Here is a 57,671-nt window from a genome sequence, read left to right on the forward strand (position 1 = left end):
GATAACAGTGGATAGATTAGTGCTTGAAAAAAAGAAATTTACTTTTAAATACCATACACACTTACATATAAATAGTAAGGGAAAAACATATTATTATGTTTATGATCTTGCTTGGATGGAATTTTCAAATGACGAAATTCTAATCATTAGAAAATAAAAATAGAATGTTTAAATTCAATCAAAATTATATATCTTTAGAAAGATAAAGACAAATATTATTTGTTTTTAAATGGTTTGATATGACTTTAGTGTGCAATTAGGTGAATCATACAAAATTAAAAGTGTTTAAAATATTGTTAATCAGGAGTTTGTGATTTTTTATCAAATCCTGCCACCCCGACCAAAGCCTTCTGAGAAATCAGAAGGCTTTTTTTATGTTCAAAAATTTCTCCTGCTAAGTACTTCTTCCTCCTCTTTAATTTGTTTGATTTATTAGTTTGCAACATTTATATGTTCGCAAAAAGAAGTACTAACCTTTCTAAGGTATCTATGGCTGTAACAGGGCTTAGAATTGATCTTTTGTTTGCTGTTGGAAGCTAAGTACATAAAGCAATTAAGAGTGCTTTATGTGCTATTAGAATAATTTCGGATTTGAAATTACAAATTCTTCTTTCTTTGCGGATTTCCTGAAATTAATAGTGAGTGGTGTATTGTTATTTGGGTTTTTAAATAGAACATTAATCTTTAAAAACAAATCAAAACTATCACCAAACTAAGGTCTATTCCGATTGGTGAAAATTTAGGAGTTCAAAGGAGTTTTATTCGATACTACTGCTAACCAATAAACCACCTTGATGTAGGTGGTTTATTATATAAATGCGATAAATTAGTTTGCGTATTCTTGACTAGTTTTGAGCTTCTAGTTTATCTAATCGCTTTTGTAGCTCAATATATTTAGCATCTAGTGCTTCTAACTTTTGGAGCTTCTTTTCTTGTTGAATAATGTACAAGGTTAACTCTTCTATTTTTTTAAGTAGATTCATGTCCATTTCTCCTTGCAATACTCCGTTTTCTTCAAACTCTTTTGCCGAAGGTATTTCTGGTAGGTGGCTATTCTCTTTTATGTATTGTTCTAAGTCTTCTATGGTTCTTAGGTTGTATTCTTTTTTAAATACATAATCAGGAGCAGGAACACTAAGGTCTATTTTTACTTCCTCTGCATGAATATTACCTTTAACAGTTAATTTCATATCTGGAGTTGTTGTTCCAATACCTATATTGCCATTTGCACGAGCAATACTAATAGCATTCATGTCATTTGTATTATCGGTACTATTTACATTGTTAACGCCAATATTTAAAATATTGTTTGTGCCATCATAATTGATGAAACCACCTTGAAGGTTATCTTGTGTAAAACGTAAATATCTAGAAGTATTTAATCCGTAAATTGTGACATCACCTTCATTTACTTGAAGTTTGGTAGTGGGACTAGAAGTTCCAATACCTACACCTCCGTTTGCGGGAAATATGTTTTGTGCATTAACTCCTAAACTTGTACCCACCAATAGGATTGAAAAGATTACCTTTTTCATAGTACTATAATTTTATTCTTTTTTATTAATTGCTAATTGTAGCGATTTAACCTCTCAAGATTGTGTTGTTTTAAAAGATTTAGCACTCCTATTAATTGCTTCTTTTTATTACCAAATAAGGAATTCCACTAGCTGAAAATTCGCCATTTAGCTCAGAACTAAATCGTATACCTAATGTTATTTCCGTATCTGGAAGCTCATTAATAATATCATTAGAGCGTTCAGTTTGCTTGTTATCAAAGATAGCATTGGTTCTAATCAGTGTATTGTTGATCCCTACACTACTCGTTACATTATAAAGTTCCACTAATGCAAAGTTAAGCGTATTATTTACGTAAGGATCTGATTCAAAAAAGATAGCACCTACATTTTCAAAATTACTTTTATTGAAACTAATACCAGAGACAATAATTGGTGTGCTACTTGTTGTAGTTGCAGCGGTACCAATACCTTCAACAATTTTAATTCTAATCTCTTCATTTATAATACCATCCAAGCCATTACAAACATATTTGGTGATCAAAATTTCTGCTTCGTCTAGGATTTGATTTCCATTTAAGTCTATCCCTGTATCTATTTTAATTCCTCCGTTTTCACAAAATGTTCCATCTGGTTCATCGGTAATATTAATTAAGCTCAAGCCACTGTTTTCTGTAAAACAGGTATAGGTTGTATATTCTACTTCAGTATCATTTAGAACGCCATCATTATTTACATCTATACCATAATCAACTTTTAAGCCTCCATTTGCACAGTTAACCCCTGAATTCTCATTCGTAATTCTAGTTAATCCATTATTGTCACCATCAATACCATTACAAATAAAGGCAGAAGAAGTTATTTCGCTTTCTTCCAAATTACCGTTTCCGTCGATATCTAAACCTGAATTTATTTTGATACCTCCATTAGCACAATTCGCTCCTGCAGGTTCTGTTATTACTGTAGTTAAACTAGTACTACCATTTATGCCATTACAAACATATCTAGTATTCTGAATTTCATTAGTTTCTAAAATACCGTTTTCATTGGCATCTAGTCCTGTTTCAATTTTTTGCCCGCCATTTTCACAATTGCTCCCTGGAGCTTCATCAGAAATGTTTATCAAGCTAGTAGCACCATTAGATCCTTGAGCACCAGTAGCACCCGTAGATCCTTGATCACCTTCACAGGCTATAAATAGAAATGATATGATTAAAAAAAATAAATTTATTTTTTTCATGGATTTTAGAAATTATATTATAATTGATCCTATTTTTTTTACCTTAAAACTCTAAGGAAATGAAAAAATACGTATGCAAAATTAAGGTATTTATAGAACATAGTTGTACTAAGTTTATTTACGTGCCAATTAGCGTAAAACTATTGGTTGTAATGAATAGCATCATGTCTTTTTCATAATCTAAGGTTGCAACATGAAAATATAGGGAATTATAAGAATATATTAAATTGATTTCTTCCAAATTCATGAAATTCTAGCTGAAAGTACTTTTAGCTGTAATTTTTATAGAAAATTTGCATTGTTATTCAATCACCAACAACTCCATAATTTCGGTATTTCCTTGCATTTCGGCATGTGCCAAAGCTGTATTACCTCTATTATCTTTAATTGTTTTGTCGGCGTTATTCTGAAGTAAGTAATTTACGATTTCAATATGGCCAAAAGTACTGGCGTAAATTAATGCGGTAGCATCATTGGCGTTCTGCTCATTCACAGACGTACCATTGTCAATTAATGTTTTAGCGATATCTAGATAGCCTTTAAAACAAACACCCATTAGTGCGGTATTGCCAGAAAAATCTTTGGCATTTACGGCACAACCATGTTGTATTAAAAAGTTTACAACCTCTAATTGATTGCTATAAGCCGCTAAAATAAGTGGTGTAAAACCTTTGTCATCAACGGCATTGATAATATCATTATTGGCATTAAACAGGATGGTGATTTCGTTTAAATCGCCATTTCTTGAGGCTTCAAAAATAGATTGTGCATTCATAGTTGAATTGTATATTAAAATTAAAAGGGCTATTGTATATTTTTTCATAGGGAATAAGTTAATTTGAGGGGCTAGGAACACTCCCTCTAGTATAAATTGTACTGCTACTTCATAAAATCTTTCTGTGAATAACCAAGCGCTTGCGCTATTCTCATTCCAAAATTGCTATCTGCTTTGTAGAAGTAGGTAATCATTGTTTTTTGAATGTTCTTGTCCGCTACTTGACTTAAATCTCCCCTTAAGTTTTTTATCAAATTATCTTGTTCTTGAGTTGTCAATGTCCTATAGAAATCACCTGCTTGAGCAAAATCATTAGTCTTTGTAATTTTCTTTTGAACAATAGTTACATTAGTAAGTGTTGTTTCTGATTGTTTGTACTGTTTGTCTTCTGCCAGTGATGCTTTGCTGCTTGGTTGGTAGTTGACGTCTGGATTTTCAAATTTCTTATTGCCATAGCTACTCCAGCTATCGGAGTTATAATTTTTTGGAGTTTCTAGAGGCTGATTTATTTTTAATTGCTGAAAATTAGGACCAAGTCTATGTCTTTGCGTATCAAAATAAGAAAACAATCGTCCTTGTAAAAGCTTATCCTCAGAGGGCTCAATGCCGGGAATTAATGAACCTGGAGAAAAGGCAAGACTTTCTACTTGTTCAAAATAATTAATTGGGTTTTGATTTAATGTCATCGTACCAATCTTAATTTTTTCAATTGTATCTGCAGGCCAATCTTTGGTAGCATCTAAAGGCCAAAAATCAAAAGAATGCAAGTCTTCTGGCTTAATCATTTGTACATATAAATCCCACTGTGGGTATTTTTTCTCTGCGATATCTTTCCGTAAGCTTACGGTGGCATGTTGCCAATCTAAACCTTGTTGTTTTGAAGCTTCTTCTACGGTAAGATTTTTTTCTCCTTGTTTAGAAACCCATGAATATTTTATATAGGTAACCTTACCTTCTTTATTAATCCATTTATAACCATGAACACTACTACCATTCATGTATTGATATCCTTTAGGAATTCCTAAGTCGGTGTATAACCGCGTTAGCATATGTGTAGCTTCAGGTACGTGGGAAAAGAAATCAAAAAACCGGTTAGGATCTTGCTTATTGGTCTCCGGTGATGGCTTAAGAGAATGCACCATATCAGGAAATTTAATCGCATCTCTGATAAAGAAAATAGGTAAATTATTCCCTACTATATCATAATTACCTTCTGTAGAATAGAATTTCACAGCAAAACCTCTTGGGTCTCTTGCTGTTTCTGGAGAGCCTTTACCGTGTATTACGGTAGAAAAACGAGCAGCTACGTCGGTTCTTTTTCCAGCTGTACTAAAAATTACTGCTTTGGTATACTCAGACATATCTTTGCTAGCTTCAAAATAACCAGATGCACCAGCACCTCTTGGGTGAACTACCCGTTCAGGAATTCGCTCTCTATCAAAAGCAGCTAATTTTTCAATTAGTAAGATATCTTCTAATAATACAGGGCCGTATTCACCAACAGTTTTTGAGTTTTGATTGTCACCAACAGGAACCCCGCCATTCGTGGTTATGGTGTTACCAGATTGGGATACGCACACCATGGAGACAGATACCATAAAAAGTAGTACTAAATTTTTCTTCATTTTCATATCTATTTAATTTATTAAGACGCGGTAAAATTCATGTACTTCTAGGTATTAATCAAATTAATACTTTATATATTTGTATTGTTAAAATTTATATTAATACAGCATGACCCTACAGCAACTAGAGTATGTAATTGCCTTAGATACTTATAGACACTTTGTTACGGCAGCAGAAAAGTGTTTTGTGACGCAACCAACAATTACCATTCAGGTAAAGAAACTAGAGGAAGAAATTGGTTTTTTAATTTTTGATAAAAGTAAATTCCCCTTAAAACCCACAGATTTAGGCGAAATGTTCATTCAGAAATCTAAAGTAATTCTACGTGAGGTGGGAGAGCTGAAAAATATGGTGAGTGTAGAATTAGATAATCTAGAAGGGGAATATCGCTTAGCGGTACTCCCAACAATTTCTCCGTATTTAATTCCCTTAATTTCTGGTGCTTTTTCGGAAAAATATCCAAATACAATTCTTAAAATACAAGAAATGGAAAGTGACCAGATTATCATGGCACTTCAAAAAAAAGAAATTGATATGGGGATATTAGTAACCCCATTAAATGAGCCTTATATCAGAGAAGTTAAACTGTATAATGAACCCTTTATATTTTATGGTCAGAAAAATTATTTTCCAGCACATAAAAAAAGTATTGCTGTCACTGAAATTGAAACGCTAGATAATATATGGCTTTTAGAAAAAGGACATTGTTTTAGAAATCAAGTCTTAAATATCTGTGGAAATGTGGAAAGCACTAAAACTATTCAGTTTCAAAGTGGTTCTATTGAAGCTTTAAAAAAGATGGTAGATAATTATGGCGGATTCACTTTAGTGCCAGAAATGGCCATTGATACAGGAGACAAGGGTACTATTATTCATTTTACAGAACCTAAGCCAGTACGGGAAGTGAGTTTGGTAACGCATCATTCTTTTAGTAAGGATGTTTTGTTAGATGCCTTGCGTTTAGAGATTTTAAATAAAACGCCCGAAGAATTTGTGAAAAACGAGCGCTTTATTAAAATAAATTGGAGATAATAAGGGCTTACTTTAAATGTTCTAGTAAGTCTTGAGGCTCTGCTCTATTTCTATAATCAGCATCTAAAAATGCGTATTGAATTACTTTGTTTTGTCCAATAATATAGGTGGCCGCTAAGGGTAATTCCCCTTTATCGTTTCCATTAAATTTGCTTAATTCAAAACCATTTTCATAGATTTCTTTTACATCTTCGGTCAGTTTAAATACAACCTTATATTCGTATCCAACTTTATTGTCAAGATCACTTAATACTTCAAATTCTAAATCATTTTTTTCTTTAGTGGAAATTGAATTATCAGGCGTTTCTGGTGTAATCGCTAAGAGACTAGCTCCTAATTTTTTAAACTCAGGAAGCATCTCTTGCATGTAATGCAATTGCATGTTGCAATATGGGCACCAACCTCCTCTGTACCACATCAAAATTACAGGACCATTTTCTAGTTCATCATACAGTGTAATTTTTTTACCTAATGCATTCGGTAAAGTGAAATTTATTGCGGTTTCGCCTACTTGCAACGCGTTACCAACGATGTTAGTTTCTACGACGGCAGCAATACCTTCAGCGTATTTTTGTTTTTTATCTTCAGAAGCCGAACTCTCAAAAGCGGCTTTCTTTTCGTTAATTTCTTTTTCTAAGGGTCTTATTTTTTTAGTATTTTCCATGTTCTGTCTTTTTTAATTAGTACGTTTCGTAATGTCATAATTACAAATAAGGCATACTATATTATAAACCTACTAAATATTAGCTAATGAACTTCGAAATCTGTGTTATGAGAGTAGTAAATATGCCGTTTGAGGTAGTTCTGTTTTTTATAGCATTTAAAACCTATAAGTTGTAGCTCAATTATGGAGTAACGCTGATCACCGAGTTTAGATTTTATCAGTCCAATAGAATTTCTTCGCTATAATTTTTTCTTTTTCTCTTTTCAAAAATTCAAGATAGGCAAGTGCCGCTGGCGAAAGTTTTTTTGATTTTAACCATATTAGATTCCATTCAGAACTTATGGGTAATCCTTTAACGGGTATAATTTCAATATCATTATTTCGAAGCTCATTTCGCAAACCAATTAACGGCATAATGGAGCAACCTAAACCAGAAATTACTGCCTGTTTTACTGCTTCATTAGATGTTAATTCTAATTTTTTATTTACGGATAATTTATTTTTGCCGATGAATGTTTCCATAGCGCTTCTAGTAGCAGAACCTTGCTCTCTGTAAATTAATGGAACTTCCTCAAAAAGTCTTTTTTTAGATAATTTTTCAGGTAGATTTAATTCTTTACTGGCCACATAAAATAACTTATTCTGCATGAGCGCTATTTTATCAATGATCAACTTTTTGGGTAATACAGATACCAAGGCAAAATCTACTTCATTGGCTTCTAGGCTTTCAATGACGCGAGACTTATTAGTCACGTCAATGATTAATTCTACCCCTTTATTTTGTTTCATAAAATCGGATAGAAAATATGGCATTACATACTTTCCTGTAGACACAACAGATAATTTAAGTCTCCCGGAAAGTTGTCCTCTATAGGCTAAGGTTTTATAATTAATGGCATGTACTTCATTTAAAATTTTGTCTGCCGCTTGGGCAATTTCTTTTCCGAAATCGGTAACGTAAAGTTGTCTTCCAACTACTTCTGTTAACGGGATAGGGAATTGATCTTGGAAATTTTTTAATTGAATAGAAACCGCAGGTTGGGTTAGGTTTAATGCTTCAGATGCTTTTGTAATACTCTGTAATTCAGATATTTTCAGGAAAATCTGAAGCTGATGAAGGGTATAATGCATAAAATTTATTTATGTTTAATATAATAAATATAAATAAAAATAAATGAATATAAAGTTTAAACTTTGCCCTCGAAATAAATATTCATCTAAAACAAATTAGCAGTATGAAAACGCAAGAACTTGAAATGACACCAATCGCAACGCAAAAAGTTCAACTAGTGAAAGGAGAATTTACACCTTCAGAAGCTTCTGATATTGTAATTAATTTAATCAGAGAGAAAATTAATTTTCACAAGCTACAGCGCTTACAATTATGGGAAGGAGATCATAACTGTAAGACTGATCAAATTGATACACGAATTGATGAGTTGAACCAAGAAAAAGAGACTATGTTGAAATTTATCAATAGCCACAGAAATCTTGGCTTTACACTAAAAATTAACGGAATCATAGAAGTAGAAGTTGCCGAATAATACCAATTCAAAATCAAATTAATATGCAACCAATGAAATCTAATGTATTACCCTTTTTGGGTCTTTTGATACTTACTGTTTTTATTCTACTGTCTTATTTAAATAATAGTATTTTTTTAGAAAATTTAATCGCTTGTAGTGTAATTCTAGGGATTGTTTTTTTACTTAAAATAGGAGAGAGTCAAACTAGTAAGAAGCGTAATAGTACTAAATAGTGTCTACTATTATCTTAACAGACGCTTATTTCTTGATTTTAATTTTTAATAGTTCAAACTAAATATCAACTAATGAATTTAAATAGTAATTCTATTTCCAGTATTTCTAATCAACAAAATAGTACTAGGACTGATTTTGTTTCAAAGATGGTAGTCGTATTCTTGTGGCTTCTCTTTGGTTCGAATGTATTGTATTTACTAAGCTCACTTTATCAATTGCCAAATTGGTACTATGGCGATCTATTCAGAATTAATGGTTTCACCCTATTAATATGGACTACAGTTACTTTTTTTAGTGCTGTAATTAGTACGTATGCTAGGAAATACCTTATAGGTTTTCGGTTTAAGTCTAAATTCATGATTCTATGTTTAGCCTTTACTGCAGCGGTTCTCTTATTAGTAGCTTCTAATCATGTATTCTTATTTTTAATTAGCTGGCTTTTAATGGGGCTCCTCATGTCTAATTTAATAGGTATAGATACTACGTTAGGAGAAGCTAAGCAAGCATTGAATTTTACTCGCAATTATTTCTTGGCCGGCACATTTTTTCTAGTGCTAGGGGTCTATCTTCTCGTACTTTCAAGCAAGGAAACTACCTTAGAAAGTATTACGGCCGTAGTTTTTAAATTGCCTCTATTTATTACTATTCCCGCTGGCATATGTATTATTATCGCTGCAATGATACAATCAGCCATTTACCCTTTTCATCGCTGGTTGTTATCTGCAATGACAGCGCCCACCCCAGCATCTGCTTTAATGCACGCAGGTTTTGTAAATGGTTCAGGAATCTTATTAACTTTATTTGCCTCATTACTATACGCATCAAACTCTTTGAATATACTACTGGTGATAGGTGCGGTTACCGCTATTGTGGCACAGTTTACAAAATTGTTGCAAACAAATGTAAAGCACAAATTAGCATGTTCTACCATTGCTCAAATGGGCTATATGATCATGCAGTGTGGTTTAGGGTTTTTTAATGCTGCCATTGTGCACCTAATTCTTCACGGATTCTACAAAGCATATTTATTTCTTTCTTCTGGAGAAGAAATAGGACAAACCAAGGTTCAAATCCCACTGCCTTTAAGTATAAGACCTTTTCAAGGTATGCTGGTTATATTATTCGGGCTTTTCGGAGCCTATTTCTTTATAATACTAACAGGTAAAGGTATGAAGTTAGATAGTGGCGTTTTTTTAACGCTAATTGTTGCTATAACCGTAGGTCAAATCACTTATAATATTGTCAAAGAGCGGAGTTTATCAATGTTTCAGAAAATCATTGTGCCACCTATTCTTTTATTCTTAGGCATCGTAATGTATGCCTTTATGTACAATGGAGTTACCTTACTAATGGGAGATATGCCGTACATAGCGCAACCAATACCATTAACATGGCTACCGATTAGTTTTGGCCTTATTTTTCTGATAGGTTTCTTTATTATGAAACTGGGCATGTATAAAAGTCATCCTTGGCTTTACGTGAAACTTTTAAACCTTTCCCAACCTTATAAAAATTCAGTCTTAATGTATAAATCTAGATTAAAATGAATCAAAATATATTAACAGCCATTAATGGTGCATCGGAAATTATAGGGACTACTTGGCCGCTTTATACTTTCGTGGCTTCTAATCCGCTTTCAGGATATGAAAACAAACCTTTTGAAGAGGCAGTTGCCTTAGCGGAGAAATATCTACAGGCTAATACCTTTCCTAAGGCTACTGTTTACCAACAGGCCTATGATACAGGATTAATAGATGATGCGATACTTACAACGCTTCTTAAAAAAAATGGTTTCACGAAAACTCCTGAATTTTATTTAAATCAATTGTCGGAGAAAAAAGAGGTCTTAGAAGTAAATCTTAGTCATGATGTAGACCGCATTATGACCAAATGGTTATCTGCTTTTTTGGATGAAGGACTGGCAGAATGGACCATGCCTTTCAAGGAAAAAGGATTCTTTACAGCTTGGAGGGCATTGGCTCCTTATGATACAGATCTGAATGATGTTTTTAAAAAAGAGATTCCAGAGACCGCTTGCGAAGTAATTGACCATATACTACAAGAGATCCCTAGTGCCGACTATGAATTAATATTTAAGTATCATTTAGCAGCATTACCCGGTTGGATAGGTTATATAAAGTACCGTACTAATGCTAAATCTGATTGGGAGCAAAAATATCCACTGGCATTACTAGATTATTTAGCTGTTAGATTATGGATTTGTAAAAATTTAGGTCATACAATAGTACCAGATTTTGCAGATGAGGGTTTCATGAACGAAAGTGTTAGCATGCAACATTTATGGCTGCAAGCTTGGGAAAAAAGCTATCAGAAAGAATTATCAGAAAAATTAACAACGCAAGCCAAGAATATCGCTCTTCATACGACAGACGGCGTAAAAGAGGCGCAATTTGTTTTTTGTATTGATACCAGATCTGAAGTAATAAGACGTCATGTAGAATCAAAAGGAAATTATGAAACTTTTGGGTATGCTGGTTTTTTTGGAATTGCAATGGATTATAAAAGTCTTCAGGATGATAACACACGAAAATCATGTCCGCCAATAGTTTCCTCAGTATACACGGTAACCGAAGAAGCTCAGGAAAACAAAGCGCACGAGTATAATACTTTAGGAAAGCGAATTAAGGTTTTAAATTTTTCAAAATACCTTTTTAAACGGATGAAAAATATCCTACCATCTGCTTTTGGATATGTAGAAGGTTCTGGATTAGTATATGGTCTAGGAATGGTGGCTAAAACGCTTTTTCCGAGTAAACTGCTTAAAATAAGACAAAGAACGGCACTTCATCATGAAGCCAGTTGTCAACCCGTACTTCAAAAAAATACAATTGAAGCAACTTATGAATTAGATATCCCTTTAGTAGAAAAAGTGGGAATTGTCAAATCGGCTTTTGATCTTTTAGGATGGACTCAATTTGCTCCAATTGTTGTTTTTGTAGGGCACGGAAGTCTTACAACTAATAACCCATTTAGCTCAAGTTTAGACTGCGGAGCTTGTGCAGCAAGTCCAGGACGCCACAATGCAAGAATGTTAGCCAGTCTTGCAAATTTACCAGAAGTGAAAGAACGTTTGAATGTTGATCATGGAATACTTATTCCAGAAGGAACCATATTTCTTGGAGCAGAGCATAATACTACGACAGATTGTATAGCTATATTTGATGCCCAAGCACCAGATTCTCATGTGCACCTAATAAGAAAAATAAAGCTAAATTTAATGGAAGCACAAAAAACGGCTACACAAGATCGTTTAGGCATTTCCGCTAAAAGTATTGCCCTTGCAGAACGTAAGGCTGCAGATTGGGGAGAAACTAGGCCTGAATGGGGCTTAGCAAAAAATGCAAGTTTTGTGATCGCTCCACGAAATTTGACGAAGCATATAAACCTTGATGCTCGTAGTTTTTTACATTCTTATGATTGGAAGTTAGACACAAGCGGTAAAGCACTAGAAGGTATTATGCAAGGCCCAATGGTGGTCACACAATGGATTAACAATCACTATTATTTCTCTACCATTGACAATAATATATTTGGAGGAGGAACAAAAATAACACATAATGTTACGGGGAAATTTGGTGTAGTACAAGGTAACGGAGGAGATCTGAAAATGGGCTTGCCGCTACAATCGCTTTTTGCAACCGATGATGAAATGTACCATCAACCTCTAAGACTTTCAGTGGTCATACAAGCGCCTATCTCTAGGGTTAAATCTATTCTTGATAGAAATGAAAAGCTAAAAAGTTTATTGGATAATAAATGGATTTATCTAATGGTGATGGATCCCATACAAGAAGATAAAATATTTACCTATGAGCAGTCACAAAAATGGTCCGGTGATGCCATTAAAAATTCTAGTGAAGAACAGCTTTTGGAAAAGCTAGCCTTGGAAGTTGCTTTATAGTAATTAGAGTGCTAAAGAAAAAGAGGATCATTAATTAAAATGATCCTCTTTTTCTCATATAGCTAAATTTTAAGAGACATAATGGAAATCTATCTGTGACATACGCGTTACTTAAAAGTTTCTTTCCGTTAGCGGACTCTAATAAATACCACTACTTTAGAGGTTCAAAGAAAAATAGCAATAATGGATAATATACTAACCTTTAGCTTAACCGTATTTATGGGCTTTTTTGCCATCATGAATCCTATAGCAAATACACCTATTTTTTTAGGTCTTGTAGAAGGTAAAGATAAAGAACAGAAAAAAAAGATTGCAAAAACGGGAACCATCACGGCTTTTATAATTGTGGTGTCTTTTATTCTTGCAGGGAAATATATTTTTGAACTTTTCGGAATTACGATTCCGGCATTTAAGATTACCGGTGGGATATTAATATTTTATGTGGGGTTCGAAATGTTGATGTCTAAAAAATCTAAGATTCATAGTACGGAAGATAAAGAAGATGATAGCAGTGTTGGAATATCACCTTTAGCTATTCCCATCCTTGCAGGACCGGGGACTATCGTAACAGGAATGAATTTTGTAACCGATGCCAGTTATACACATATAGGTGTGGTTATTGGTGTTTTTGGCTTGATGATTTTCTTAACGTATGTAGCTTTTGTTTTAAGTGATGTCATTGTAAAGAAGGTAGGGCAGAATCTAATTTCAGTTATAGGAAAATTAATGGGGCTTATTCTTGCCATCATTGGAACCGGTATGATTGTAGAAGGTATTAAACTTAGTTTTAATCTTTAGTAGTTTTTTATACCTTATTTTAGTGCAGGTATACCATGAATGATTCAATAACTGGGATAAATGATTTTTTTAAGAATTCTTTTTTTTATAGCCATAGTGTTTCAGGTTTCTTGTCAAGAGGTAAAGAAGGAGAGCGCTAGTCCGTCTTCCACTGCGGAGAAATCTACAATAAAAACGGAACCACAGAAAACTAGATTAGATACTATTTTAGATGTTTTTGAGCAGAAACCGATTTATAAAGCTAGAGGTTTTGATTTTCCTATCGCAAAGCCTAATGCTAAGGGCTATTATAATGCACAACCTTTTGGAACTAACAATCATCTTGGAGAAGATTGGAATGCTGTCACTGGCGGAGATTCCGATTTAGGAGATCCTATTTATGCCACAGCAAATGGTTTTGTTAATTTTGCTACTGATATTGGTAGTGGCTGGGGAAAGATTATCCGTATATGGCATACCACAGTAGATGGAGTAGTAGTAGAGTCTTTGTATGCACATTGCGATACGATACTTGTGGAACAGGGCCAATATGTGTTTAAAGGCGATACTATTGGAACCATAGGAAACGCAGGTGGTATTTATTTGGCTCATTTACATTTCGAAATTAGAGATGATGTATTGTTGCCTGTAGGAGCAGGTTATGCTACCGAAACAGAAGGATACCCAGATCCTACTAAATTTATCAAGGCGCATAGACAATAGCTGTGCAGAAGCCATAAATTTTACGAAAATGAAAATAAAAAAACTTGTTTACCTTTTAATAGCGCCATTTATAGTTCTTTTATGTATGGCGGCGGGAAATGAGCGTAGCGCTTATACTCCTCAGGATATTGAAATAAAGAAAACTTGGAATTCTTTTTTAAAGGCTATTGATAAAAAAGAGAGAAGGTCTTTTAAAGACCTGTCTAAATCTAAAATTAGATGCTACCCTTGTTTAGAGAATACGCCAGAAGAACAAGCGTATATTTCTCAATTACACGAAACAGATACATTGTGGTATGATACCATTTATGAAGATTTAATCTATGTGCCTGTTGATACTTTTATTACTCAAGATTTTGATCTGTTTTTCAATCCAGGGTTTGTAACCCTTTTAAAAGAAAGAGAAACTACTTTTTACAAACAAGACTTGGAGGGCGTCTCCTATTGGGAAATTTTAGTCACCACCACAGAACCAACCTTTTTTCATGAAGGAGGGCAACATCATTTTAGATTTGAAAAATGCGCTGATGGATGGAAACTCAACGAGATAGGAACCATACCTTAATCCAGTATGCTATCGAAAAAAAGCAAGGTATCTTTAATGTGTTCTTGCCAGTAGCTCCATTCATGTTTTCCTTCAAACTCTTGGTAGGTATGCTGTATATGCTCCTTTTTTAATCGTTGATGAAGTGTTCTGTTTTGTTCTATTAAAAGATCATTCATACCACAATCAAACCGGAACGGAGGTAAGCGCAATTTATTTTTTTGCAATAATAAAAATACATCTTCATCGGTCAGATTTTCCTGATTGTAATTGTTTTCATCCTCCTCTACAAATAAATGCATTTGGTTTTTATTCGTAATAGAAGAATGGCCAGATAGTCCTTTATAAATTTCAGGATATTTAGCTCCCAAGCGCAACGCACCATATCCACCCATTGATAATCCTGCGATACATAATGGTGATGTTTTACTGGTACACGCTATATTTTCTATCACGGCTTGGTTAACATCTTTGGTAATCCACGCTTCAAAGTCCTTACCAGAATGTGGTAAATAAGCAGAGCCGTCTCCCCATAGTCCATCAGAGGGCATGGCAAGTACCATAGGTTTTATTTTTCCTTCTTGCATCATTTGCAATGCAGTGAAATGTACGCCTGCTTTATGTGCCCATATCCAAGCGCTGCCATATACACCATGTAGGAGCGTAATTATAGGCACATCTTTTAGATCTTTAAAAGGAGGTACAAAAACACAAATATCACCACGCCCTTTTAAATTTGGCGTTTTAATGGTCATAAATCGCAGATGGTTACTTTCAAATTCAGGGTTCGATAGTTCTGTGGTTTTAAATGTGGTCATATTTTTTTAGTTGAAATTAATCAAAAACAATAACGCCCTTTGCATTTTTACCCGAAAGCATATCATCAAAAGCAAGTTGTAAATTATCAAGAGCATACGTACGGGTAATCATTTCATCTAGCAATAAATCGCTATTTTTGTAATGTGCTATAATCTTAGGGAAATCTGTTTGCGGATTGCATTTTCCATATAACGGATTGATGTAAATTTTATCCCATTCAAAGAGCGACATGTCGATTAAAACTTCTTCTTCTATACCGCTTACTTGCACTGCTGTTCCTGCATTTCTAACCATAGCTAAAGGAGCAGCACCCAGCGCTGGTATTGCTGTACATTCAAAGGCATAATCTGCACCACGACCATCGGTCATGTTTCTTACTTCTTTCGCAGCTTCTAAAAGTCCCTTATCATTTTTACTAGCAAGAATAGTATGTGTGGCTCCAAACTGTTTCGCCATTTCTAAACGATTCTCATTTATATCAATTGCTATAATTTTAGATGCTTTAGAAACTTTTGCTCCTTGAATAACATTTAATCCTACCCCTCCTGTACCTAAAACAACTACGGAGCTATTTTTGGTTACTTTAGCAGAATTTACAGCAGATCCGTATCCTGTCATTACTCCACAACTAATAATACTTGCAGCTGGAAAAGGCATTTTATCGTAAGTATTTTTTACAACGGCAGATTCTTTTACTAAAGTATATTCTGACAATGTTCCAATATTAAAGGAGCGTATAATAGGGGTGTTATTCCATTTGGTGCCTTCTAAATGCGCATGTCCTGGCGTGTACCCATTTCCTCCAGCAACTACGGGCGAATTATTTTCGCAAATATGTTGGTTTTTTTCTTTGCATTGAAAACATGTACCACAAGGGGTGGCCCAGTTTAAAATTACAGCATCACCTACCTTAACGGTCGTTACCTTAGCACCAATTGCCTTTACAATTCCGGCGCCTTCATGCCCCATAACAATAGGTTTTCCCCAAGAGAGCGAATCATGATCTGTATGGCAAAGTCCAGCAGCTTTTATGGCCACCAATACTTCATCTTCTTGTGGGTTTTCTACGGTAACATAGTCAATAAGAAATGATCCGTCACCTTTTGCAATAGCACTTTTTGATTGTATAGACATAATAATAGTTATAAAAAGCTAGTTGGGGTTATAGCAATACTTGAATCTTTAATTTTTTCTTTATTTAGTTGTTGCTTCGATTGGATAAATCTTCCGCCTAGAATATATGCTTTTGCATTGTTTACAGCATCTACAGCCAGCAATTCATCATCCTTAAAATACCAAAAAGAGACGCTTTTTTCTTTGGCGGTTTCAACACGTTTCACCAATTGGTTATAGCCTGTAGTAAGTCCCACAATTTGTAACTTTACATCATACTGATCTGACCAAAACCAGGGGATTGTATTATAGTGTTTCTCATGGCCACAAATACTGGCGGCTGCTATTTTAGCTTGATCTACCGCATTTTGTACAGATTCTAATCGGATGTTTTTGTTGTAATGAGGACTGTAGTGATTGGTGCAATCTCCAATAGCATAAATAGACTCATCACTGGTCTTGCAGGTACTATCTACTTTAATTCCATTTGCTAGTTCTAACCCTAACTGTTCCGCTAATTCTGTATTCACCAAAATACCAACGCCTACTACAATGATATCAGCTTCATATATACTACCATCATTACAGCTAATGATGTTTGTTTTATTGTGATGTGCTAATTGGGTTACGTTTTTGTTGCAGTGTATGGCAACAGCATTATCATGATGTAATTTTTCGAAAAAGTGAGACATTTCAGGTGCTGTCACTCGAGCTAACACTCGAGGTTCTCGTTCTAAAACAGTGACAGTTGCACCTAGTTTTTTTAAAGATGCGGCAGTTTCTAATCCAATATAGCCACCACCAATGATCGCTACTTTTTTAGAGATTGATTTTTTTAAAGCGGTTCTAATGGCCACGGCATCTACAATAGAGCGCATGGGGAATATATTTTTGACAGTATCTATTCCTTTAATATTCGGAATTATAGGTCGTGCACCTGTAGCTAAGATTAAAAAGTCATAGTGATATTCTTTTCCGTCTTGGCAAGTAACGGTTTGATCTTTTGCATTGGCAGAAGCAATACTTATCCCAAGTTTTAAAGTGATATCATCTGTTGTATAGCTTTCTAATGGATATAAAGCATCAATTTTTTGATGGTCTTCTGCATTTAAGTATGACTTAGAAAGGGGTGGTTTGTGATAGGGGAGCGTGGCCTCCTTATCAAAAAGTAATATAGAACCCTGCCAACCTTCTTTTCTAAGGGCGAAAGCAAAATTTACGCCAGCATGACTAGCGCCAATAATGATACACGTTTGTGAACTTTTTCCTGTCATCTAATCTATTATGCAACATTAACAACTATGCCATCAATGGCATCAGTGACTTGAATTTGGCAGGACAATCTGCTGTAATTTGTGGTTTTATCATCAAACTCTAGCATATCACTTTCCATTTCATTTGGCGGACCTATTTTTGTCCAATCTTCTGGTTGTACGTAAATATGACAGGTAGCACAAGAGCATACCCCTCCGCAATTTCCTTCAATTCCTTCAATCTTGTTTTGCAGCGCTAACTCCATCAAATTACCAGAGTTACCGGATACCACAGTGCTTTTATTATCACTTGAAATAAATGTTATTTGAGCCATTACTTATATTTTATTGAATTTTACGGTTAAAGAATCAAAACCTACTTTACGTTTAAAATCACCAAGATCTTCTATATTATCCTTAGCGTCATGAATGTCTATGCTTTTTACTTTAGCTATTAAAGTGCGTAATAACACTTTCATTACTTGCCTTGCATGAGTTGCTCCAAGACAGTTATGCGTGCCAAAACCAAAGGCTACATGCGGATTTGCTTTTCGGTCTAAAACAACTTCATCAGCATTTTCAAATACAGTTTCATCTCGGTTTGCTGAAGCCCAACACAGCGAAATTCTGCTATCTGCCTTTACAGCATGTTGGCAAACCATAGTATCCTGCGTAGCCACACGTCCCATTTGCGTTAGGGGCGAAAAGTAACGAATAAGCTCTTCTATCGCAGTAGGTAATAATTCGGGCTCTTTTCTGAGCCATTCTAAAGATTTTGGATGTTCTGCGAAATAAGCAATACTGTTAGTCACCGCATTAATAACCGTGTCTCTACCTCCGGCAAAGGTTAAAATAAGCACCCCCTTAGCTTCTTCTGCACTTAGCTTTTTGCCATCTACTTCCGCTGCTAATAAAACAGCATAAAAATCCTTACCTGGATTTGAGCTACTTTCAGCTAATTTTTGGTCTATATAATCGTAAAGAACATTTGCTTTTGCACCATCTAAAGCAGAATCTTTACTTCTAAAAACATGGGTACCCCAAGATATCCAAGTCTGTGCTTCTTCAAAGGGTACATTAAACAATAAGGTGAGCGCTTGAGATTGTAATACCAATGCAAAATCATGAATCACTTCAAAAGAATCTTGCTCCAATACCTCTATTACCAAAGCCTCAATCTGTAAGGTTAATTCTTCTTCGTATTTTTTTTCTAATGGCCGCTTAAACCATTTTTCAACCACCTCCCGATAAGCACCATGTTGCGGAGGATCTACTTCAAAAGGAATTTGGCGGATACTTCTAATATTTACCTCCGAAGGAATAACGATGCGTCCCGGAATAGCTCCTGAACTATAGCTTTTCCAATTATGTGCAGCCCTACGTACTTCCTTATGCCCTAGAATCATGGCAACAGGATCATTTTGATCATCCATTTCTCCTATGCCTGTTTCCTGTCTTGCCTTTTTAAAAGGATCTGTGAAAATACTTTCCTTCATGAGTGGTTTATATTTATGATTTTAGATAGTAGTTTTGATTGCTTCAAAAATCTATTTTTTTAAGAAACCAAAAATTCTCTTTATTGACCTCATAAGTGCTTAAATTGACTTTCTATTGTTATTTTACTTCTTATTGATGTTATAATTGATTATTTTCGAGTAAATATATTTTAAATTGAAAGCAGAATTTGAAAAAATTAGAGTCACCAATAACAGCTCTTTTAGTGCCTTTGTGTATGAAAGTGATGAGTTTGATGCACCTTGGCATTTTCATCCAGAATTTGAACTAACGTATATTCTTAAGGGAGAAGGGGTGCGCTATGTAGGTAATAGTGTGCAACAATTTGAAGCTGGTGATTTTGTGCTTTTAGGGAGCAACTTGCCGCACTGTTGGAAGAATACTTCTGAAGATGCAACCTACGTTAAATCGATAGTTTTTCAATGGGATGCTAATCTTTTAGGTGTTGGTTGGTTAGAGAAAAGAGAATTTTATAGTATCAAAAAACTATTAGAACGTGCTTCAGAAGGCATCCATTTTAATGCCATTGTAGCGGCTAAAATGACTTCAAAATTAGAAGAAGTACTTACCAAAGACCCCTTAGAGAAACTTCTGTCATTTTTAAAAGTATTAAAAGAAATTAGCGAAATAACCACTTATAATCTCTTGGTAACTCCTGGTTTTACACCTATCTTAAATAGTAAAACAAATCATAGGATAGATGTCATTCAAAATTTTGTCGCCAATAATTATACGAAAAAAATAAAGCTAGAAGACATTGCAGGAACACTAGCTATGGGAAACGAAGCTTTTTGCAGGTTCTTTAAAAAATCACACAGTAAATCTTTCTTTACTTATTTAAATGAATACCGCATCAATATAGCCTGTAAATTACTTATCGAATCTAAAAAACAAGTAAGCCAGATTGCTTATGAATGCGGGTATGAGAGTCTCCCTTTTTTTTATAGACAGTTTGATAGGTATATGAATTGCTCTCCTTTGAGTTTTAGAAAACAATACCTTAAACTCTGATATATATCATAGCTAATATGTAGTTACTTAGGCTACCTTAGCCCTACCGTTAAAAGATTATCTTGGGACTGCAGATTTTAATTATACTTTATGTTTTAGTAGCGCTAACCTTAGTGGTGAGTATCTTATTGCATGGCGCAAAACCGTCTAAAACTTTAGGGTGGCTACTGGCAATATTTACAGTACCAGTGGGCGGCATTTTACTCTATTTATTATTGGGGAGAAATAGAAGAAAAAATAAACTAATACGTTTAAAAAAAGAACGTTTTTTTAAATTTCCAAAACCTTCTATAGAACAAACCGCTGTAATGCGTGGCCAGTTTAAAAAGATCATGACCTTAGTCTACAAAAACTCTCATTTTCCTCCAACGGGAGGTAATGAATTGGTATTGTTAAAAGATGGTAAAACTACTTTTGAAACCATTTTTAAAGCACTAGAAGCAGCAAAAACTACGATACATCTTCAATATTATATTTTTGAAGAAGGCGAATTGGCGGATGCTTTTTTAAAACTTTTTGAGAAGAAAGTAAGGGAAGGAGTTTCCGTACGGATGATTTATGATGGAGTAGGTAGTTTTTCTTTAAGTAAAAAATACATTGACAAGCTAGAAAGTATAGGCGTATTAGTGTACCCTTTTTTGCCGTTTAAATTCGGGCGATTTTTTAGATCATTGAATTACAGAAACCATCGCAAAATTATAGTTATCGATGGGCAAATAGGTTTTACTGGTGGCATAAATATCTCGGATAAATATTTAAAAGGGGATGCAACTTTAGGCAAGTGGCATGATATGCATTTACAAATTACAGGAGCTGCCGCAGAACATTTAGATTATGTTTTTGCATTAGATTGGTACCTTGTGAGTGAGCAGGAAATTAATTTGATACCATCTGCAAATAAAGAAAAAAAGGTTCTTAATACTAGTTTAGTGCAAATAGTTGCAGGAGGTCCAGATGATGACTTTGCATCGCTTGAACAGACGTATTTTGCCATGATTAACAAAGCTGAAAAATACATTTATATCACCAACCCTTATATTATTCCAGGACAGGCTATTTTGCAAGCATTACAGACGGCAGCCCTTAGCGGCATAGATGTTAGGCTGCTAATTTCAGAACAAGCAGATAGTAAAATAGTAGGGTGGAGTGTACGTTCTTATTTTGAAGCGCTCTTAAAAGCGGGAGTGAAAATATACTTATTTCCTGATGGATTCTTACATAGTAAGATTATTGTAAGTGATGATGCTATTACCACCATAGGTACAGCCAACCTAGATGATCGTAGTTTTGAGCAGAATTATGAAGTAAATGCTTTAATTTATGATGAAGTATTTGCAAAATTGCTCAAAACAGATTTTCTAAATGATGCTAATATAAGTAAAAGCTTATCCTACACAGAATTTATAAACAGGCCGTGGAGTGATAAGCTTAAAGAAGGTTTTGGTAAATTGTTTAGTGCACTATTATAGTTCGTTTTTACTTATTTCATGTTCCTTCCAAGCATTCAAGTTCTCAAATGTCAACTCGGCAATATGCTGTAAGGCTTCATGGGTCATGTATCCCTGATGTGGAGTTAATAGCACATTAGGTAAACTTAAAAGCTTTTTTAAGGCCTCATCTTTTAATTCTTCGCTTGAAAAGTCTTTAAAAAAAGTTCCCGCTTCTTTTTCATATACATCAGTGCAATAACCAGCAATTTGTTTATTTTCAAGGGCCTCAATAATAGCTATAGTATTTACATGTGCACCTCTAGCGGTATTTACGATAATCACATTCTTTTTCATTAAAGCCATTCGTTCTTTGTTTATGAGATAGTGATTATCTTCCGTGAGTGGTATGTGTAAACTTATAATGTCTGATGCACTACACAGCTGATCTAAACTTTTGTACTTTAAATTATAGGCAGTTTCCAATTCATAATTGGGTGCAATATCATAGGCTAAAATTGTACAACCAAAACCATTCATGATACTTGCCATAGCAGCACCAATACTACCTGTGCCAATTAACCCTACAGTTTTACCTCGTACATTAAAACCCATTAAATTATCCTGTATAAAATTATAGGCTTTTACCTGCGCATTGGCCGTAACTATTTTACGGTTTAAAGCTAATAATAAGGCTGTAGCATGTTCTGCAATAGCGTAAGGAGAATAGTCTGGTGCATTTGCGACCTTGAAACCATAATTTTTGGCAGCACCAAGGTTCACATTGTTATAACCAGCGGAACGCAAAGTGATGTAGCGCACACCTAGCGCCCAAAGTTTTTCTAAGACTAGCGAGGAGGCATCATCTCCTGAAAATATAGAAATAGCACTGTACCCCGTTGCTTTTAAAGCACTTTCACTTGTTAGTGCTTCCGGAATAAAATCTAGTTCTTGATTTTTGGTATTGGCGTTTTTTAAAAACGGAATTTCAAAATCTTTACTGCTGTAAAATAATATTTTCATGTGTGGTTGTACTTATACTATTAATGTTGTTGTATCATTTAATTTTGGAATAGTAACATTCCAATGGTATTCATCTCTAATTTTTACTTTAAATATATCTAAAGCATTGGGCTCTCCGTGAATTAAAAATACGTTTTCTGGTATATTTTTTATCGCACTTAACCAATCGAGTAATTCGTTTTGATCTGCATGGGCAGATAAACTTTCTAAATGCTGAATGGAAGCTTTTATAGGGTAGTATTTTCCAAAAATTTTCAATTCATGAGCGCCTTCTAATAACTGTCTGCCGCGTGTGCCTTCTGCCTGATAACCTGCAAGCAATACAGTTGTTGAGGTTTTGCCTATCATTTGTTTTAAATAGGTTAATACACGACCGCCAGTAACCATACCGCTTCCCGCAATTATTATTTTAGGCCGTGGATTATCAATAGTTTTCCATGTATCGGCATAGGAAGTTATTATATTAAAATGGTTGCACATAGCTGCATATTCCTCGGAAGATAATTTATGCCACTCAGGAAATTCTTCAAATACAGATAGTACATTGTTACCCATTGGACTATCAATAAATATAGGGATGTTCGGAATTTTGTTTTTTTTGTATAATTGCCATAGGGTGTACATTAACGATTGTAAACGTTCTACGGCAAACGAAGGGATAATTAAGTTTCCGCCATTCGTAATTGTTTTATGTACTAAAGCAACAAGCATGCCCTCTACATCCTCTTTAGGATGTAGTTTATTGCCGTAAGTACTTTCTAAAAATAAATAATCTGCCCATTCTGGTTTTTCTGGTTTTGAGAGTAATACGTCTTCCACTCTTCCAATATCACCGGAAAAAACTACTATTTTACCATACATATCAAGCTCGATAAATGTAGCACCAATAATATGTCCGTTGTATCGAAATCTAAATTTTACAGCATCAGAGAGTTGAAGCCACTTTCCGCTATCTGCAGCTTCAAACTTTGAAATGGTGTTTTTAGCTTCATCTATGGTATAAAATGGAATTGCGGGATGATGCTTGCTATACCCTTCTTCATTAGCTCTCTGTGCCTCTTCTTCTTGAATTTTACCGCTATCTAAAAGTATAATTTCTGCAATAGCTAAAGTAGGAGCCGTACCTATTATTTTCCCTTTAAATCCTTCTTTTACGAGACGCGGTAAATAACCAGTGTGGTCTAAATGTCCGTGCGTAAGTAGAACAACATCTATTTTAGAAACATTGATAGGTAAAGGAGTCCAGTTTATTTCACGGAGTTCTTTTAATCCTTGAAACATGCCACAATCTACCATGATGTTTATGTCTGGAGTTTCTATATAAAATTTAGACCCTGTTACGGTACCAGAGGCGCCTAAAAAGTGAATTTTTACATTTTTCATAAATTAAGGATTACAAAATTGTTTAAGCTCATTGATAATACTTGTTTTTCTAGATTTGGAAATACCTAAATGATCTAATAAAAATTGTTCTTTCCAGAGTTGTCTGCAGAGTACTACGTCTCTATTTAATAGATAATGCTTCTCTTTATTTGTTAGAAGCGTAGAAACAGTGATGGGATATAGACTCAAACGATCTATTCTATCTTTTAATCCTTCCTTTTTAGGGAAATCCCAACTTAATAAATAGAGACCGGCACAATGGCCGTAGGCAATAGCATCGCTTGTGAATCTTGTGTTAGTTACTACCCAACCTTTATCTATAACCCGTTTTTCTGTTGATTTTGTTTCCCAGAATGTTTTAACATCCCTATACCGAGAATGAATGTATAGCGGAATCTTAACATTACAGTTACGGCCTTCTTCCGAATGAAATTTACATTCAATAATAGCCACTTTATTATTTTTTTCCGCAATCACATCTATCTCATGGGTAACACAAATTCCGTTTAGAATTTCACCCACGGTAGTTGTGTATCCAGAATAAGTTAAAATCGCAGCCACAAAACGTTCAAAAGGAAAGCCTGTTGGGCCCAATTCATAGATGGCCTTTTTTAGCTTGTATTTAGAGGCAAAAACCGATTTGTTTCTTTTTAAAAGCGCAAAAGCTCTGTTGTAAATCTCTTGTGTAGAAATACCTTCATAAAGCTCCTCTTTTACTTTAGAAACAATTGCTTCTATTAAGTTATGATTGGCACCACTATACTTTAGGGAATTACGTAATTTATCTAAAGAAAAAAGAGCTTTTTCTCCTGAAGATTTCGTTACTTTAATGGTCATAGTAGGTTCCATATCATTTTTTTAGTTGTACGTCTACTTCGGGTATTTTAAGTAATTGTAGAGTAGTAGAGGCAAAGCTTACTGTACCTTGGGTAGCTTTAATTTCTCTCTGAATTAATTCAAGTAATTCGTGCTTTGTAGCTCTTCTTCTTTTATAATCTGTGATATAACGTAAGTTTATAGCCACCCAATTATCTGTTAAATTGATGGCGATAGAAGGGGCTAGCTTAGAATCTTCAATATAGTAGCGTTCTACCATTTCTTCCCACTTTGCAGTAGATTTTTCTGTGTAATCCGCTAAAAGTAATTCAGCTTGTTCTTGGACTATTTTTTTTGCAAGTTCTAAATCAGATTCGTAGGTGATAAGAATATTTAATTCGTCCCAAACAAAAGGGAAATCCATAGAATAGTTTTTAATAGGACCCTTAAAAACAAAGGCATTACTGATTTTTACAATTCTACCGGAATAGTTATCGCTGCTTACCCATTCTCCCATTTCCATTAAAGTGGTATAGATACTATCAATATCTATAACATCTCCCTTTATTCCGTTTATTTCTATCCGATCGCCTGGCTTATAAATACGGACAAAGAAAATATAAAATGATCCCGCTATACTCAAAATTAACTCTTGAAGCGTAAACGTTATACCGGCCGTGAATAAGCCAATTATAATGGTGTAATCTTCTAAGTTTTTTACGGTGAAAGATATTAGGATTAATAAAGCAATTAGAACATAGCCAATGATTTCTACGCCTTTTTGTGCCTTATAGCGTATCGCTAAATCTGCAATTCTTTTCTTTAATACTTTCCTTAAAAAACTAATACTAGCAACAATAACCATGATCCATAGCACTAACTTGGCTATTTTTAAAAATGTAGGATGTTCTAAGAGGGTATTTAAAGTTTCCATGAAGTTATGTAGGAATGTGGTTATACATACTATTAATGAAGCGCAAGAATAGGTGTAGTGGCTTCGTAACCTATCTCCTTAATTAAAGGCTTTGAAAATACGGTTCCAAAGAAAAAATGAGAACGGTTTATAAATGCAATCATACTACTGTCTCTACTCGCTACAAATGTGGTGATGCCTTTCGCTAGGCTCAATCCTGTAAGCGTATGAAATGTACACTCTATAGTACTAAAAATGGATTCTAAATATTCCTTGCTTTCGTGTTGCGTAGTAGATAATTCTTCTGTATTGTTGATATGAAGTATGCGTATCGCTGATCCATGCATTCTAGCTATATCTACTAGATAATCTAGTTCTTTGGCTTTATAATTTGTTTTTAAATCGGTAGGGAATACTATTTCCTTAATAGGCGTAAAGCGTACCATTTCTGGAATAGCGAGAACAGGGCAAGCTGTAATTTTTTCCATAGCCTTTACGGTATTGCTTCCGAAAATAATTCCTTTGCGCCCGGTGGCACCTTGGGTGCCCATAACGACTAAATCAATGGCTTCTTTAGCAATGATATGTTTCATTGCTTCAGATAGAAAATTTAAACTAGAAATAGTATGATATTGATGCTTTGGGTTGTCATTATGCAATGCGAGTACCTCTAATAATTTTTCAAAGGCTTTCTCAGATACTTCTAGGGCTGCATCATAATCGGGACTACCCGGTTCTGGGAGTGCCAGGTAGTCTGTGGTATAGCCATCTACGTGAAATACATTTAAAAAGTAAAATTCACAATTTTGCTTTTCATATAAATCTAGGGCATAACGTGCTGCATTTAAAGCATTTTTTGAAAAATCAGTAGGAATTAAGATGCGTTTATTCATGATGTTCCATTTTAGAGATTGGTGTGATAAATTTAATTGTACTCAAGGAACTTTTCTATGACAATTGTCACTCCATACTCGGAAGTATTAGAAACGGAATATTGGCATACATACTAACATCTTTTATCACAGGTTCTCGTAGTAACTTTTCTAAAAAATTTCTTTTTTGATGTACCATACAAAACAAATCTATCTCGCGAGCAGCAATAAATTCGTGAATAACCTTTGCTTTATCACTAAATTCTTTCATTGTTGTAAAAGAATGCTGATACTCTTTTAGGCAATTTTCTAATAATTTATATTTGAGTTCTTGCTCTGCATCTAAGATAGCTTCTTCAATAATATGCATAACTCGTATGGCAGCATTGGTTTGTTTAGCAATAAATAAAAGGGGCGCAATATTAGATAAGGAACACCCTTGCTTATAATCTGTTACAAATGCAATTTCTTTAGGTGCAGTATATTCTATTTGTTTTGGAATAGCTAATATGGGACAGTTGGATATGGTGTTTGTAATTTGAATAGTGTTGCTGCCAAAGAACAATTCTTTAGCGCCAGTTTCTCCTTTACTACCTATTAAAACAAGATCTATATCATATGCCTTAGTGGTGTTTTTTATGTTCTTAGAGAGATTGCCTTCTTTAGAAAGTGGAATAAACTTATGATTAGGATTTTCTGTATCTAAGGTTATTTTATGAATTAATTTTTCTAAAGCAATATTAGATTGCGCTTCTATTTCTTCTAGTTCGTTTTTATTGGATAAGAAAGGTGCCCTTTTATTCTTTAGAGGCGTAAGCTCATCATACACATTGAGAATATAAAAGGTACAAGAGGTTTCTTTAAATAATTTTGTTCCGTAAAACAATGCACAGTAGGCATCATTTGAAAAGTCTGTTGCTACTAATATAGATTTCATTTTAATTTTTTAAAGTTGAGGAATGACCATAAAGGGTATAGTAACATGAAAACCGACCTTTTTTAAGACAGGTTCTATGAATAGTCTTTCAAAAAAGGTATGCTTATTTTGAATCATTACCAAGAGATTAATTTTTCTTTTTAATTGAAAATCGTTTATGGCTGTAATAATTTCATTGTCTGGAACTTCATGAAAAATAGCATGATTAACCATAAGTCTATCCAATTGTTTCTTATGCTCTTTTTGTACCATGTTAAGCGCAATGGCTTTTCTAATATACAATATATTAACTTGAGACTTATGGTGTTTAACCACTTGTAAAAGGCTTTCAATTTCTTTTTCAGGATAGGTAATTTCAAAATCTGTAGGAAATAAAATTTCTTTTGGTGCTTCATAGGCAAAAGAATCTGGAACGACAATCAGAGGACATTTTGTTTTTTTAATGATATGTACCGCATTACTTCCAAACAATATTTCTTCAGCGCCGGAGGCACCTTTGGTACCCATAACAATAAGATCTATACCTTCACTGGTGGTCATTTCAAGAACTTCATTCAGAAGCGTATTAAATATAACACGTGTTTTAAACGTGTGTTTAGGATTGGGGTATTCTAATTCAATTTTTTCTTTTAATTCTTTACTATTTGTCAGCGCTGTTTCTTTCATAACATCTCCTAGACCTATTAATCCAGGGCTGCCAATTAAGTATTCTGTTTGATACACAGAAGGATTATACGTATGCAATAGATAAAAGGTGCATTTGATGTCTTTGTAGACCTTTAAAGCATAGGTTATCGCTTTAAATGAGTTATCAGAAAAATCAGTTGGGAGCAATATTTTTTTCATGATGTTGTATTTTTATGGTGGATTAAAAGTACCCAACATAATCCAATAAAATTATGATATAAATCAGTTCAGAACTCTGCTGTATTTTATAAATTTATAATTCAAAAAAGAATAGAAAGATGAAAAGTAGTTTCGATAAAATAATAGACTCAGATACACCAGTATTAATTGATTTTTTTGCCGATTGGTGCGGACCTTGTAAAATTTTGGCGCCCATTTTAAAGCAGGTAAAAGAGGAGATGGGAGATGCCGTTAAGATTGTAAAGATTGATGTAGATAAAAACCAAACCTTGGCTTCAAAATATCAAGTTAGAGGGGTACCTACCATGATGTTATTTAAAAATGGAAAACAACTTTGGCGACAATCTGGAGTGCTCCAAAAAAATGATATCGTAAATATCATCAAATCTAACTAACAATAGATTTCTTTTAATTTATTCATGTAAAACCAAAAAAGGGATGCTAATATGGTAGCTTATGTCTTCTACGGTAGGCCTGAATAGGATACGCTCTAAAAAATTTAAGTTTTTAGCGACCATTACTAACATATCTACCTTTTCGGTACGGATAAACCTATCAATAGCTGTATCTAAATTGTGGCTTTCTAGGTTGCTAAAATTATGCGTTATTTTTTTAAAATAATGTGCTAGAAATTCTTTGTTTTTTAATTGTAGAGCGCTCATAGTTTCATGTTTACTCTCAATATGTAAAAAATTGAGTTCCGCATTGGTCAATAGCGATACATCTTTTAAAAGCGCTAAGATATTTAAATCGTAATCTATAATGTAATCTGTTGGAAAACCAATGCGCTGTGGTTTGTGATAGCTTGTTTCTTCAGGCACGGCTAATACGGCACATTTTACTTTTGTAATTACGTGCCCCGTATTACTACCTAAAGCTACTTTTTTTATACCAGAAGCACCTTTGGTACCCATGATAATAAGATCTATTTTCTTAGTCGCTACATCATTTTTTATATGATCAATAAAGAAACCATAATTGGCCGAGGTGTGAAATTCGTGTTTAGTGTTAAAAGGCAATTTTTCTATACGTTCTAAAAGAGTATCTAATTTTTTTAAACTTTCTTTCAGTAAGTTCTCTTCCATAATTTCAGGGGGCAAAACCATCGCCATTTCTCCTGCGCTAGCTGCTAGAACTGGACTTACGTGGGTGAGGTGAAAAGTGCATTTTGTTTTTTTAAATAACGATAATCCGTAGGCAATAGCATTCCATGAATTTTCTGAAAAATCTGTTGGGATAAGTATATTTTTCATGCGTATGAGCGTATTAACGTGATAAATTTTGAAGTACTAAAAAGGGTAAATGGATTTTAAGACCTATTTCATCTATGGTAGATCTATATAACATGTCTTCTAAAAAGGAATGACGAGAATTTGTCATTACTAATAGGTCTATAGCTTTTTCATCAATGGTATTCATGATAGCAGTAACTCTATTTTGTACCGCAGTCTGTTCAAAACTTAAATAAGCATTGGGTAAAGCGTCTTCAAGAAATTTTTTGTTATCTATTTGGCGCATGCTTAAATCTTCAAAATCGGATATATGAAGGCAATGAACATCAGATTTGAATTCCTGACATAAGGTATCTAAGAGCTTTAATTCCCTGCGTTTATAAGGCAAATTATAATCTGTTGGGAATAGAATTTTTTTAGGGTGTTGGTAGGTATACGTTTCAGGGATAGCAAGAACAGGGCATTTTACATATTTAAATACTTGTACAGTATGGCTTCCAAAAGTGATGCTTTTATTTGCTGTTTTACCTTTGGTTCCCATAATGATGAGGTCAATGTTAAATAGATTAACGGTGTCATTTACAGCATCAACCAAAGACTCAAAAGAGGCTATTGCTTTGTAAGTGTGTTTAGGGTTATGTACCTTTTCTTCTTTAGTGCTAATTAAGTCGTTGAGTAACTCTTTAACTCGAATTTCAATGTTAGTGGTACGTTCAGAAATAGACGTATCTGCACTATTTTTTAAAAAACCATAAACTTCATCAGCATAGGCGTGCACAAAATAAAAAACGGTTTGCTCGCATTTGTACAACTGCAGGGCGTAATCTATAGCATGCATTGCATTTTCTGAAAAATCGGTAGGGATTAAGATAGTTTTCATAGCCTAATATTTTTGAGGTCACTTCAAAAATATCTTTTGGTGTATTAAATCCCTATGACAATTGTCATAGACCTAGGATAGTTTGTTTATTCATGAAGTACAAAAACAGGAATTTTTGTGTGCTTACTTATTCTTTTAATGGTAGAATTGAATAACAGTTGTTGTAAGTAATTTAAGTTTTTTGCTGCCATGATGGTCATATCAATGGCATGGGTGATGGTGAAATCTTCTATAGCGTCTTTCACGTTTTTGTTTTTTTCACTATAAAAATGGTAGCGATCTTCAAATACTTCATCTAAATATTCGTGCAGATAGTTTTTATTTTTCTCTTGAGAGCTATTTAATTTTTCAGTCACCATTACACTCATCACTTCTAATACACCATTAGAGATTCGTAAAATTTCTGTTAACGACTGTAGAATGTCAAAAGAATAAAAGTTGTTGAAATTGGTAGGAAATACAATTTTATGTAGGGGTTGAAATTTACATTTTTTTGGTACAATTAATAAGTTGGCGGCTACTTTTGTAATGACATCTTCAGTGTTACTGCCTATAAATGTATTTTTTAATGTAGAAGTGCCCTTAGTCCCCATAACAATAAGATCTATTTTCTTTTCTACGATAGTCTTACGAATAATATCAATAAAATTTCCAAATTCTTGTAAACCGTAGAACAGATGAAGCTTAGACGTATTATTTTTAGAAATCTCCTGAATTTTTTCTTCCAGTAGCGCCATTTTTGATGGCAGGTCTATTGCATTATAATTTAAGGCAAAGCCATTTGTTGCAATCCCAGACTCGCTCAATGCACCAATATTCATGATATAGAATGTACAGGCTGTATTTTTGTAAAATGCAACGGCGTATGCTAAAGCATTAAAAGAATTTTCTGAGAAATCTGTAGGTACTAAAATTTGTTTCATTATTGGGATCCACTACTTTACAGCGAAGGTATAAAGCCTTAAGAACTCAAAAAATGACAACGGTCATATCCTGAAAGGTAAGAGTAGTGGAACTTAGGTGATGTATTGGAGTGCTTTGAGCTCTTTAATCTTAATATTTCGGCCTTCTATTTCAATTAAGCCTTCTTTTTTGAAGCCGGATAACGTACGTATTAAACTTTCTGTGGCAATACCCGCAACGCTCGCCAAATCACTTCTAGATATTTTGATAGGCTCATCTGCTTGCGTGGTCATAATATCGGCAAATTGTAATAAGGTTTGAGCTGTTTTTTTTCGTACAGAACTATAGGCCATTTGCAGCAGTTGCTGTTTAATTTCTTTTATGTTTCCCGATAGTAATTCTACCAGCTCTAAAGAAATAGCATGGTTTTTTTCTAAAATTTCTTTTAAGTTTTCTTTAGAAATACCCGCCAAAACCACATCTTCCATTGCCGTAGCAGATTCTTGATAAGGTACATTTTTTAAGAAAGAAGTAAAGCCTAAGAAATCATCTCCTCGGTACAAAGACGTAATTAATTGTTTTCCGTCTTCATCCATAGAATGACAGTTAACAACTCCTTTTAGAACCAAAAAAATGGTGTTAGAAGCTTGACCTTCTTTATAGATAATATCACCTTGTGAGAAAGTCAATTCGTCCCCATTATCATCAAAAAAATTCTTTAATTCATTGAGGTCTAAAATATCATCCTCAATAGTTTCCTGTTTGTGATCTGCAACGGCATTTTGTTTTAAAATCTCATGTTTGGCCAGTCTACTTTCAATAGCACTAATTAAATCTTCTTCTTCGAAAGGTTTGGTCAAATAATCATCGGCACCTAAATCCATCCCTTTTCTAATTTCCTTGTGCTCTGTTTTTGCTGAAAGAAAAATAAAAGGAATTTGCTTTGTAATTTCATCTTCGTTAAGTGCTTTTAAAACACCATAGCCATCTACCTCTGGCATCATAATATCACAAAGTATAATATCTGGCAATAATACTTTAGCAGCTGTAATTCCTATTTTTCCATTAGGAGCAGTCTTTACTGCATAACCAGCAAGATCTAAAAGTTCTTCTGTGTTCTCACGAAGTGCTCTATCATCCTCAATTAATAAAATAGTTTTCATGTGCGTATTGCTTTAAATCTTTAGGTATGGTAATCGTAAAAATAGACCCTTCATTTTCCGAACTTGTAAAGTCTAAACTAGTGCCTAAATTTTCCAAATGCTGTTTAGCGATGTTTAGTCCTATTCCAGTTCCTTGTGTTAAGAGTGCATTTTCAGCTCTAAAATAGCGATTAAAAATGTGTTTCTGCTCTTCTTCAGGGATTCCTATACCATGATCTACCACTTTTATTTCTATGGTATCTGTATTATTCGCTACGATGATATCTATAGCAGTATCTTCAGGAGAGTACTTAATAGCATTATGTACTAAATTAGACAAGGCCAATGCCAAGGTTTTTTCATCAAAATAGATGAAAAGGTCATCTATATTTCTAGGATAGCTAATGCGCTGTCCTGTTTTTAAAAGCATGTTGGCATTGTAGATTACATCATCCAATAATTTACTCAACGGAAACTCTTCTAAACTGTAATTTATTTTTCCGGAATCTAAACGTTCTACCGATAAGAAATCTGTTAGAATAGTATCTAGATAACGTACTTTGCTTTTTATAGTATTGACATGTTTATCTCTCTTTTCCTGTTGCTCCGTTTGTGTGTATTTGGCAAGTAGGGTAATAGACGTTAAAATACTACTAAGCGGTGTTTTAAATTCATGAGAAACCAGTGATAAGAATCTAGTTTTTAACTCGTTGAGTTCTTTTTCTTTAGCTAATGCCTCAGTTAATTGCTTGGTACGTTCTTGAACCGTTTTCTCTAATTTTAGGGTGTAGTTTTTTCTATCTGTGATGTCTAATATGATGGCTAAAAAAACATCTTGATCCCCGAATCTTGATAATTGTAGATGTACTTCTGCTGGGTATTGTGTGCCATCTTTTCTTTGATGTACCGTCTCAAATTTTATTTTTTCTTCTTCATTTGTAATTAAAGGAACCAAAACCTTTCTAAACTGTTTTTCTGTAAAATTTGGTTTAATGTCGACAGGGGTAAACTTCTTGAGTTCTTTAACCGTGTAGCCAATATTATTTTGAGCTCCTTTATTAGCATTTATAAACCGTAATGAATCTTTGTCAAATAAGAAGATTTCATTTAAAGATTCATTGAAAATTTTTGCCCAATGTTCTTTTTCTTGCTGACTTTTTACACGCTCTGTAACATCATTCTGTATTCCAATATAATTGGTAATAGTTCCAAACCTGTCTTTAATTGGTGTAATGTATAAATCGTTATAAAAAAGACTTCCATCTTTTCTATAGTTTCGTAAAATAGCTTGTGAGCTTTCTCCTTTTTTTATGGCATTTCGCATGTTAACGATGCAGTCTTGGTCCTTGTCATCGCCTTGTAAGAATCTACAATTTTTGCCGATTGTCTCTTCTTCAGAATACCCCGTTAGCGTTTGAAAAGAAGCATTGCAATAGATAATAGGATTGTCTGGTTTTAAAGCATCAGAGATTACAATTCCATTGGAAGCAGATTGTAGTGCTTCACTCTTCATTCTTAAATCTTTCTCTACGGCCTTTCTATTGGTAATGTCTATAACCAGTGCCATAACATACGTGGTATCGTACAGCTCAAAAGGGTTTAAGCCTGCTTCTAAAGGAAATTCTTCTCCGTTTTTACGTACACCAAACAATTCACGACCGTGACCCATTTGCCGTTTTTCACTCTTAGAAATAAAATTATCTACGTGTTTATCGTGATTTGGATGGTATCTTTTAGGAATTAGAATTTCTAGAGGTTGCCCAATTAGTTCATCTTTATCATAGCCGAACATTTTTTCAGCAGCAGAGTTAGATGCAACTACATTTTGTTTTTTGTTGACAACTATGATTCCCTCAGAAACACCTTCAGAGAGAAGATTAAAAATGGTACTATTCTTTTCAAAAGCTTGCATAATTTCAAAGTTAAAACTTTAAAACTGATTATGCTCATAGAAAAGAAAAGGGAATGCTTTTAACTTTTATTCATTGAAAGATACTAGAACGCTAAAATTTATAAATTTTTGGTTGCAGGATGTTGCTGAATATACTCATAAAGCTTGTTGGCATCTTCAATGGTGCATAATTGTGAACCTGGTGTCATGGTTGCAGCTGTACCACAAGCAACACCAAATTTAGCAGTATCACTTATTGACTTATGGTTGGCTAAGGCAAAAACCATCCCCGCAACCATACTATCACCGGCACCTATGGTGCTATTCTGGTACACAACAGGGGCATTGATATGCTCGTGGTAATCCTGTGTAATGACGAATGCGCCTTGCGGGCCTAAAGAAACCACCATTAGTTCACATGGGTTATTCGCCATAAATTTCTGAGCGAGGGGTATTAAATCGGTAAATGAAATTTCCGTTACACCACACAATCTACTTAGTTCTCCTAGGTTGGGTTTTAAAAGAAAAGCACCTGCTTGAGCTCCAATAAATAAAGGTTCTCCTGAGGTGTCTAGTATAAGCTTGGCTTTTTTTGCCTGAGCTAATTTAGCAACGCGGGCATAAAAGTCTAAAGGCATTCCTGGTGAGAGACTCCCGCTTGCCACTAGAAATGTACCTTCTGTGAGTAGTGGGTCTAAATGCTGTAACGTTTTATTGCACTCTTCTGTCGTTACTTCCGGTCCTGGCATGCCAAACCTAAACTGCTGGTGACAACTTAGGTCTGTTACCGCTAAATTTTCTCTTGTAACTCCCTGTATAGAAATAGGTTCTTGAGAAATTCCGCTTTTGTTAAGTAATTTTTTAAAATAGGCTCCCGTGTGTCCTCCTTCTAGATACATGCAGATAGAATCTTGTCCTAACTTTTGTAATACTTTAGATACATTTATTCCGCCACCACCAGCTTCAAAAATGGGGGTTTCGCATCGTAATTTGCTATTGGGTTTTATTCCTCGTACCGTAGTACTTTTATCTATTGCAGGATTTACAGTGAGCGTGATTATTTTAGGTTTCATAGCATCGGATTCTTTTTATTGCGTTGGTTCCATTTGACAAGTTCATACCATAAGACCGAAATTAGTCCTGTTAGGATGGCTCCTAATACTTGTAATATTGTTAAGGTGCTGAACTGAAAAAATCGTGTGAATGGAGGGATGAATAGTAGCGCAGCTGTAATGAGAACCGTAATTCCTATAATTAAAGGGACCAGGTTGTTTTTATATTTTAACGTGGTCAAAATAGAATAGTAAAAAGATCTATTTACTAAAGTTAAGCCTATGTTTGCAATGATTAAAACCAAAAAAACCATGGTTCTAGTGGTGTCTTCAGAATAGTCCGTATGAATGCCATATTGATATATAGCTAGCGTACCTACCGTAATGGCTAGACCTTGAATGATACTTGTTAGGAGTTCTTTTAATTTGAAAAAAGTATCTGTTAACAATCTTGGCTTTTGAAGCATGGTATTTTTTTCCAGTGGTTCATTTTCATAGATGATAGAACAGGTAGGGCCCATGATAAGCTCTAGAAGAATCACGTGAGTTGGAGAAAATATATTAGGAAAAGCCCAACCCAATGCCAACGGAATAAACACCGTCAAGATAATTGGTATATGTATGGAAATAATATATTGAATGGCTTTTTTTAGATTGCTATAAATTTTTCTACCCATGGCAATGCTATCGATCATTTTAGATAAATCATCGTCTACGAGAATTAAAGAGGCTGCTTCTTTGGCTATTTCAGTTCCCTTGGTACCCATTGCAATGCCAAAATGTGCAGCTTTCAAGGCAGGCCCATCATTAACACCATCTCCAATCATTGCAACTACTTCGTTGTTTGCCTTTAGAGCATTAATAATTCTTAATTTTGCATCTGGAAACATTCTAGAAAATACTTGTATGTGTTTTACTTTCTCTTGTAGTTGTTTATCGTCTAATTGCATTAATTCTGCACCCGTCATACCTTTTTCATAGCCAATAAAATGAACTTCTTTGGCAATAGCACTAGCGGTAGTAGCCGTATCTCCCGTAATAAGTTTTACCGTAATTCCTGCGCGATCAAATTCTTTTAAAACCGTACTAATATTTTTTTTAGGAGGGTCATAAAAGGCTACAAGGCCTAAAAAGTCAAATAAGAATTCTTGTTGTGTTTCGGGATAATCTGTTCCTTTAAATTTAGCAATACCCACACCTAACAATCTATAGCCTTGATCTCCCAATACCGTTATCGCTTTTCGAATCTTAGCTTTCTCGACCTCTTTTAAGTTACTTATGGGGAGAAAAGCTTCTGGAGCTCCTTTAGCAGCAATAATTAGTTCTCCTTCTTGGTTTTCAAAAATATGTGTCATCATGGGAGGTTTACCTCCTAAAGGATACTCATGTGTTAGGCTATAGCCTTTGCGTTCATCGGAATTAGTAGTTCGGGCATATGCTTCGTGAAGCGATACTTCCATAGCATCAAAAGGGATGGGCTCACTAGACCAAATCGCAGCATCAATTAATTCTTGCTCTAATGCATTTGGTTTTTCTGGAACCGCTACAGTTTCATCTGTTTTAAAAAGATACAATTTTACTAAACTCATTTTATTCTGAGTGATAGTACCTGTTTTATCTACGCAAATAACCGTTGCACTCCCTAAACTTTCTACTGTTTTTATTTGTTTTACTACAATTCCTAATTTCATCAAACGCCATGATCCAAGGGCCATAAAGGTTGTGAATGCTACGGGAATTTCTTCAGGTAATATACTCATTGCTAAGGTGAGCGCTTTTAGTAAACTATCTAAAACGTTTAGAGTATTGTAATAATTAATTCCCCATACCAACAGAAACGTTATTCCGCCTGCGATAGACATTTTATTTACAAAGCTTGCTATTTGTATTTCTAATGTCGTTTTCTCGTTCTGTATATTTTCAAGGCTTTTTCCTATTTTGCCCAAGGCAGTTGCATTTCCAATTGCGGTAACGGTGGCAATGGCTAAACCACTTGCTACTGTAGTTCCTGTATAACATTGATTTTTTTTAGATTGTATATCTTTAAAAACGGCCATAGATTCTCCAGTAAGAAGCGATTCATTAACAGAAAAGTCGTTTGAATGTATAATGACGCCATCAGCAGGAATTATAGTTCCTTCCTCTACCATGATACAATCTCCTAGAACAAGGTCATGCGTCTGAACTTCTTTAATTTCGCCATCCCTGATGACTTTAGCTTTTGGTTGCGTAATGTTTTTTAGTTTTTCTAAAGCATTTTTACTTTTAGATTCTTGATAAAATGAAATAGAGGCTACTAATACAATAGCGGATGCTAAGAAAATACCATCTCCTATATTGCCTGTAAGAAAATAAATTCCCGAAGCCACACTTAACAACAAGACCATTGGTTCTTGTAAAATATCCTTGAGGGCATTTATGAATTTATGTTGTTTTTTATAGTCTAAAGTATTTTTGCCGTGCGTTTCACGAGCGGCTAAAACTTCTTGTTCAGACAATCCTTGTATGCCAAAATCCTTTGGATTTATCATGTGGTTTTATTTGTTATTTTTATTTAGGAATAGAAAAGCCATTGATTAACTCTAAATTAATAGCCTTCAAAGCTTTGTCTTTTTTAAGTTTATTCTTTTCTATAGCGGCGATGGCAGATTCATAGCCTAAATTAAAAATGGTATCACTATTTTTAAGAGAAAAAGTACTAAATTCTTTCATTCTACTGGGTCTAATAAGTAGGTCGCAATCTTTAAATTTTAAACTTGTTTCACGTGCCAACATAATATGATAAGACCGTTCCATGATATTGTACACATGTTTTAAGCTGTCTTTTTCTACGTTTTGAAAAGGGTTTACATAGACTCCAATAATGGTATCACATTTGTGTTTTATTACATCTACAGGAAAATTGTTAAGAATACCGCCATCTGCATAATATCCGTTCTCTATAGCTACCGGAGCAAAAACCCCTGGAACCGCAGCAGAAGCTAGTATGGTCTTTATTAAACTTCCAGAGTCAAATGTTTTTAAGGTACCGTCTAATAAATTGGTTGCTGTAACGATAAGTGGTATTTGAAGGGCCTTAAAATCATCTATCGGAAAGTAAGCGCTAAACTGTTCATAGAACTTTTCGGTATCTAATAAACCCGGTTTACCCATGGCGTAGTTTGTGAAAGAGAAAAGTTGTGTGGTTTTAAAAAAATCTAGCATTTGTTGCCATGAACACCCTCCTGCATATAATGCACCAACGATGGCATCTGCGCTTGTGCCCGCTATATAAGAGGGCTGCATTTGATGTTCTTCTAGCGCCTTTATTACGCCCACATGTGCAATGCCTCTTACGCCACCTCCAGAAAGAACCAAACCTGTATTCATACTACTAACTATCAGACGATTTAAAATCGAAAGTAATAAAGTTTTAATTTTTTATACCTGACAAATGTCATAGTAAATTTTTAGAATAAGTTCCATATTTGGGTATCAACATATTTTAACACCCTGATATTATGGAATCTATTATGAAAAATACAACGAGCACCAATGAATTTAATGTATTTGTTTCTAAGACATATGTAGACTTAGTTAGTTTAAAACAGACAGGAGATACACAAGCCTCTAATTCGTTGCTTTTAAAAGTTTTGCCGCAGGTAAAACAATATGTACAACATAAATTAAATGTGGCTACAGCAAATGGTTTACTAGATAAAAACAGATTTAAAGGAGATGATATTATAGATCAATTATTTATTGAAGTATATGATCATATAGATGCCGTAGAAGCAGCGGATGATTTTCACGTTTGGTTGTTTAAAAAGGCAGATGAATTAGTAGAAGATTTGCTTGTTGATGAAGAGTTTGATACTTATTTCTTTGAAAATATAGATAACTTCTCTAAACCAGAATGGGATGAGATGGAAGAAAAATATAGCACCGATGGAGATGGTGATTTTGTTATGTTAGAAGATTTTGATACGAATGATTATCCTAAGAATGACTACCTATTAAATGCTGTTTTTGTAGAAGATAAAGACAAAGATATAGTAGCTACGCTTGATAAAAAGTTAGATGCAGAGCGTGTTAAAAAGCATGCAAATCTAGTATTGTTAGGCTTGCCGAAAACAATGAGTAGTGCTTTTGAGTTGTTCAATACTTATAAGTTTAATACGCATGAAATTTCCAAGATCATTAATAAAAGTGTGCATGAAGTAGCGCATTTGCTAAAAGAAGCAAAAGGCAAAATGAAATCTAGTTTTTTAAGCAGATATATAGACTAATAAAATCAAGATGATGAAAGAGCGACCAATAAACCATAAAAACGTATTACTTCTGGGCGCAAGTCTAGAAGTATTACATCAAGAAAGTAAAGAATGGTTAGAAACTATTTCTTTTTGGAGTTATGAAGCCCAGTTTTTTAAAAACTTATTAAAACAAGTAAAAACAAACGAAACAAGGTATCAACAAATGTTACAGACCTTAGATACCATTTACAATCAGCTCTTTAAATTTCTTAAAAAAGATATTGTCGTGCATGAAAAAAACCTTGCCCAACTTCAAGAGTTAACGATAGGTTTTAGTGATACAGACTATCGCGATGAGCACAAACAGTTAAGCGAAAGTATGTCTTTACTCACTCAAGATTTTAAGGAATTAAAAATGACAATTTTCGATTTTGTTAAGCAGCGTACATTATTAGATGGATAAGGTAATGCCTATGGGGCAATGGTCAGAACCCAAAATATCGGCATAAATAGTAAAGCTTTCAATTTTATCAGCAATCGCCTTACTTACTAAAAAGTAATCAATACGCCACCCTGTATTGCGCTCCCTAGATTTAAAACGGTAACTCCAGTAGGTATAAGCTACTTCATCTGGATGCAGCAGTCTAAAAGAGTCTACAAGATCATTAGCGATGAAATTATCCATCCCATCTATTTCTATTTGGGTATAGCCAGCGGTTTTATTGTAATTAGCTTTGTCATTTTTTAAATCGATGGCGCGGTGGGCAACATTAAAATCTCCGCAAGCGATCACAGGCTTTTTCTTCACTAAATTTTTTAGGTAAGCAAGGAAGTCATTATCCCATTGTTGACGGTATTCTAAACGATCCAATTTTTGTCCAGAATTGGGTACGTAGACATTTACTAAATAAAAAGCATCGTACTCTGTACATAAAATCCGCCCTTCCGTATCATGTTGCTCAATACCCATATCAGGTACAGCCTTCAAGGGAGTAGGTTTGCTTAATATGGCCGTACCAGAATATCCTTTCTTATCAGCTGAATTAATAGCTATAGATAAATCTGATAAAGGTTCTAAGGCTTTAGTAACTTCACTGTCCTGTGCTTTAGTTTCTTGTAGGCATAAAATATCAGGAGCCATTGTTGTCACAGCTTCAAAAAAATCTTTCTTTACAACGGCGCGAATACCATTAACATTCCAAGAAACAATATGCATAGATGTATTTTATAGTGAATAAATCCCGTTAGAATTTTCGGAAGATGAAGGTACTAAAATCAGTCTAAAAATTAAAGCTTAAAGTTAGAATATCAACCTAATAAATTACGCAAATAGGACATAGAGTATGCCGAGGATAACAATGCTACTAAAGGTGAGGCCGATAATTTTACGAGTTTCTTTTGATCCATTGATAAGGCTTATTCCTAATTTAACGACCATGTTACTTAAAATAGCTGTAATAATTATTGCTGTTGCGGTAACATAATTCCCTGTTGTCTCTGAAAATTTAGCCATACTGATGGTTATGGCATCGGTATCGGCTAAGCCAGCGATTAAGGCTGTGTAATATAGACCTTCATCGCCAAAAAATAATTTCCCATAGAACACGGCAAAGCGTATAATCATATAAATAACACCAAAACCTATGGCATTTACTAGATTTAGAGGGTTTCCTAATTTAATGTCTGAGTCTGGCTTACTCGTTTGTTTATTAACTAATAGTAGTGCTGCACCTAGACAAATTAAGGTAAGCACCGTAAAAGGGATGAGTATTGAAGGAACTAAAGCACTGTTGAAAATACCTATAAGGAGCGCTAACCTTGGAAACATTATGGCCGACGCTAGTAAAATCCCTGCGCTATATTTTTTTGATAACTCTGGAAATTCTTTACTTTTTGAAGCATAACTCCAAGTCACTGCGGTGCTAGATATGAGTCCGCCTAATAATGCGGTTAATAAAATTCCTTTTTTTGAGCCTACAAATTTGACCAAAAAGTATCCTATGAAATTCAAAAAGGAAACAATTACAATAACGGAACCTATTTCAAAAGGGTTTATTAAATTATTGATTCCCAGATCTTTATTTGGTAAAAAAGGAAGGATTAAAAGAGCAATAATCGAGAATTTTATGAAGGCAGATAATTCATCTGCCGTAATATTACTGATTACAATTTTAAATCTTGTTTTAAGCGATAAAAGCGTTGTTATAATTACAGCGGTGGCTACCGCTTCTCGATACAATCCTTTAGAGGCCATAAGTCCTAGGATGAAAGTGGTCATCAGCGCTAAATCTGTGGTTAAATCATTAGAGTAGCTACTGCTTGCTTTGGAGAACTGGCTGAATCCTAGAAATAAGATAAAAGCAACTAATGTTACAATAGGCAACCAAACGGTAAACGATTCGCTTAAATTTCCAATAATAAAGCCTAAAATTGTAACGATGGGAAAAGTACGGATACCCGCAAAACCAGCCTCTTTTTTTAATTTATCATATTCGCGTTCTAATCCAATAATGAGTCCTATGCCAATACTGATAAGTATACCAAGCATATAACTTCCCATGAGATCGCTTAAATAGTGTATCGTGTCCATGATATGAAGTGCTACAAATTGCGATTTTTAAAAATTGAAATTAAAATGGCAAAACCTAATAGTGCAGAAATTAGAAACCCTAGAGCACCCAGAATAGGGATCCCGTTTACTTTAGGAGGCATATCTGCAATTACTAAAATAGACGACCCAATAGATAGTGCTGCGATAATTATAGCAAATACCATTCTATTGATAGCGGTTTTCAACGTGTCTTTAAACTCATTTAGGCCTTTGTGTTCATGGACAATAACTAATTTACCGTTTTTTATTTTACTTATAATATCATTGATATCCTCAGGCAGGGTATCTATTAAATTCGTGTAGTCTTCTGCTCTAGCGATACTCTTTTTTACAAACCTTTTAAGACTTAATCGTTTGCGAATAATTGTAGTCATGTAGGGTTCTAAATTCTCCGTAATATTAAAATCAGGATTTAGTTTTAATCCAACACCTTCAATGATCACTAAAGCACGTATAAGCATGTACAAATAATGCGGGATAGCAATTTTATTGTTAAATAATATGTTTTTGAATTGACTGAGGGTTGCTCCTAATTTTATATGCTGAATAGCAATATTACTGATGCCTTCTAGAAGTTCATTGAGATCATATTCAAGGGTTTTCTCATCAGGAATATCGGTTCTTATTGCAATTTTTTTGAGTACTACAATAATTTTTTTAACATCTTTCTTAAAGAATGCAAGTAATAAATCTTCTAAGGCTTCTTTGTCTTTAGGCATAATACTGCCCATCATTCCATAATCTATAAAGCAAATGCGTTCCTGTTCTGGTAGCACAAATATATTGCCTGGATGTGGGTCTGCATGAAAAAAACCAAAATCTAGAATCTGCTCTAAGTAAAGATTAACACCTAATGTGGCTACTGCTTTTGTATCAATGTTAAGCGCTTGTAATTTTTTTATTTCGGAGACTTTGATACCATCAATATACTCCATGCAAATAATATGATCATTGCTAAAGGCTTTATAAGCCTTAGGAACATAAATTATGTCATTGTTTTCAAAATTTTTAGAAAACCGCAGCATATTATTTAGTTCTTGGGTATAACTGAGCTCTTCAGTAATACTCTTCTCAAAAGAGGCGATTAGTTGCATGGGTTGTAATTGCTGCGCTTGAGAACTGTATTTCTCTAAGGCACTAGCAACATCCTTCATGATAGATATATCTGAAGCAATGGTTTCTTTTATATCGGGTCTTTGAATTTTGAAAATAACCCATTCCCCAGTTAATAATTGTGCTTTATGTACTTGTGCTAATGAAGCTGCCGCAAGTGGAGTGGGGGAGATATACGAAAAACATTCATTGCTATCTAGCGCTAATTCTTCTTTTATTTTTTTTGCAACATCAAAATTTTCCAGAGGTTTTACATTATCCTGAAGTTTCACAAGTTCTTTTAGTAACTCCAGAGGAAGCATGTCTTCTCTATTGCTAATCACCTGTCCCATTTTTACATAGCTAGGGCCTAACTCTTCAAGGACCATTCTAATACGCTCGTATGTAGAATAGGAGAGAAGCTTATGAGTGTCTGGGTGTTTCTTTAAATAGGTGTCAGGGATAAGGTTTTTTTATAGGAGTTGACGCCAATACATCCTCAAAACCATATTTAGAAAGCACACTAAACAGCGTACCGTATCTTTTTAAATCTTGTTTTTTTGGTAATTTTAATGATGGCATACGGTATTACGGTACATTTTGTTGCAGCGTAAAACAAAAATAAAAGAATACAAGCTGGTTTCAAATGATAAATATCACTACAAGTACCAGGAAGTATTCTTTTATATTATGCATGTACCAAACGGTATGCTTGCTTTGCAATTTCTAGCTCTTCATTGGTAGGGATCATCAATACCTTTACCTTAGCATCTGTTTTATTTATTTCTAAAAGCGATTTTGATCGGGTATTATTTTTATCAGCATCTAGTGTAATTCCTAAATACTCTAAATCAGTACAGACCATTTCTCTTATTAGAGCAGAATTTTCTCCAATTCCTGCGGTAAAAATTATGGCATCTATTCCATTTAAGATAGCCGCATAGGCACCGATATATTTTTTGATGCGGTAGGTATTCATCTGTAAGGCTAAAATACATGATTTGTCCCCTTTTTCAGCGGCTGCTTGTATGTCTCTTAAATCACTAAAACCAGTAAGCCCCAGCATACCACTTTTTTTAATTAGCAGTTCATTCACTTCCTCTAAGGAGTATCCTAAAGTTTCTACTAAATAGAAAATTATAGCATGATCAATGTCTCCACTTCTAGAGCCCATTATTAAGCCATTAGAAGGAGCAAAACCCATACTGTGATCAATACTTTTACCATCCTTAATTGCCGTTATACTACAGCCGTTTCCTAAATGAATGGAAATTATTTTAGACGTTTTTTGATTGAGGTGTTCTATTGCTTTTTCTGATACATATTTATGACTCGTACCATGAAAACCGTAAACTTGCACTTTGTTTTCATAGAATTCTTCAGGAATAGCATATTTCTTAGCTACAGCTGGAATTGAATGATGAAAAGCAGTATCAAAAACGGCAACTTGTTTGGCATTCGGGAAAATTTCTTCTGCCAATTCTATACCCTCTAAATTATGGGGATTGTGTAGCGGTGCTAAAGCATGAAGATTTTTTATTTTCTCTTTGACAGAGGCATCAATTAAAGAAGTGTCAGAGAATGCTTTTCCTCCATGAACTACCCTATGGCCTACTACAGAAATTTCTTCGGTATTTTTTATCACGCCTAGCGAAGGATCCAATAAAAGATCTGCTATTTTTAATAAGCCTGCTTTATGGCTAGGAATTGCTAGCTCTTCTTCTAGTTTTGTTGCGTTCGTGCTATATTTTAATAAGGCATTATCACTACCTATGCGCTCTGCCAAACCCTCGCAAATCACCAGCTCAGTAGGCATACTTATTAATTGATATTTTATAGAAGAACTGCCGGAGTTTAATATAAGGATATTCACGTAAATTGATTTTTTTTTGATGTTGAGTTAATTATAATCCTTCTGCTTGAATAGCGGTAATGATTACCGTATTAAAGATGTCTTCTACGGTACAACCACGACTTAAATCATTTACAGGCTTATTTAACCCTTGCAACATTGGACCAATAGCCAATGCACCCGTTTCCCGTTGTACCGCTTTATAGGTGTTATTTCCTGTATTTAAATCAGGAAAAATGAACACACTTGCTTGTCCGGCAACTTCAGAATCAGGAAGTTTACTTTTTCCTACTTTACTATCTACTGCGGCATCATATTGAATAGGACCTTCAACTTTTAAATCAGGTCGTTTTTCTTTTATCAATTTTGTAGCTGTTCTCACGCGGTCTACGTCTTCTCCAATACCAGAGGCACCTGAAGAATAAGATAGCATAGCTACTTTAGGCTCTATCCCAAAAGCAGCACTAGTTGCAGCAGATGAAATAGCAATTTCAGAAAGCTGCTCTGCAGTAGGGTTAGGATTAATGGCACAATCGCCAAAAATAGTAACACGGTTAGGCAAGCACATAAAAAAGACAGAAGAAACTAAAGAAACGCCTGGCTTAGTTTTTATAAACTGCAATGCAGGTAATATTGTATGTTGCGTAGTGTGTACCGCTCCAGAAACCATCCCATCTGCATGACCTTTATGTACCATCATCGTACCAAAGTAAGATACATCTTCCATAAGATCTTTTGCCATGGCTAAGTTTACATTTTTATGCTTACGCAATTCATATAGCGTGGTCGCGTAATCTAAAAAGTTGGCTGAATTTTTAGGATCAATAATGTCTATTTCTCCAGGATTAAAGACCAATGCTAATTCTTCCATTTTAGCAGTAATTTGATCTTTATCACCCAGTAGCGTAAGGGTTACGGCCTCTACTTCCAATAATTTTTTAGCCGCTATTAAAATTCTTTCATCAGTACCTTCTGGCAAGACAATATGTTTTTTGGCAGACTTAGCTCTTTTCAATAAATTGTATTGAAACATTCTAGGCGTAATCCCTTCTGCTTTAAAAGTTATTAAGCGCTCTGCTAAATCATTCACAGGGATATGTTTTTCAAATTCCTGAATTGAGGTGGTTATCTTTTCAGTATTATCCGCATATATCTTTGGCTTTATGGCTCCAATTTTATTGGTCACGGCAAAAGTTCCTTGATTTACAGAAATTATAGGTATAATATCAGAAAGACCTTCAATTAGTTTTATGATAGAATCTTCAGGAATTAATCCTCCTGTAAGTACAATACCTGATAAGTTTGGATAATTGGTAGAAATATTTGCTTGCAAGGCACCCAGAATAATATCTGCACGATCTCCTGGTGTAATAACAAGGCTGTCTTTCTTTAAATGTGTTAAATAATTACGGAGTTGCATTGCTCCCACGCTAAAGCCATTGGCTTGGTTGTTTAAATAGCCTTCTCCAAATAATACTTTAGCATCTAATTGGCTCGCTATTTCTTTTACAGTAGGGTTCCCTAAAGTAGGGTTTGCAGGAATAGCACCGATAAGTACTTTTTCTGGTAATTTTTTCTTTAAAGCAGCAACTACTAATTCTAAATTCTCAGGTTGCACTTTATTAGCTACGGTGAGTAATACCTCCACACCTTTTTCTCTAAAAGAATCAAAACCCATATACAGATTGCCCACTAATTCTTCTAGCGTTTTACCAGCGCCACTAGTAATTATAACAGCAGGTATTCCTAAGTTCTTGGCAACAAGTACATTTATATCCCATTCAATAATAGCCCCTTCACCAGAGAAATCTGTACCTTCTACAAGCACAAAATCAAACCGATCTTCAATAGCTTTAAATTTATGGATGATATGGCTGATGATCTCATCATCTTTATCTTGATTTTTTAACTGAAGTACTTTACTACGTGTAAAAGCATAGGCATCTTCGGGTTTCATATCAACTTCAAAATGCGATAGCACGGTTTGTATGTGATTGTCTATCTGCCCTTCTTTTAAGTCGTCCACAATAGGGCGGAAGTATCCTACTTTAGCTGTTTTTCCTAATAAAATTTGCATTAGGCCTAAGGATACTATAGACTTACCACTATTAGGTTCAGTGGTGGCAATATAAATGGCTTTACTCATGTAATGGGTATATTATGATCTTCTCAAAGTTAAGAGATTCTTTACCTAAGCACAAGGCAAAGTACATAAACTCTGAATTAATTATAGCTTCACTATTAAATATATAGCGCTTACATTTCTTTTCTTTTTCCCGTAATTTCGGTAATATTTATTTTAAAAACGGTAGGGATACCTTTCTGGTATGATTTGTTAGAAAATTCACTAATAAATTCAGTTTCTTTCTGTTCCTTTTCGAAAATTAGTTTCTTTACACCTTCGCTAAATGTATGTAATTTTTGTTTTGCATCGATACCTGTTAATTCTTCAAAAGTACCGTGAATTAATACCGATTGCCAATTGTTTACAGAGGTAATTTCTTGTACCGCTAATGATACCTGCTTGTTTTTACGCATGGCACTTAGTTTAAGACCATCTGCAGTATAACTTATGATAGTACCATCTTCCTTATCAAAATAATAGGTAATGGGAATTACATAGGGCATGTTTTGAGAAATAACCCCCAGGTTTCCAAAGTAATTATTAATAAGAATACTGATGCTTTGACTTTTGCTTAAATCTATCATTTTGTGAGGTATAAGAGCTGTTTGTTCTAATTGATTTGACAAAAATAAGCTGTATCAGGGTATTAAAATATGACAATAGTCAGTCCTTAATTTTAAGAGTTCTAATGGTTAAGAAATAGCTCAGAATTTGCAACTAAATTTAATCATAGGATATGATTTATCTCATTGTTTTTGATGAAATTCATGCCTTATTTCGCAGTTCACAAAGAATATATTCTTCCAATGAAAATAGTATTCCTCCTTTCTACCTTATTATGTATTTCCTGTGGAAGTAAACAAGAACGAACACTTCCCATAGTCAAGAAACTAACAGAATCTGTTTATGCCTCAGTAACCATACAGCCCGATAGTTTGTATGAAGCATATGCCATCGTAAATGGTATTCTTGAACGTAATTTGGTAGAAGAAGGAGCCTTAGTTCATAAAAATACACCTTTAGCACATATCACCAATTCTTCTAGTGCATTGAATGCAGAAAATGCAAGACTGTCTTTGCAACTAACCGCAAGTAACTATCAAGGGAATTCTACGGTGTTAAAAGAGCTGCAAGAAGATATAGAAACAGCACGTTTAACTTTTACAAACGATTCTATAAATTATAAAAGGCAAGAAAATTTATGGCGTCAGCATATTGGTTCCAAAATAGCATATGAAACTAGAAAATTAGCATATCAACGTTCCAAGAATCAATTGAATGTCTTGGACAATAAATTTAATCGGACCAGAAAAGAATTACAAACACAGGTAAAACAGGCACAAAATACCTACAAAAATTCTCAAATAACTACAGGAGAATATACGATTACTAGTAAAATTAACGGCAAAGTATATGCACTTTATAAAAATAGAGGTGAAATTGTAACTACCATGGAAGCCCTTGCTTTAGTAGGGAGCACGTCAAATTTTGTCATTGAACTGTTGGTAGATGAGGTAGATATTGTAAAAATAGAGAAAGGGCAAAAAGCATTAGTAAGTTTAGATGCCTATGCTGATAGGGTATTTGAAGCTGTAGTCACGAAGATATACCCTCAGAAAGATTCGCGTTCACAAACATTTAAAGTAGAAGCCTTATTTATAAAGACGCCTGAAAAATTATATCCAGGACTTTCTGGAGAAGGTAATATTGTTATTTATGAAAAGAGTGATGCATTAATTGTTCCTAAAGAATATATAGTGAATGGGAACTCGGTGGTAACGGATGATGGTTTAAAAACTGTAGAAATAGGTTTGCAGAATTTAAATGAAGTAGAAATTACAAAAGGTATTACAACCACTACGGAACTATTAAAACCAGAATAATGACAAATTGGCCTGTAATACTCAATATTGCAAAGACGCATTTGCTGACCAAGTTAAAATCAACATTAACGGCGGCTTTGGGAGTTACTTTTGGTATAGGTGCTTATATTACGTTGGTTAGTTTTATGACAGGGCTAAATGCAATGTTAGACGATTTAATATTAAACCAAACGCCTCATATACATTTGTACAATGAGATAAAGCCATCAGAAAAACAACCCGTAGCCTTGTATGATGAATTTCAACAGTCCTTTCAATTTGTACATTCAATTAAGCCAAAACAGCATCAGAAAAAACTACACAATGCTTTGCCTATTTTAAGCTATCTAAAAAAGGATAAAAAAATAAAAGGAGTAACCCCTCAAGCTAGAGCTCAGATTTTCTACATTTCGGGCTCCATAGAAATAGGAGGCAGTTTAATAGGAGTGTCTATCATGGATGAAATAAGGTTGTCTAATATTCGAGATAATATTATTCAAGGCCTACCAGAAGATTTGGAAAATAATGATACAGGTATTTTATTAGGTTCGGGCTTAGCAAAAAAAATGTCCTTAAAAATAGGCGATAGGGTACAGGTTAGTACGGTTAAAGGAGACCTTTTTCCTCTCAAAATAGTAGGATTATACCAGAGTGGGGTGGCAGAGGTAGATAATAGTCAGAGTTTTGTAAACCTAAAAACGGTACAGCGCATTCTAGGAGAAACCCAGAACTATATCACTGACATTAATATCAAACTAAATGATATTGAAGATGCTTCAGCATATTCAAAACAATTAGCTTCTCTGTTTTCAATTACGGCGACCAGTATAAATGAAGCTAATGCACAGTTTGAAACAGGCACTAACATTAGAAACCTTATTACCTATGCAGTATCTATAACGCTATTGATTGTGGCTGGATTTGGGATCTACAATATCTTAAATATGCTCATATATGAGAAGATGAAAGATATTGCCATCCTAAAAGCACTTGGGTTTTCAGGTACTGATGTTCAGCTTATTTTCATGAGTCAGGCAATGATTATAGGTTTGGTAGGCGGCCTATTGGGGCTTTTAGTAGGTTTTGGATTTTCTGTTCTTATAGATCATACTTCTTTTAAAACAGAAGCATTACCAACTATTGATACTTATCCGGTGGATTTTAGTCTTAGTTACTATGTTATAGGAATTGTATTTGCATTGCTTTCTACTTTTATAGCGGGGTATTTACCTGCAAATAAAGCCCGGAAGATAGATCCAGTAAAAATAATTAGAGGTACATAATAAAGCGTATGGATTTAGTTCTTGAAACAAAAAAAATAAATAAGCACTTTTTAAAACCTAAAGATTTTCATGTTTTAAAAGATATCTCCTTTGGAATAGAAAAAGGAGAATTTACGTCTATCATGGGGAAATCTGGTTCGGGGAAATCTACGTTACTCTATATCTTGTCTACTATGGACACCGAGTATACGGGCGAATTATATTTGAATAATGGATTGATCACAGGGAAAAACCAAAAAGAACTTTCTCAAATTAGAAATAAATATGTTGGCTTCGTGTTTCAGTTTCATTATTTGCTTTCGGAGTTTACGGTATTAGAAAACGTGATGTTACCTGCAAAAAAACTAGCAGAAAAATCACATCAAGAAATAGAGTATATAGCAATGGAAAAATTAAAAATGCTAGACATAGAGAAGTTAGCCTTGCAGCGCGCTTCAAGAATCTCTGGAGGAGAAAAACAACGAGTGGCTATTGCGCGTGCTTTAATTAATAACCCCGTACTTTTAATGGGTGATGAACCAACAGGAAATTTAGATAGCCGCAATGCAGATAATGTGTTTAATATTTTTAAACAATTGAAAGAAGAAGAAGACCTATCCCTATTAATCGTAACCCATGATGAAGATTTCGCTAATAAAACAGACCGAATCATTCAGATGGAAGACGGAAGAATTATTAGTTCATAATTTAAAAAAACAAAAATGAAAAAAATTCACCAAGTTCTTACAGCTATTTCTCAGCTCATTAAAACAATTGAAACAGATTATCCGGAATTGTATCAATTTCTAGATGAAAACCCCGTGACCATACCCTCAGAAAAGCATCCCGATTTAGACAAGGATACGCTTGAGGGTTATTTAGCAGATCTGAATAGTTTATTAAAACATCATATTAAAAATCATACCAAGGCTAAATAATGACCATCAGATAGCATCTAATCTGTTAAGCTTTTGTTTGAGCAAACGTAGTTCTTCTTGCATGGCGCTATTGCGTTCTAGCAATTGATGTACGGCTTCTAAACCTTCAATGTTTATGTTGAGGTCTTGGTGTAAACGTACCATCTTTTCTACTTTAGGTAATTCCTCTAAAGGAATGAATTGATGGTCATCAACACTTTTTAATTCGATAATATCATAATTGTATAACTCGGTAATGAAGGTTATTTCTATCTCGTAACTAGTACAGAAATCATTAAGATGTATCAATTGTGTGTCCATAAGCTTCTCTTTATAAGTTGGTAGCTGCTAGTGCTTCAAATAATTCTTTTTGTTCCTTAGTTAAATTGGTCGGAATTTTTACTTGGTATGTAATATATAAGTCTCCAAACTGATTTTCCTTTTTGTATTTAGGCAAGCCCTTACCGGACAATTTTACTTTAGTACCATTTTGAGTTTCAGGCTTAACTTTTAATTTTACTTTACCAGTCAGGGTATCTATTGTAATATCGCCTCCTAAGATTGCCTTGGTAAGGGGTACCTCTATTGTTTTGTAAAGATTTGCTCCTTCGCGTGTAAATTCTGTATTGTTTTGTACCATAAATTTTATAAATAAATTTCCTGCAGGTCCGTTATTAACTCCTGGACCCCCATAGCCTGCAATTTTTATGGTCTGCTCATCTTCAATACCGGCAGGGATTGTAATCCTAATTTTTTTATTATTTACCGTTAAAGTTTGTTTTTCGGTAGTTAAGGTGTCGGTAAGGTTTAAGGTTAAAGACGCATTATAGTCTTGGCCTCTAAATCTGGCATTCTGTCTAGAAGAGTTAAAATTTCCTTGTTGACCGCCAAACATGCTTTCAAAAAAGTCTGAGAAATCTTCATTGGACTGCCCGCCATTAAAACCACCAGCACCTCCAGGGTTTTGTCTGCTATGCTGACGCTGCTGTTGTTTTTGTTTTTCAAATTCGTCTGCATGCTGCCAATCCTTTCCGTATTGGTCATATTTTTTACGCTTCTCTTTATTGCTAAGAACTTCATTAGCTTCATTAATTTTCTTGAAATTTTTCTCAGCTTCTTCATTATCCGGATTTAAGTCTGGATGATGTTTTCGTGCCAATTTGCGATATGCTTTTTTAATATCGCCTTCTGTAGCATTTTTAGAAATGCCCAAAACTTTATAATAATCAATGAATTCCATATGCGCTAGTATCCCGTATTAATGTTCCCGTAGGTATAAATAATGTAACTATAAATTTACGAAGCGCAATCGTCTTATGAAATGATATATATCATTTGAGTTACAACTAGGAAGATTTAAGCAAAAAAAAATCCAACTACAAAGAATTGGATTTTCAAATCGTTAAAGATGTACTATTTATAGTGAATGGCTATTTTTGCCAGTTGGCCCACAATCTGAATGGAATCTTTCATAGATAGTTTAGAACCATCTGCATGAATCCATCTTTTCAACGGTTGTTCGCAAATCATACTCTGTACTTTTTCCTTACCATAATGTTTACGCATGCGCATAAAAATTTCTACATCGAATAACCAGCGGGTAATAAATTTTTTCTGAAAGACAAGTTCCACGAGTTCCTTATCCATTATTTTGGCACCACATTGGGTATCATTAAAAGGCATTTTTAAAATAGATCTAATGATAAGGTTAATGGTCATACTAATTATCTTTCTCGCAGATTCTTTCGTGATATTTGCACCCATTCTACTCATACGAGAGCCACTAACAATTTTAAAGTCTGAAGTTTCCATGGTTTTCACCAAATCATCAAAGTCTCTGAAATCTGTAGATAAATCGGCATCTAAATACCCAATATAATCCAATTGCGGGTCTTTGGCTAAATGCAACATTCCTTGACGTACTGCTTCTGCTTTACCGCCATTCTTTTCGCAATTATAGACACTTATTTTATTCTCATTTCCTTTTCGTAATTCTTCTAATACTTCTAAGGTACTATCCGTACTGCCATCGTTTACAAAACATAAATGATAACCAAGGTTGTTATAAACAAAATTCTTAAAAGCTTCACCAGATAAGCGTTCTTCCTCATTGTAACAAGGTATAACAACACCCACACAATATTGTTGTAACATTTGCCCTTCACTCTTAGCACTTTCTGTATTGCTATCAGTGGGGCTTCCTATAATGCGTTTTACGCGAGCGGCTACTTCACTTAAACTTACAGGCTTCTTCATGTAATCATCTATCCCTAAATCAAAGCCATCTACAATAATTTTTTCATCGGTGTTACCAGACATTACCACTATTGGCGTTTTAGATTTTTCTTCTAAACGGATGTGTTTTACAACATCTAATCCTGATAAGCCTGGCATATTAATATCTACAATAACTAAATCGGGCTGGAATGTTTTGAAAATATCAATTCCTTTTTCTCCAGAATCGGCAGTTTTAACTTGGTATCCTAATTCAATTAATCTCTTTTCTAAAGACATTAATATTAAAAGTTGGTCGTCAATGGCTAAGATTTTCATGAGCTGTGGGTTGAGTATGGGGTTTTAGTATTGGTTTTTGTATGATGCAATGATATTATTAAACCCAAAGTTTATGTAATCATTGAAGATTAGTGACTTTTTTCTATAGTTGAATATGCATAATCTTACGTTGAATACAGGATTGGTATCGGTATGTATTTGATAAATCATATGTAAATTCTTACAATTTTAAAAGTAATTAATTATGTAATAACGTCAAATTTTGTTTCTTGTTGTATCTCCTTATTAAATTTATAATTTTATATCTTTGATATTGTTGTATTTTCTTACCAGCAATTTCTAAATGAAGAAAAAAACCAATACACTTTTAATTTTAGCTTTGATAGTTGGCCTTGCATTTCATGGGTCTGCAATTTTCTTCACCTTAGAATCTACTTATGATGCCTTAATACATTTATTTTTTGCAGATCATTATGCAGACTCTTGGTTTGATCCTTGGGAATATAGATGGTACACAGGATTTACCGTACAATCATACCCTCCTTTAGTACATCAGGTTATAGGCATACTTTCTTATATTGGAGGGTTAAAATTTGGGATGTATACGGTAGCATTATTGGCTATTGTGCTGTTTATAACCGGTGTTTACCGGTATACCTTATTAATGACAGGGAGTAGGAGAATAGCCGGTTACGGTGCCGTCCTAGCCGTATTTTCTTCCACATTTGTAGAAACGCTTCATATTTTCGGACAATTACCAAGTATTACAGCGCTTTCCATTCTTTTGCATTCCATGACAGAAATATACTTATGGATCAAGACAGGAAAAATCAGGTATTTTTTGACCAGTGTTACCATGCTTGCCGTGACAGTAACCTCTCATCATGTAACGCCAATTTTTGGAATGGTGTTTTTTATAGCGCCATTAATAGGAATGGCAGTTATGGATGCCTCTCGAGAACGTGTAAATTCTTATAAAGAACTTACCTTTAAAATATTTTGGAATACCACATTAAAGCATTTTTGGCGTATAGCCAAGTTTGGTGGTACCAGTCTTTTTTTAATCGTTTTTTGTATTTTTCCCTATTGGTATAATTCTAAAAGAAACCCGATAACGCAAGTAGCAATTCCGCATGGCTCTCGTGATAATTTTTTAGAAATTACGTCATCAGGTTTGGTGTTTTTTGTAATTCCATGGGGGATATTTCTATTCGTATTGCCTTATTTCTTCTATAGATATTTTAGTAAACGGTATATTTTCTTCGGATTATCTTTTGCTTTATTAACCATATTGGGTACAGGTGGTACGACGCCGATACCTTTAATGATGTTGGGAGAAACAGCTTTTAATATTCTTACTTTAGATAGGTTTACCTTATGGGCGACTATTATGGCTTTACCCATTTTTGCAGAGTTTGCCTATAGAATGGTAGAGGGCGATTTAAAAGTGTTGGTGCAAGAAAAGTTCGGCGAAGTCTATCATCGAGTCATTGGTGGGTTAATTGCTGGTGGTATGTTGTTTATGGTACTTTTTACCATGACCTTAGGGTATTTTAGGCCGTCGCAACCTGCTAAAATTAATATGCTACCTATTGTAAATTTTTTAGGAGCAGATTCACACGATTCTTGGCGGTATTTGCCATTAGGGTTTGGAGATCAAATGGCTTGGCTATCTGCCCAAACAACGGCGATGACCGTAGATGGTAATTACCATTCTGCTAGACGTTTACCAGAATTAACGACGAGGGCTATTGAACGTATAGAAAATTCTAAATTTAGAGGAGTAGAAGGTATTGGTTCTTTACAGCAGTTTTTAACGGTACCGGAGAAATACAATTTAAAGTATATCTTTTCTAATGATAAATTTTATGATCCTATATTATACTATTGCGGTTGGCAACGTTTGCAGCAATTAGAAAACGGAATTATGGTGTGGGAAAAGTTAAATGTACCTCCCATACCTCAGATAATTCCCAAGGAAGACGTACCTACCATTATGAAAATAATGTGGGGAATCATTCCGTTAACTACCGTACTACTAGCGTTTATTATTAATATACAGCTTATTTGGGTACGGCTTTTAAAGTCTAAAAAGTTGGAGCCACCTTCTTTTATGAAGTTAGAATTGCCTTATAATAAATTCTCCTATAAACTTTTAATCTTTTCGCATTTTTGGGCTTTCATTGTCTTAATTTGTTTAGGGTACGGTATTTATTTGTTCTATGTTAAGAATGTAGCGCAACTCTCTGCAAATAATGTGGTAGAGGCTTACTATGATGCTTTAGATTTTAAAGAATTTAATAGAGCGCATTCTTATCTAGATCCAGACAGTAATATAGATATTGCACAATACATGCTAGAGGTTTCTGTAACCGATGGAATATTAAGTTCCTATGCGAAAATGGATTCTTTGCATGTGGAAATCTATGATGAAACACCTACTAGCGCTAAAGCCAAAGTACACACCCGGTGGATTACTCCATTAGAAAATTTATACAGTAGTGATTATCATGAACTTGTAAAGAGGAAAAGTAAATGGTATATAAAACCTTCTAAATTTGATAATGATATTCCTCCAGATCAATTATTTACAGCAAATGGGACAACTTTTTATAACCATGGTAGAAGGAAGATAACAACGCAAGAAACCTATCATGAAGATGTGTTAAAGCAGCCTGTGTTAGAAATATTAAGTGCCAAATTGGTGAAGAATAGGGGGCAGTTTAGTATCATAGGGGAAATACAAAATGTAGATAATGTACCCGCAGATGTCGTGATCAAGGCTACGTTGTATAATGATGCTAACAAAGAGTTGGCCAATTACAATGCTAAATATCATATGAAGCATAAATTAATGCCTAAAGAAACTACGGTCTTTAAAATAAATTTTGAAGGAATTGCATGGTCGTCTACTAAAGATACCTTGCCGCCTACTTTTGATCCAGACCAATTTACACCAATGAATTTTGAAGATCAACCCACAAATTTTAACTTACAATCTGCGGGAAATGTGGCGAATACAGATTTGTATAAAGGAGTTGCTTTGCAGGATATGGAGTATACAGATCAAGGATTCAATGGTGTTCTTTTCAATGCTGGAGTTCAGGAAGTTACCATACCTCAATTAATAATTTCGTACTACAATAAAGAAAATGAACTACTTTGGGTAGATCATTCTTTTGTGCCTGAGGGGGTACGCATACAACGAAAACAATTTTTTAATTATAAACCATTAGAGTTAGATAGTTTAGAAGTCATACGTAGTGATTTGAAAAATTGCTTTGTAAACGGAATGCCTAATGCCTCCATAGCAGAAAAAGTTTTTCCAAATAGAAATTATTCCCATGGAGCTAGTCAGACGCAACCATTTTCTGGCGTTGGCTTTGAATTTATAAAGTTTGAGATAAATAGTTATATCGGAAACCCGAAGTAATATGCATAAAACAATTTATATCATACTCTGTTTTATTATGCTTGGATGTTCTTCAAAAAAAGAAGAACCTAAAAAAAGTGCGCAAATAAATGCGATAGCACTGACAAAAAAGGACAGATATACTGCAGGGGATGCTATTACAATG

53 protein-coding genes (1 of these 53 running past the window's edge) are annotated in these 57,671 nt (G+C 34.4%); 18 read left to right on the forward strand and 35 right to left on the reverse strand.

Annotated elements, in window-relative coordinates:
* Positions 1–845: 845 nt before the first annotated feature.
* From BLQ19_RS18095 to BLQ19_RS18110, 4 genes are all read right to left on the reverse strand, one after another.
* Complete coding sequence (locus BLQ19_RS18095; protein WP_074539263.1) at positions 846–1,535, reverse strand: tail fiber protein; 690 nt, start codon at positions 1,533–1,535, stop codon at positions 846–848.
* Positions 1,536–1,626: 91 nt separating this feature from the next.
* The gene (locus tag BLQ19_RS18100; RefSeq protein WP_074539264.1) at positions 1,627–2,754 is read right to left on the reverse strand and encodes a DUF7151 family protein; all 1,128 of its coding nucleotides are present in this window, start codon (positions 2,752–2,754) and stop codon (positions 1,627–1,629) included.
* A gap of 301 nt (positions 2,755–3,055) precedes the next feature.
* Positions 3,056–3,577 carry an ankyrin repeat domain-containing protein gene (locus BLQ19_RS18105; RefSeq protein ID WP_074539265.1) on the reverse strand — a complete coding sequence of 174 codons (522 nt, stop codon included), beginning with the start codon at positions 3,575–3,577 and terminating at the stop codon, positions 3,056–3,058.
* Positions 3,578–3,633: 56 nt separating this feature from the next.
* On the reverse strand, positions 3,634–5,154 hold the full coding sequence (locus BLQ19_RS18110; protein ID WP_074539319.1) for a catalase: 1,521 nt from the start codon (positions 5,152–5,154) through the stop codon (positions 3,634–3,636).
* 109 nt (positions 5,155–5,263) lie between these two features.
* Here BLQ19_RS18110 and BLQ19_RS18115 point away from each other — a divergent pair, with 109 nt between their 5' ends.
* Complete coding sequence (locus BLQ19_RS18115; RefSeq protein ID WP_029448690.1) at positions 5,264–6,187, forward strand: hydrogen peroxide-inducible genes activator; 924 nt, start codon at positions 5,264–5,266, stop codon at positions 6,185–6,187.
* 7 nt (positions 6,188–6,194) lie between these two features.
* On the opposite strand, the gene BLQ19_RS18120 is transcribed toward BLQ19_RS18115, so the two are convergent.
* Together BLQ19_RS18120 and BLQ19_RS18125 are read right to left on the reverse strand one after the other, a co-directional pair.
* Positions 6,195–6,851 carry a peroxiredoxin-like family protein gene (locus BLQ19_RS18120; protein ID WP_074539266.1) on the reverse strand — a complete coding sequence of 219 codons (657 nt, stop codon included), beginning with the start codon at positions 6,849–6,851 and terminating at the stop codon, positions 6,195–6,197.
* Between the two features lie 207 nt (positions 6,852–7,058).
* Positions 7,059–7,982 carry a LysR family transcriptional regulator gene (locus BLQ19_RS18125; RefSeq protein WP_074539267.1) on the reverse strand — a complete coding sequence of 308 codons (924 nt, stop codon included), beginning with the start codon at positions 7,980–7,982 and terminating at the stop codon, positions 7,059–7,061.
* 104 nt (positions 7,983–8,086) lie between these two features.
* Here BLQ19_RS18125 and BLQ19_RS18130 point away from each other — a divergent pair, with 104 nt between their 5' ends.
* The 6 genes from BLQ19_RS18130 to BLQ19_RS18160 all read left to right on the forward strand — a co-directional run bounded on the left by BLQ19_RS18130 (position 8,087) and on the right by BLQ19_RS18160 (position 14,598).
* The gene (locus tag BLQ19_RS18130; RefSeq protein WP_074539268.1) at positions 8,087–8,395 is read left to right on the forward strand and encodes a hypothetical protein; all 309 of its coding nucleotides are present in this window, start codon (positions 8,087–8,089) and stop codon (positions 8,393–8,395) included.
* 287 nt (positions 8,396–8,682) lie between these two features.
* A complete protein-coding gene (locus tag BLQ19_RS18140) occupies positions 8,683–10,158 on the forward strand; it encodes a proton-conducting transporter transmembrane domain-containing protein (protein WP_074539270.1) in 1,476 nt (491 codons plus the stop codon).
* Entirely contained in the window at positions 10,155–12,533 is a 2,379-nt protein-coding gene (locus BLQ19_RS18145) for a DUF2309 domain-containing protein (RefSeq protein ID WP_074539271.1), read from the forward strand. The genes BLQ19_RS18140 and BLQ19_RS18145 overlap by 4 nt, the downstream gene beginning before the upstream one ends.
* Positions 12,534–12,716: 183 nt before the next feature.
* A complete protein-coding gene (locus tag BLQ19_RS18150; protein ID WP_074539272.1) occupies positions 12,717–13,331 on the forward strand; it encodes a MarC family protein in 615 nt (204 codons plus the stop codon).
* A 60-nt stretch (positions 13,332–13,391) separates the two neighbouring features.
* Positions 13,392–14,033 (forward strand): M23 family metallopeptidase, encoded by a 642-nt coding sequence (locus tag BLQ19_RS18155; protein WP_074539273.1) that lies wholly within the window; start codon positions 13,392–13,394, stop codon positions 14,031–14,033.
* Between the two features lie 28 nt (positions 14,034–14,061).
* A complete protein-coding gene (locus BLQ19_RS18160; protein WP_074539274.1) occupies positions 14,062–14,598 on the forward strand; it encodes a hypothetical protein in 537 nt (178 codons plus the stop codon).
* On the opposite strand, the gene BLQ19_RS18165 is transcribed toward BLQ19_RS18160, so the two are convergent.
* The 5 genes from BLQ19_RS18165 to BLQ19_RS18185 are packed head-to-tail and all read right to left on the reverse strand — an operon-like array spanning position 14,595 to position 19,258.
* Complete coding sequence (locus tag BLQ19_RS18165) at positions 14,595–15,395, reverse strand: alpha/beta hydrolase (protein ID WP_074539275.1); 801 nt, start codon at positions 15,393–15,395, stop codon at positions 14,595–14,597. The two genes, BLQ19_RS18160 and BLQ19_RS18165, sit on opposite strands and share 4 nt — an antisense overlap.
* Positions 15,396–15,411: 16 nt before the next feature.
* Positions 15,412–16,530: an alcohol dehydrogenase catalytic domain-containing protein gene (locus BLQ19_RS18170; RefSeq protein WP_074539276.1), complete on the reverse strand. Its 1,119-nt coding sequence runs from the start codon at positions 16,528–16,530 to the stop codon at positions 15,412–15,414.
* 8 nt (positions 16,531–16,538) lie between these two features.
* Positions 16,539–17,783, reverse strand: a complete 1,245-nt coding sequence (locus BLQ19_RS18175; protein WP_074539277.1) for an NAD(P)/FAD-dependent oxidoreductase — start codon at positions 17,781–17,783, stop codon at positions 16,539–16,541.
* Between the two features lie 8 nt (positions 17,784–17,791).
* The gene (locus BLQ19_RS18180) at positions 17,792–18,097 is read right to left on the reverse strand and encodes a 2Fe-2S iron-sulfur cluster-binding protein (protein WP_074539278.1); all 306 of its coding nucleotides are present in this window, start codon (positions 18,095–18,097) and stop codon (positions 17,792–17,794) included.
* A 3-nt stretch (positions 18,098–18,100) separates the two neighbouring features.
* Positions 18,101–19,258: a cytochrome P450 gene (locus BLQ19_RS18185; RefSeq protein WP_025614685.1), complete on the reverse strand. Its 1,158-nt coding sequence runs from the start codon at positions 19,256–19,258 to the stop codon at positions 18,101–18,103.
* Positions 19,259–19,433: 175 nt separating this feature from the next.
* Between BLQ19_RS18185 and BLQ19_RS18190 the strand changes: the two genes are divergently transcribed.
* Complete coding sequence (locus BLQ19_RS18190) at positions 19,434–20,288, forward strand: AraC family transcriptional regulator (protein WP_074539279.1); 855 nt, start codon at positions 19,434–19,436, stop codon at positions 20,286–20,288.
* A gap of 62 nt (positions 20,289–20,350) precedes the next feature.
* Positions 20,351–21,757 (forward strand): cardiolipin synthase, encoded by a 1,407-nt coding sequence (gene cls, locus BLQ19_RS18195; protein WP_074539280.1) that lies wholly within the window; start codon positions 20,351–20,353, stop codon positions 21,755–21,757.
* Here the strand turns inward: cls and BLQ19_RS18200 are convergent.
* The 7 genes from BLQ19_RS18200 to BLQ19_RS18230 form a co-directional block, all read right to left on the reverse strand.
* Entirely contained in the window at positions 21,752–22,738 is a 987-nt protein-coding gene (locus tag BLQ19_RS18200) for a 2-hydroxyacid dehydrogenase (protein WP_074539281.1), read from the reverse strand. The two genes, cls and BLQ19_RS18200, sit on opposite strands and share 6 nt — an antisense overlap.
* A 12-nt stretch (positions 22,739–22,750) precedes the next feature.
* Positions 22,751–24,121: an MBL fold metallo-hydrolase RNA specificity domain-containing protein gene (locus tag BLQ19_RS18205; RefSeq protein WP_074539282.1), complete on the reverse strand. Its 1,371-nt coding sequence runs from the start codon at positions 24,119–24,121 to the stop codon at positions 22,751–22,753.
* A 3-nt stretch (positions 24,122–24,124) separates the two neighbouring features.
* Positions 24,125–24,970, reverse strand: a complete 846-nt coding sequence (locus BLQ19_RS18210; protein ID WP_074539283.1) for an ATP cone domain-containing protein — start codon at positions 24,968–24,970, stop codon at positions 24,125–24,127.
* Position 24,971: 1 nt separating this feature from the next.
* On the reverse strand, positions 24,972–25,871 hold the full coding sequence (locus tag BLQ19_RS18215; RefSeq protein ID WP_074539284.1) for a mechanosensitive ion channel family protein: 900 nt from the start codon (positions 25,869–25,871) through the stop codon (positions 24,972–24,974).
* Between the two features lie 32 nt (positions 25,872–25,903).
* Positions 25,904–26,743: a universal stress protein gene (locus tag BLQ19_RS18220; RefSeq protein WP_024480183.1), complete on the reverse strand. Its 840-nt coding sequence runs from the start codon at positions 26,741–26,743 to the stop codon at positions 25,904–25,906.
* A gap of 67 nt (positions 26,744–26,810) precedes the next feature.
* Positions 26,811–27,659 (reverse strand): universal stress protein, encoded by an 849-nt coding sequence (locus tag BLQ19_RS18225; protein WP_074539285.1) that lies wholly within the window; start codon positions 27,657–27,659, stop codon positions 26,811–26,813.
* A gap of 9 nt (positions 27,660–27,668) precedes the next feature.
* Positions 27,669–28,505, reverse strand: coding sequence for a universal stress protein (locus BLQ19_RS18230; protein ID WP_029446003.1), 837 nt, complete (start codon positions 28,503–28,505; stop codon positions 27,669–27,671).
* A 119-nt stretch (positions 28,506–28,624) separates the two neighbouring features.
* Here BLQ19_RS18230 and trxA point away from each other — a divergent pair, with 119 nt between their 5' ends.
* Complete coding sequence (gene trxA, locus BLQ19_RS18235) at positions 28,625–28,921, forward strand: thioredoxin (protein ID WP_074539286.1); 297 nt, start codon at positions 28,625–28,627, stop codon at positions 28,919–28,921.
* A gap of 18 nt (positions 28,922–28,939) precedes the next feature.
* Here trxA and BLQ19_RS18240 read toward each other — a convergent pair whose 3' ends face one another.
* The 8 genes from BLQ19_RS18240 to BLQ19_RS18275 form a co-directional block, all read right to left on the reverse strand.
* The gene (locus BLQ19_RS18240; RefSeq protein ID WP_074539287.1) at positions 28,940–29,779 is read right to left on the reverse strand and encodes a universal stress protein; all 840 of its coding nucleotides are present in this window, start codon (positions 29,777–29,779) and stop codon (positions 28,940–28,942) included.
* Positions 29,780–29,792: 13 nt separating this feature from the next.
* On the reverse strand, positions 29,793–30,638 hold the full coding sequence (locus tag BLQ19_RS18245; protein WP_074539288.1) for a universal stress protein: 846 nt from the start codon (positions 30,636–30,638) through the stop codon (positions 29,793–29,795).
* Positions 30,639–30,724: 86 nt separating this feature from the next.
* Complete coding sequence (locus BLQ19_RS18250; protein ID WP_025614696.1) at positions 30,725–31,561, reverse strand: universal stress protein; 837 nt, start codon at positions 31,559–31,561, stop codon at positions 30,725–30,727.
* A gap of 93 nt (positions 31,562–31,654) precedes the next feature.
* Positions 31,655–32,704 (reverse strand): response regulator, encoded by a 1,050-nt coding sequence (locus BLQ19_RS18255; RefSeq protein WP_074539289.1) that lies wholly within the window; start codon positions 32,702–32,704, stop codon positions 31,655–31,657.
* The gene (locus tag BLQ19_RS18260; protein ID WP_074539290.1) at positions 32,682–34,595 is read right to left on the reverse strand and encodes a sensor histidine kinase; all 1,914 of its coding nucleotides are present in this window, start codon (positions 34,593–34,595) and stop codon (positions 32,682–32,684) included. The genes BLQ19_RS18255 and BLQ19_RS18260 overlap by 23 nt, the downstream gene beginning before the upstream one ends.
* A 98-nt stretch (positions 34,596–34,693) precedes the next feature.
* Positions 34,694–35,647, reverse strand: coding sequence for a 1-phosphofructokinase family hexose kinase (locus tag BLQ19_RS18265; protein WP_074539291.1), 954 nt, complete (start codon positions 35,645–35,647; stop codon positions 34,694–34,696).
* A complete protein-coding gene (locus BLQ19_RS18270; RefSeq protein ID WP_074539292.1) occupies positions 35,644–38,157 on the reverse strand; it encodes a cation-translocating P-type ATPase in 2,514 nt (837 codons plus the stop codon). The genes BLQ19_RS18265 and BLQ19_RS18270 overlap by 4 nt, the downstream gene beginning before the upstream one ends.
* Before the next feature lie 19 nt (positions 38,158–38,176).
* The gene (locus tag BLQ19_RS18275; protein ID WP_074539293.1) at positions 38,177–38,995 is read right to left on the reverse strand and encodes a patatin-like phospholipase family protein; all 819 of its coding nucleotides are present in this window, start codon (positions 38,993–38,995) and stop codon (positions 38,177–38,179) included.
* 131 nt (positions 38,996–39,126) lie between these two features.
* Between BLQ19_RS18275 and BLQ19_RS18280 the strand changes: the two genes are divergently transcribed.
* Together BLQ19_RS18280 and BLQ19_RS18285 are read left to right on the forward strand one after the other, a co-directional pair.
* A complete protein-coding gene (locus BLQ19_RS18280) occupies positions 39,127–39,894 on the forward strand; it encodes an RNA polymerase sigma factor (protein ID WP_074539294.1) in 768 nt (255 codons plus the stop codon).
* A 10-nt stretch (positions 39,895–39,904) separates the two neighbouring features.
* Positions 39,905–40,321 (forward strand): hypothetical protein, encoded by a 417-nt coding sequence (locus BLQ19_RS18285; protein WP_254788427.1) that lies wholly within the window; start codon positions 39,905–39,907, stop codon positions 40,319–40,321.
* On the opposite strand, the gene BLQ19_RS18290 is transcribed toward BLQ19_RS18285, so the two are convergent.
* From BLQ19_RS18290 to BLQ19_RS18315, 6 genes are all read right to left on the reverse strand, one after another.
* Positions 40,310–41,074: an exodeoxyribonuclease III gene (locus BLQ19_RS18290; protein ID WP_074539296.1), complete on the reverse strand. Its 765-nt coding sequence runs from the start codon at positions 41,072–41,074 to the stop codon at positions 40,310–40,312. The two genes, BLQ19_RS18285 and BLQ19_RS18290, sit on opposite strands and share 12 nt — an antisense overlap.
* A gap of 105 nt (positions 41,075–41,179) precedes the next feature.
* The gene (locus BLQ19_RS18295; RefSeq protein ID WP_074539297.1) at positions 41,180–42,448 is read right to left on the reverse strand and encodes an MgtC/SapB family protein; all 1,269 of its coding nucleotides are present in this window, start codon (positions 42,446–42,448) and stop codon (positions 41,180–41,182) included.
* 11 nt (positions 42,449–42,459) lie between these two features.
* Positions 42,460–43,950 carry an ABC1 kinase family protein gene (locus BLQ19_RS18300; protein ID WP_083332290.1) on the reverse strand — a complete coding sequence of 497 codons (1,491 nt, stop codon included), beginning with the start codon at positions 43,948–43,950 and terminating at the stop codon, positions 42,460–42,462.
* Positions 43,951–44,249: 299 nt separating this feature from the next.
* Positions 44,250–45,434, reverse strand: a complete 1,185-nt coding sequence (locus BLQ19_RS18305) for an acetate/propionate family kinase (RefSeq protein ID WP_074539298.1) — start codon at positions 45,432–45,434, stop codon at positions 44,250–44,252.
* Between the two features lie 31 nt (positions 45,435–45,465).
* On the reverse strand, positions 45,466–47,559 hold the full coding sequence (gene pta, locus BLQ19_RS18310) for a phosphate acetyltransferase (RefSeq protein ID WP_074539299.1): 2,094 nt from the start codon (positions 47,557–47,559) through the stop codon (positions 45,466–45,468).
* A 110-nt stretch (positions 47,560–47,669) separates the two neighbouring features.
* A complete protein-coding gene (locus BLQ19_RS18315; RefSeq protein WP_034668655.1) occupies positions 47,670–48,122 on the reverse strand; it encodes a pyridoxamine 5'-phosphate oxidase family protein in 453 nt (150 codons plus the stop codon).
* A 222-nt stretch (positions 48,123–48,344) separates the two neighbouring features.
* Here BLQ19_RS18315 and BLQ19_RS18320 point away from each other — a divergent pair, with 222 nt between their 5' ends.
* The 4 genes from BLQ19_RS18320 to BLQ19_RS18335 are packed head-to-tail and all read left to right on the forward strand — an operon-like array spanning position 48,345 to position 51,600.
* Positions 48,345–49,421, forward strand: a complete 1,077-nt coding sequence (locus BLQ19_RS18320; protein ID WP_029448718.1) for an efflux RND transporter periplasmic adaptor subunit — start codon at positions 48,345–48,347, stop codon at positions 49,419–49,421.
* Positions 49,421–50,683 (forward strand): ABC transporter permease, encoded by a 1,263-nt coding sequence (locus BLQ19_RS18325; RefSeq protein WP_025614711.1) that lies wholly within the window; start codon positions 49,421–49,423, stop codon positions 50,681–50,683. The genes BLQ19_RS18320 and BLQ19_RS18325 overlap by 1 nt, the downstream gene beginning before the upstream one ends.
* A gap of 8 nt (positions 50,684–50,691) precedes the next feature.
* Positions 50,692–51,369, forward strand: coding sequence for an ABC transporter ATP-binding protein (locus BLQ19_RS18330; RefSeq protein WP_024480205.1), 678 nt, complete (start codon positions 50,692–50,694; stop codon positions 51,367–51,369).
* Between the two features lie 15 nt (positions 51,370–51,384).
* On the forward strand, positions 51,385–51,600 hold the full coding sequence (locus BLQ19_RS18335) for a hypothetical protein (RefSeq protein WP_024480206.1): 216 nt from the start codon (positions 51,385–51,387) through the stop codon (positions 51,598–51,600).
* A gap of 6 nt (positions 51,601–51,606) precedes the next feature.
* Here the strand turns inward: BLQ19_RS18335 and BLQ19_RS18340 are convergent, their stop codons facing one another.
* From BLQ19_RS18340 to BLQ19_RS18350, 3 genes are all read right to left on the reverse strand, one after another.
* Positions 51,607–51,900 carry a chaperone modulator CbpM gene (locus tag BLQ19_RS18340; protein ID WP_024480207.1) on the reverse strand — a complete coding sequence of 98 codons (294 nt, stop codon included), beginning with the start codon at positions 51,898–51,900 and terminating at the stop codon, positions 51,607–51,609.
* Positions 51,901–51,910: 10 nt separating this feature from the next.
* A complete protein-coding gene (locus BLQ19_RS18345) occupies positions 51,911–52,819 on the reverse strand; it encodes a DnaJ C-terminal domain-containing protein (RefSeq protein WP_074539300.1) in 909 nt (302 codons plus the stop codon).
* Between the two features lie 173 nt (positions 52,820–52,992).
* Positions 52,993–54,132, reverse strand: coding sequence for a response regulator (locus BLQ19_RS18350; protein WP_024480209.1), 1,140 nt, complete (start codon positions 54,130–54,132; stop codon positions 52,993–52,995).
* Positions 54,133–54,436: 304 nt separating this feature from the next.
* On the opposite strand from BLQ19_RS18350, the gene BLQ19_RS18355 reads away from it, so the two are divergent.
* Both BLQ19_RS18355 and BLQ19_RS18360 read left to right on the forward strand, forming a co-directional pair.
* Positions 54,437–57,526 carry a putative glycosyltransferase family protein gene (locus BLQ19_RS18355; RefSeq protein ID WP_025614716.1) on the forward strand — a complete coding sequence of 1,030 codons (3,090 nt, stop codon included), beginning with the start codon at positions 54,437–54,439 and terminating at the stop codon, positions 57,524–57,526.
* A 1-nt stretch (position 57,527) separates the two neighbouring features.
* On the forward strand, positions 57,528–57,671 hold the 5' portion of the coding sequence (locus tag BLQ19_RS18360) for a hypothetical protein (RefSeq protein WP_139150285.1). It continues 1,089 nt past the right edge of the window; the window shows 144 of its 1,233 coding nt (coding positions 1–144); the start codon lies at positions 57,528–57,530; the stop codon falls past the right edge of the window.

Source organism: Cellulophaga baltica (genome assembly GCF_900102165.1).
In the GTDB taxonomy this organism is placed as follows: Bacteria; Bacteroidota; Bacteroidia; order Flavobacteriales; family Flavobacteriaceae; genus Cellulophaga; species Cellulophaga baltica.

Coding starts and splice junctions, on each gene's coding strand:
- BLQ19_RS18095 (WP_074539263.1), bottom strand. CDS start 1,535: ATGAAAAAGGTAATCTTTTCAATCCTATTGGTGGGTACAAGTTTAGGA.
- BLQ19_RS18100 (WP_074539264.1), bottom strand. CDS start 2,754: ATGAAAAAAATAAATTTATTTTTTTTAATCATATCATTTCTATTTATA.
- BLQ19_RS18105 (WP_074539265.1), bottom strand. CDS start 3,577: ATGAAAAAATATACAATAGCCCTTTTAATTTTAATATACAATTCAACT.
- BLQ19_RS18110 (WP_074539319.1), bottom strand. CDS start 5,154: ATGAAGAAAAATTTAGTACTACTTTTTATGGTATCTGTCTCCATGGTG.
- BLQ19_RS18115 (WP_029448690.1), top strand. CDS start 5,264: ATGACCCTACAGCAACTAGAGTATGTAATTGCCTTAGATACTTATAGA.
- BLQ19_RS18120 (WP_074539266.1), bottom strand. CDS start 6,851: ATGGAAAATACTAAAAAAATAAGACCCTTAGAAAAAGAAATTAACGAA.
- BLQ19_RS18125 (WP_074539267.1), bottom strand. CDS start 7,982: ATGCATTATACCCTTCATCAGCTTCAGATTTTCCTGAAAATATCTGAA.
- BLQ19_RS18130 (WP_074539268.1), top strand. CDS start 8,087: ATGAAAACGCAAGAACTTGAAATGACACCAATCGCAACGCAAAAAGTT.
- BLQ19_RS18140 (WP_074539270.1), top strand. CDS start 8,683: ATGAATTTAAATAGTAATTCTATTTCCAGTATTTCTAATCAACAAAAT.
- BLQ19_RS18145 (WP_074539271.1), top strand. CDS start 10,155: ATGAATCAAAATATATTAACAGCCATTAATGGTGCATCGGAAATTATA.
- BLQ19_RS18150 (WP_074539272.1), top strand. CDS start 12,717: ATGGATAATATACTAACCTTTAGCTTAACCGTATTTATGGGCTTTTTT.
- BLQ19_RS18155 (WP_074539273.1), top strand. CDS start 13,392: ATGATTTTTTTAAGAATTCTTTTTTTTATAGCCATAGTGTTTCAGGTT.
- BLQ19_RS18160 (WP_074539274.1), top strand. CDS start 14,062: ATGAAAATAAAAAAACTTGTTTACCTTTTAATAGCGCCATTTATAGTT.
- BLQ19_RS18165 (WP_074539275.1), bottom strand. CDS start 15,395: ATGACCACATTTAAAACCACAGAACTATCGAACCCTGAATTTGAAAGT.
- BLQ19_RS18170 (WP_074539276.1), bottom strand. CDS start 16,530: ATGTCTATACAATCAAAAAGTGCTATTGCAAAAGGTGACGGATCATTT.
- BLQ19_RS18175 (WP_074539277.1), bottom strand. CDS start 17,783: ATGACAGGAAAAAGTTCACAAACGTGTATCATTATTGGCGCTAGTCAT.
- BLQ19_RS18180 (WP_074539278.1), bottom strand. CDS start 18,097: ATGGCTCAAATAACATTTATTTCAAGTGATAATAAAAGCACTGTGGTA.
- BLQ19_RS18185 (WP_025614685.1), bottom strand. CDS start 19,258: ATGAAGGAAAGTATTTTCACAGATCCTTTTAAAAAGGCAAGACAGGAA.
- BLQ19_RS18200 (WP_074539281.1), bottom strand. CDS start 22,738: ATGAAAATATTATTTTACAGCAGTAAAGATTTTGAAATTCCGTTTTTA.
- BLQ19_RS18205 (WP_074539282.1), bottom strand. CDS start 24,121: ATGAAAAATGTAAAAATTCACTTTTTAGGCGCCTCTGGTACCGTAACA.
- BLQ19_RS18210 (WP_074539283.1), bottom strand. CDS start 24,970: ATGGAACCTACTATGACCATTAAAGTAACGAAATCTTCAGGAGAAAAA.
- BLQ19_RS18215 (WP_074539284.1), bottom strand. CDS start 25,871: ATGGAAACTTTAAATACCCTCTTAGAACATCCTACATTTTTAAAAATA.
- BLQ19_RS18220 (WP_024480183.1), bottom strand. CDS start 26,743: ATGAATAAACGCATCTTAATTCCTACTGATTTTTCAAAAAATGCTTTA.
- BLQ19_RS18225 (WP_074539285.1), bottom strand. CDS start 27,659: ATGAAATCTATATTAGTAGCAACAGACTTTTCAAATGATGCCTACTGT.
- BLQ19_RS18230 (WP_029446003.1), bottom strand. CDS start 28,505: ATGAAAAAAATATTGCTCCCAACTGATTTTTCTGATAACTCATTTAAA.
- trxA (WP_074539286.1), top strand. CDS start 28,625: ATGAAAAGTAGTTTCGATAAAATAATAGACTCAGATACACCAGTATTA.
- BLQ19_RS18240 (WP_074539287.1), bottom strand. CDS start 29,779: ATGAAAAATATACTTATCCCAACAGATTTTTCAGAAAATTCATGGAAT.
- BLQ19_RS18245 (WP_074539288.1), bottom strand. CDS start 30,638: ATGAAAACTATCTTAATCCCTACCGATTTTTCAGAAAATGCAATGCAT.
- BLQ19_RS18250 (WP_025614696.1), bottom strand. CDS start 31,561: ATGAAACAAATTTTAGTACCTACAGATTTCTCAGAAAATTCTTTTAAT.
- BLQ19_RS18255 (WP_074539289.1), bottom strand. CDS start 32,704: ATGAAAACTATTTTATTAATTGAGGATGATAGAGCACTTCGTGAGAAC.
- BLQ19_RS18260 (WP_074539290.1), bottom strand. CDS start 34,595: ATGCAAGCTTTTGAAAAGAATAGTACCATTTTTAATCTTCTCTCTGAA.
- BLQ19_RS18265 (WP_074539291.1), bottom strand. CDS start 35,647: ATGAAACCTAAAATAATCACGCTCACTGTAAATCCTGCAATAGATAAA.
- BLQ19_RS18270 (WP_074539292.1), bottom strand. CDS start 38,157: ATGATAAATCCAAAGGATTTTGGCATACAAGGATTGTCTGAACAAGAA.
- BLQ19_RS18275 (WP_074539293.1), bottom strand. CDS start 38,995: ATGAATACAGGTTTGGTTCTTTCTGGAGGTGGCGTAAGAGGCATTGCA.
- BLQ19_RS18280 (WP_074539294.1), top strand. CDS start 39,127: ATGGAATCTATTATGAAAAATACAACGAGCACCAATGAATTTAATGTA.
- BLQ19_RS18285 (WP_254788427.1), top strand. CDS start 39,905: ATGATGAAAGAGCGACCAATAAACCATAAAAACGTATTACTTCTGGGC.
- BLQ19_RS18290 (WP_074539296.1), bottom strand. CDS start 41,074: ATGCATATTGTTTCTTGGAATGTTAATGGTATTCGCGCCGTTGTAAAG.
- BLQ19_RS18295 (WP_074539297.1), bottom strand. CDS start 42,448: ATGGACACGATACACTATTTAAGCGATCTCATGGGAAGTTATATGCTT.
- BLQ19_RS18300 (WP_083332290.1), bottom strand. CDS start 43,950: ATGGTCCTTGAAGAGTTAGGCCCTAGCTATGTAAAAATGGGACAGGTG.
- pta (WP_074539299.1), bottom strand. CDS start 47,559: ATGAGTAAAGCCATTTATATTGCCACCACTGAACCTAATAGTGGTAAG.
- BLQ19_RS18315 (WP_034668655.1), bottom strand. CDS start 48,122: ATGATAGATTTAAGCAAAAGTCAAAGCATCAGTATTCTTATTAATAAT.
- BLQ19_RS18320 (WP_029448718.1), top strand. CDS start 48,345: ATGAAAATAGTATTCCTCCTTTCTACCTTATTATGTATTTCCTGTGGA.
- BLQ19_RS18325 (WP_025614711.1), top strand. CDS start 49,421: ATGACAAATTGGCCTGTAATACTCAATATTGCAAAGACGCATTTGCTG.
- BLQ19_RS18330 (WP_024480205.1), top strand. CDS start 50,692: ATGGATTTAGTTCTTGAAACAAAAAAAATAAATAAGCACTTTTTAAAA.
- BLQ19_RS18335 (WP_024480206.1), top strand. CDS start 51,385: ATGAAAAAAATTCACCAAGTTCTTACAGCTATTTCTCAGCTCATTAAA.
- BLQ19_RS18340 (WP_024480207.1), bottom strand. CDS start 51,900: ATGGACACACAATTGATACATCTTAATGATTTCTGTACTAGTTACGAG.
- BLQ19_RS18345 (WP_074539300.1), bottom strand. CDS start 52,819: ATGGAATTCATTGATTATTATAAAGTTTTGGGCATTTCTAAAAATGCT.
- BLQ19_RS18350 (WP_024480209.1), bottom strand. CDS start 54,132: ATGAAAATCTTAGCCATTGACGACCAACTTTTAATATTAATGTCTTTA.
- BLQ19_RS18355 (WP_025614716.1), top strand. CDS start 54,437: ATGAAGAAAAAAACCAATACACTTTTAATTTTAGCTTTGATAGTTGGC.